Annotated in this window: 38 protein-coding genes and 4 pseudogenes (1 of these 42 running past the window's edge); 13 read left to right on the top strand and 29 right to left on the bottom strand. The window is 72.7% G+C overall.

Annotated features, from left to right (window positions below; translation table 11 throughout):
* Positions 1-335, top strand: the 3' portion of a protein-coding gene (locus OTB19_RS25600) for a flavin reductase family protein (protein WP_267800779.1). 184 nt of this gene lie to the left of the window's left edge; 335 of the gene's 519 nt are visible here — the last part of the coding sequence; its start codon lies off the left edge, out of view; it ends in the stop codon at positions 333-335.
* Positions 336-591: 256 nt separating this feature from the next.
* Here OTB19_RS25600 and OTB19_RS25595 read toward each other — a convergent pair whose 3' ends face one another.
* Positions 592-1,722 (bottom strand): NADH:flavin oxidoreductase, encoded by a 1,131-nt coding sequence (locus tag OTB19_RS25595; protein WP_267800777.1) that lies wholly within the window; start codon positions 1,720-1,722, stop codon positions 592-594.
* Positions 1,723-1,942: 220 nt separating this feature from the next.
* On the opposite strand from OTB19_RS25595, the gene OTB19_RS25590 reads away from it, so the two are divergent.
* On the top strand, positions 1,943-2,446 hold the full coding sequence (locus tag OTB19_RS25590) for a MarR family winged helix-turn-helix transcriptional regulator (RefSeq protein WP_267800790.1): 504 nt from the start codon (positions 1,943-1,945) through the stop codon (positions 2,444-2,446).
* Positions 2,447-2,519: 73 nt separating this feature from the next.
* On the opposite strand, the gene OTB19_RS25585 is transcribed toward OTB19_RS25590, so the two are convergent.
* The 4 genes from OTB19_RS25585 to OTB19_RS25570 all read right to left on the bottom strand — a co-directional run bounded on the left by OTB19_RS25585 (position 2,520) and on the right by OTB19_RS25570 (position 7,711).
* Positions 2,520-2,975, bottom strand: a complete 456-nt coding sequence (locus tag OTB19_RS25585; RefSeq protein WP_267800776.1) for a methyltransferase domain-containing protein — start codon at positions 2,973-2,975, stop codon at positions 2,520-2,522.
* Between the two features lie 100 nt (positions 2,976-3,075).
* Complete coding sequence (locus OTB19_RS25580; RefSeq protein ID WP_267800774.1) at positions 3,076-4,734, bottom strand: sulfite exporter TauE/SafE family protein; 1,659 nt, start codon at positions 4,732-4,734, stop codon at positions 3,076-3,078.
* A complete protein-coding gene (locus OTB19_RS25575) occupies positions 4,731-6,074 on the bottom strand; it encodes a tetratricopeptide repeat protein (RefSeq protein WP_267800772.1) in 1,344 nt (447 codons plus the stop codon). Before OTB19_RS25575 ends, OTB19_RS25580 begins: the two co-directional genes overlap by 4 nt.
* Positions 6,075-6,157: 83 nt before the next feature.
* Positions 6,158-7,711 (bottom strand): DUF4331 domain-containing protein, encoded by a 1,554-nt coding sequence (locus OTB19_RS25570; protein ID WP_267800770.1) that lies wholly within the window; start codon positions 7,709-7,711, stop codon positions 6,158-6,160.
* A 524-nt stretch (positions 7,712-8,235) separates the two neighbouring features.
* Between OTB19_RS25570 and OTB19_RS25565 the strand changes: the two genes are divergently transcribed.
* The 3 genes from OTB19_RS25565 to OTB19_RS25555 all read left to right on the top strand — a co-directional run bounded on the left by OTB19_RS25565 (position 8,236) and on the right by OTB19_RS25555 (position 11,508).
* Positions 8,236-9,072, top strand: a complete 837-nt coding sequence (locus OTB19_RS25565; protein ID WP_267800768.1) for an alpha/beta fold hydrolase — start codon at positions 8,236-8,238, stop codon at positions 9,070-9,072.
* Between the two features lie 1,455 nt (positions 9,073-10,527).
* A complete protein-coding gene (locus OTB19_RS25560; protein ID WP_267800767.1) occupies positions 10,528-10,953 on the top strand; it encodes a hypothetical protein in 426 nt (141 codons plus the stop codon).
* A gap of 48 nt (positions 10,954-11,001) precedes the next feature.
* Positions 11,002-11,508 (top strand): redoxin domain-containing protein, encoded by a 507-nt coding sequence (locus OTB19_RS25555; RefSeq protein WP_267800765.1) that lies wholly within the window; start codon positions 11,002-11,004, stop codon positions 11,506-11,508.
* 74 nt (positions 11,509-11,582) lie between these two features.
* Here the strand turns inward: OTB19_RS25555 and OTB19_RS25550 are convergent, their stop codons facing one another.
* Positions 11,583-12,020 (bottom strand): hypothetical protein, encoded by a 438-nt coding sequence (locus tag OTB19_RS25550; protein WP_267800764.1) that lies wholly within the window; start codon positions 12,018-12,020, stop codon positions 11,583-11,585.
* A 606-nt stretch (positions 12,021-12,626) separates the two neighbouring features.
* Here OTB19_RS25550 and OTB19_RS43695 point away from each other — a divergent pair.
* The 3 genes and pseudogenes from OTB19_RS43695 to OTB19_RS25540 form a co-directional block, all read left to right on the top strand.
* Positions 12,627-13,067 (top strand): annotated as a pseudogene (locus tag OTB19_RS43695) (protein-L-isoaspartate O-methyltransferase family protein); the annotation flags it as partial.
* A 158-nt stretch (positions 13,068-13,225) separates the two neighbouring features.
* Positions 13,226-13,669 (top strand): hypothetical protein, encoded by a 444-nt coding sequence (locus OTB19_RS25545; RefSeq protein ID WP_267800762.1) that lies wholly within the window; start codon positions 13,226-13,228, stop codon positions 13,667-13,669.
* Positions 13,670-13,849: 180 nt separating this feature from the next.
* Entirely contained in the window at positions 13,850-14,419 is a 570-nt protein-coding gene (locus tag OTB19_RS25540; protein ID WP_267800760.1) for a hypothetical protein, read from the top strand.
* A 2-nt stretch (positions 14,420-14,421) separates the two neighbouring features.
* On the opposite strand, the gene OTB19_RS25535 is transcribed toward OTB19_RS25540, so the two are convergent.
* Positions 14,422-14,982 (bottom strand): PadR family transcriptional regulator, encoded by a 561-nt coding sequence (locus OTB19_RS25535; protein ID WP_267800759.1) that lies wholly within the window; start codon positions 14,980-14,982, stop codon positions 14,422-14,424.
* Between the two features lie 94 nt (positions 14,983-15,076).
* Between OTB19_RS25535 and OTB19_RS25530 the strand changes: the two genes are divergently transcribed.
* Positions 15,077-15,628, top strand: coding sequence for a hypothetical protein (locus OTB19_RS25530; RefSeq protein WP_267800758.1), 552 nt, complete (start codon positions 15,077-15,079; stop codon positions 15,626-15,628).
* 11 nt (positions 15,629-15,639) lie between these two features.
* Here OTB19_RS25530 and OTB19_RS25525 read toward each other — a convergent pair whose 3' ends face one another.
* From OTB19_RS25525 to eccCa, 16 genes are all read right to left on the bottom strand, one after another.
* Positions 15,640-15,951, bottom strand: a complete 312-nt coding sequence (locus OTB19_RS25525; protein WP_267800757.1) for an MFS transporter — start codon at positions 15,949-15,951, stop codon at positions 15,640-15,642.
* 112 nt (positions 15,952-16,063) lie between these two features.
* Positions 16,064-16,492, bottom strand: a complete 429-nt coding sequence (locus OTB19_RS25520; RefSeq protein WP_267800756.1) for an Rrf2 family transcriptional regulator — start codon at positions 16,490-16,492, stop codon at positions 16,064-16,066.
* Positions 16,493-16,604: 112 nt separating this feature from the next.
* Positions 16,605-17,249: a GAP family protein gene (locus OTB19_RS25515; protein WP_267800788.1), complete on the bottom strand. Its 645-nt coding sequence runs from the start codon at positions 17,247-17,249 to the stop codon at positions 16,605-16,607.
* A 218-nt stretch (positions 17,250-17,467) separates the two neighbouring features.
* Entirely contained in the window at positions 17,468-18,016 is a 549-nt protein-coding gene (locus OTB19_RS25510) for a GNAT family N-acetyltransferase (protein WP_267800755.1), read from the bottom strand.
* A gap of 124 nt (positions 18,017-18,140) precedes the next feature.
* Positions 18,141-27,113, bottom strand: a complete 8,973-nt coding sequence (locus OTB19_RS25505; protein WP_267800752.1) for a hypothetical protein — start codon at positions 27,111-27,113, stop codon at positions 18,141-18,143.
* A gap of 89 nt (positions 27,114-27,202) precedes the next feature.
* On the bottom strand, positions 27,203-27,571 hold the full coding sequence (locus tag OTB19_RS25500; protein WP_267800750.1) for a WXG100 family type VII secretion target: 369 nt from the start codon (positions 27,569-27,571) through the stop codon (positions 27,203-27,205).
* The gene (locus OTB19_RS25495) at positions 27,564-27,995 is read right to left on the bottom strand and encodes a YbaB/EbfC family nucleoid-associated protein (protein ID WP_267800748.1); all 432 of its coding nucleotides are present in this window, start codon (positions 27,993-27,995) and stop codon (positions 27,564-27,566) included. Before OTB19_RS25495 ends, OTB19_RS25500 begins: the two co-directional genes overlap by 8 nt.
* A 68-nt stretch (positions 27,996-28,063) precedes the next feature.
* On the bottom strand, positions 28,064-30,442 hold the full coding sequence (locus OTB19_RS25490; protein ID WP_267800746.1) for a hypothetical protein: 2,379 nt from the start codon (positions 30,440-30,442) through the stop codon (positions 28,064-28,066).
* Positions 30,443-30,558: 116 nt separating this feature from the next.
* Positions 30,559-31,182 (bottom strand): hypothetical protein, encoded by a 624-nt coding sequence (locus OTB19_RS25485; protein WP_267800745.1) that lies wholly within the window; start codon positions 31,180-31,182, stop codon positions 30,559-30,561.
* Between the two features lies 1 nt (position 31,183).
* On the bottom strand, positions 31,184-31,474 hold the full coding sequence (locus OTB19_RS25480; protein WP_267800744.1) for a WXG100 family type VII secretion target: 291 nt from the start codon (positions 31,472-31,474) through the stop codon (positions 31,184-31,186).
* 41 nt (positions 31,475-31,515) lie between these two features.
* Complete coding sequence (locus OTB19_RS25475) at positions 31,516-31,848, bottom strand: WXG100 family type VII secretion target (protein WP_267800742.1); 333 nt, start codon at positions 31,846-31,848, stop codon at positions 31,516-31,518.
* 119 nt (positions 31,849-31,967) lie between these two features.
* Positions 31,968-35,147 carry a right-handed parallel beta-helix repeat-containing protein gene (locus OTB19_RS25470; protein ID WP_267800740.1) on the bottom strand — a complete coding sequence of 1,060 codons (3,180 nt, stop codon included), beginning with the start codon at positions 35,145-35,147 and terminating at the stop codon, positions 31,968-31,970.
* Positions 35,144-37,867 carry a hypothetical protein gene (locus OTB19_RS25465; protein ID WP_267800738.1) on the bottom strand — a complete coding sequence of 908 codons (2,724 nt, stop codon included), beginning with the start codon at positions 37,865-37,867 and terminating at the stop codon, positions 35,144-35,146. The genes OTB19_RS25470 and OTB19_RS25465 overlap by 4 nt, the downstream gene beginning before the upstream one ends.
* A gap of 5 nt (positions 37,868-37,872) precedes the next feature.
* Complete coding sequence (eccB, locus tag OTB19_RS25460; RefSeq protein ID WP_267800737.1) at positions 37,873-39,180, bottom strand: type VII secretion protein EccB; 1,308 nt, start codon at positions 39,178-39,180, stop codon at positions 37,873-37,875.
* Between the two features lie 11 nt (positions 39,181-39,191).
* Positions 39,192-40,589 (bottom strand): type VII secretion integral membrane protein EccD, encoded by a 1,398-nt coding sequence (gene eccD, locus OTB19_RS25455; RefSeq protein ID WP_267800735.1) that lies wholly within the window; start codon positions 40,587-40,589, stop codon positions 39,192-39,194.
* Positions 40,586-44,608: a type VII secretion protein EccCa gene (eccCa, locus tag OTB19_RS25450; protein ID WP_420716906.1), complete on the bottom strand. Its 4,023-nt coding sequence runs from the start codon at positions 44,606-44,608 to the stop codon at positions 40,586-40,588. Before eccCa ends, eccD begins: the two co-directional genes overlap by 4 nt.
* 267 nt (positions 44,609-44,875) lie before the next feature.
* On the opposite strand from eccCa, the gene OTB19_RS25445 reads away from it, so the two are divergent.
* Together OTB19_RS25445 and OTB19_RS25440 are read left to right on the top strand one after the other, a co-directional pair.
* Positions 44,876-45,514, top strand: a complete 639-nt coding sequence (locus OTB19_RS25445; RefSeq protein ID WP_267800732.1) for a helix-turn-helix transcriptional regulator — start codon at positions 44,876-44,878, stop codon at positions 45,512-45,514.
* 826 nt (positions 45,515-46,340) lie between these two features.
* Entirely contained in the window at positions 46,341-47,345 is a 1,005-nt protein-coding gene (locus OTB19_RS25440) for an RICIN domain-containing protein (protein ID WP_267800731.1), read from the top strand.
* A 61-nt stretch (positions 47,346-47,406) separates the two neighbouring features.
* On the opposite strand, the gene OTB19_RS25435 is transcribed toward OTB19_RS25440, so the two are convergent.
* Positions 47,407-50,871: a BTAD domain-containing putative transcriptional regulator gene (locus OTB19_RS25435; protein WP_267800730.1), complete on the bottom strand. Its 3,465-nt coding sequence runs from the start codon at positions 50,869-50,871 to the stop codon at positions 47,407-47,409.
* A 79-nt stretch (positions 50,872-50,950) separates the two neighbouring features.
* Positions 50,951-51,106 (bottom strand): annotated as a pseudogene (locus tag OTB19_RS25430) (tautomerase family protein); the annotation flags it as partial.
* A gap of 96 nt (positions 51,107-51,202) precedes the next feature.
* On the opposite strand from OTB19_RS25430, the pseudogene OTB19_RS25425 reads away from it, so the two are divergent.
* A pseudogene (locus tag OTB19_RS25425) lies at positions 51,203-51,380 on the top strand (transcriptional regulator); the annotation flags it as partial.
* On the opposite strand, the gene OTB19_RS25420 reads toward OTB19_RS25425, so the two are convergent.
* The 4 genes and pseudogenes from OTB19_RS25420 to OTB19_RS25405 form a co-directional block, all read right to left on the bottom strand.
* Positions 51,350-51,973 carry a hypothetical protein gene (locus OTB19_RS25420; protein WP_267800792.1) on the bottom strand — a complete coding sequence of 208 codons (624 nt, stop codon included), beginning with the start codon at positions 51,971-51,973 and terminating at the stop codon, positions 51,350-51,352. The pseudogene OTB19_RS25425 and the gene OTB19_RS25420 sit on opposite strands and share 31 nt — an antisense overlap.
* 366 nt (positions 51,974-52,339) lie before the next feature.
* Positions 52,340-53,563 carry a cytochrome P450 gene (locus OTB19_RS25415; protein ID WP_267800729.1) on the bottom strand — a complete coding sequence of 408 codons (1,224 nt, stop codon included), beginning with the start codon at positions 53,561-53,563 and terminating at the stop codon, positions 52,340-52,342.
* A gap of 112 nt (positions 53,564-53,675) precedes the next feature.
* A complete protein-coding gene (locus OTB19_RS25410) occupies positions 53,676-54,878 on the bottom strand; it encodes a PP2C family protein-serine/threonine phosphatase (RefSeq protein ID WP_267800728.1) in 1,203 nt (400 codons plus the stop codon).
* A pseudogene (locus tag OTB19_RS25405) lies at positions 54,875-56,481 on the bottom strand (sensor histidine kinase). The gene OTB19_RS25410 and the pseudogene OTB19_RS25405 overlap by 4 nt, the downstream one beginning before the upstream one ends.
* Positions 56,482-56,595: 114 nt before the next feature.
* Here OTB19_RS25405 and OTB19_RS25400 point away from each other — a divergent pair.
* The gene (locus OTB19_RS25400; protein WP_267800727.1) at positions 56,596-57,369 is read left to right on the top strand and encodes a response regulator; all 774 of its coding nucleotides are present in this window, start codon (positions 56,596-56,598) and stop codon (positions 57,367-57,369) included.
* Positions 57,370-57,671 lie beyond the last annotated feature (302 nt).

Here is a 57,671-nt window from a genome sequence, read left to right as displayed (position 1 = left end):
TGCACCTCGGCGCCTCGACCGCAGGCTCCGTACACCGTGCGGACCGGTTCGCCGTCCACCTGCTCGGCACCGGGGACACCGCCCTGGCACGGCAGTTCGCACGCAGCGGCGTCGACCGCTTCGAGGGGGTCCGCTGGACGCGGAACACCGATGGGCTCCCGCTGCTGGAGGACGTTCCCGCCTGGCTGACGGCCCGCATCACCCTGCGCCAGCGCATCGGTGACCACCTCCTGGTCGTCGGCGAGGTGGAGTCCGGCGCGGTCGCCGAGGACGCCCCCGCGCTGGTCCACCACGACGGCGCCTTCGCCGCGGCCCGCCGGCTGCCCTCCCAGTAACGCGCCGGCGGCTCGTGGTTCGCCGTGGTGAGCCGGCGGCCGTAACCCTCTGGTCTGCCACCCGGCTGTGATCGAGCACGGACCTGGACCGTCCCGGACGACGAAGGCGCGGGCACCGGTACGGCCCGGCCTCGTCGAGGTGGTCGCCGTCAGCGGCGACGAAGGTGGGCGCCGGCTCAGGGACCGCACGAGCGCGGCGCCCCCGTGACCTCGGAGGACCGACGTCACGGGGCGCTGGGCCCGCCGTCTCTGTCGGCTACCGGCTGAGCGACGTGAGTGCCGCCGGGTCGTAGGGCTTCAGCTCGTCGAAGCGGTTGCCGAGGACCTTCGCCGCCCACTGCGGGTCCTGGAGCAGTGCCCGGCCGACGGCGACCATGTCGAACTCGTCGCGTTCCATGCGGTCCAGGAGGTTGTCGATGTCGCCGAGCGCCGCACCCTCGCCCGCGAAGGAGCGGATGAAGTCGCCGTCGAGGCCGACCGAGCCGACGGTGATGGTCGGGCGACCGGTGAGCTTCTTGGTCCACCCCGCCAGGTTCAGGTCAGAGCCCTCGAACTCCGGGAGCCAGTAGCGCCGGGTGGAGGCGTGGAACACGTCGACGCCCGCCGCCGCCAGCGGGGCCAGGATTGCCTCCAGCTCCTCCGGGGTCTGCGCGAGCCGGGCGTCGTAGGCCTCCTGCTTCCACTGGGAGTAGCGGAAGATCACCGGGAAGTCGGTCGAGACGCGCTCGCGGACCGCGGCGACGATCTCCGCGGCGAACTTCGTACGGGCCGCCGCGTCGCCGCCGTAGGCGTCGGTGCGGCGGTTGGTCCGCTCCCACAGGAACTGGTCGAGCAGGTAGCCGTGAGCGCCGTGCAGTTCGACGCCGTCGAAGCCGATCCGCTCGGCCTCCGCGGCGGCGTCGGCGAACGCGCCGATGACGTCGTCGAGGTCGGTGCGGGTCATCGCCTTGCCGGTCCCCTCGGTGCCGTCGACGCGGATGCCGGAGGGGCCGACGGCGGGGGCGTCGGCGTACGGTGCCTCGCCCTGCTTGCGCACCATGCCTATGTGCCACAGCTGGGGCACGATCGTGCCGCCCGCCTCGTGCGCGGCCGCGGCGATCTTCGCCCACCCCGCCAGCTGGTCCTCGCCGTGGAAGCGCGGCACCCGGTCGCTCTGCCCGGCGGAGTCGTGACCGACGTAGGTGCCCTCGGTGACGATCAGACCCACACCTGCGGCTGCCCGGCCGGCGTAGTAGGCCTGTACGTCCTCGCCGGGCACGCCGCCGGGGGAGAACATCCGCGTCATCGGAGCCATCGCGATGCGGTTGGGGACGGTCAGGCCGTTCAGCTTGAGGGGCCGGGACAGGATCTCGGCCGCGCGGGAGGCGGTGGACGTGGTGACGGTCATGAGGGTCCTCCGGGTTGAGGCTGTGGCTCGTCGGATGACAACGAGAAGTGCATAGTACACACGATGTGTATCATGCATATTGCAGGTCCGGCCGTCATGCGGCCCCGCCCACAGGTCGGACCATGCGGGGGTCCGCCGACCACCGGGCCGACAGGTCCGCGATAATGGAGCGCCGGAAGGAACGGGAGGCGCAGTGCTGGAGAAACTGGAACGGGAGCTGATGCTGCTCTCGCGACACCAGGTGCTTGCCCGGCGCGAGCGCGACCCCGATCGCCTGGAGCGATCGGCGTACCTCCTGCTGTGCCGGATCGACACGGAAGGCCCCATGTCCATCGGGCAGTTGGCGGAGGCCTTCGGACTCGACACCTCGACCGTGAACCGCCAGACGGCCGCGCTGCTGCGCTGCGGACTGGCCGAGCGCGTCGCGGACCCCGACGGCGGCATGGCCCGCAAGCTGTGCATCACCGTTGAAGGCGCGCGCCGGCTCGCCGAGGACCGTGAGGTCAACCAGTCCTGCCTGGCCCGAGTGGTCGGCGACTGGTCCCCTGAGGAAGTACGGGAGCTGGAGAACGTCCTGGTCCGGCTCAACCGCAGCGCCGAGGCCCTCGAAGGACGGTTCTGGCCGCGCACGGAGGAAGACGCCCCCCGCGCAGCGTGCCGCCCGCCGCTCCCGCACGAATCCCTGACCCCTGCCCCGCAGGCACCCGCGACTCCCGCCCCGTAGAAACGCCCCCGGCCCGCTCCTCAGGAATGCCCACGCACCGGACGGCGCGGCCTGAACGCAAGAGGGGTCGGGCTCAGGCGCAGGCCCGCAAGGCCACGAAGTGACGCTCGCCCGAGAGACTGGTCCACCGCTCGATGGGTGCCCAGCCCGACAGCCGGCCGTGCCGTTCCAAAGCCCGCGTGCCGACGGTGGCCCAGGAGAAGACGGGGCTGACCGCCTGCCGGCCGACATGGATCCGCACCCGGCGTCGTTCGTCCACGCCGAGAACGGCGTGGCCGCGCCGGGCGAGCGCCTCGACGAGGCGCCCGGCCCCGCAGCCGACGTCCAGGATCGGCCCCGTGCACCGCTCCAGGACGGCTTCGTCCGCCGGGTCCGCCCGGCCCGACCAGCGGCCGACGTCCAACGGGAAGGACCAGCCCTCGGCGTCCCGCAGCGTCACGTCCCCGACAGGGGAGTGGATCGCCCCCGCGTAGGGGGCGCTGTTCCAAGGCTCCGGACAACCGTCCACTTGCCGTTCGGAGGTACTCACACGGGCTCCCTGTCAACAGCCAGGCCGATGCCACTGCCGCAATGGTGCGGCCAGAGCAGGCCGCCGGCCCTCACTTCCCGCACCAAGTTCTCGGCCCGGCTCACATGCCGACGAAGGAACGGGCGGTGATTCCGACACCGACGATGAGGACGAGAGCCGAGGTCGCAGCTGGTCCGATGCGCCCGAGTGCCTTCAGCCGGGCGGAGGCCTTGTCGGCGGTGCGGGCGGTGATGCGGTCGCGCAGCCGAACGAGGAGGAGGCCGGCGAGGGTGAGCGTGGCGGCCATGCCGAGGCCGTAGCCGATGACGAGGAGGACGCCGAAAGCCGTGCGGCCGAGGGCGACGGCGCCGAGGAGGACGACCAGTGCCGACGGGCTGGGGACGAGACCGCCCGCGACGCCGACTCCGATCAGGCTCCAGCGCTTTCGCCCTGCCGGAGCGTGGGTGTGGTGGTGGTCGGCTTCATGAGGGTGATGGACATTGGCTTCGCCGTGGTGATGATGGCCGTGCGGGAGCACGGTGGCGGCTTTGGTCAGGACGACGGTGGTGCCATCGGCCGCACCGCTGTCGGGTGCTCGGCGTGAGGACGGCAGGCTGGTCGGCGACTCGTGGCCGTGCTCGTGATCTCCCACGTGCCCGTGCCCGTGGTCGCCGTGGTGGTGATGTCCGTGGCTGTGGCCGTGCTGGAGGGGGCGGCCGCGGATGGCGGAGTGCAGGAGTTGGACGCCGATGGCGGTGACGAGGAGGCCGCTGGCGACGCCGAGCCAGGTGAGGACGGTTTCCCCGGCGAGGTGGGTGGCGAGCGGGAGGGCCAGGCCGAGGGCGAGGACGCCCGCCGTGTGGGTCAGGGTCACGGTGGCGCCGACGGTGAACGCGTCGCGCCGGGTGCCGCGACGTCCGGCCAGGTAGGCGGCCATGATCGTCTTTCCGTGGCCGGGCATCGCCGCGTGGGAGGCGCCGAGGACCACGGCGAGGAGCAGGGCGAGGAGGCCGACGGGGACGGTCAGTTCGCGGCTGCCGACGAGGGTGTCGAAGAGGTCGGAGACCTTGTTCAACGCGGCGGTGACGGGGCCCGCGCCGGGCAGGCCGGGCGGCACGATCCGCGCCGCGGGGCCCTGCCCCGGGGCGGTCCGCAGTTCGGCGGTGTGCTGGTCCAGCGGGGCGGCCAGGGGATCCTGCGGGTATCGGCGCAGCTGGTTGGTGGTTGAGGTCGCCGGGACGGTGGAGTCGGTGAGGGTGAGACCTTCGCCGCGGGCGGTGATCTCGTGCCAGCCGATGCGCCGGGTGTCGTAGTGCGTGACCACGTGAACCCGCGAAGGCGGGGTGAGTCGCGCGCCGGCGGTGAGTCGGCAGGTGAGGCGACTGGTCTTGAGCCCGGCCTCACCCGTGTGGAAAGTCAGCCTGCCGGCGCCCCGGTCGTCCCATCGAATGCTCACGCCGTTCACGTCGCCTGCCAGTTGCCCGGCGAGTGTGGCGCATCCCTCGTCCGCGTACACGCTCTGCTCGCCCGCCGTGATGGATCCGTTGTGGTCCTGGTCGATGAGCGGGCGCTCTTGTGCCGCGGCGATCTCGGCACGGTCGACCACGATCTCCGCCTCCACCGCCTGTGGGCGCAGGGTCAGACTGGTCGCGTAGTTGACGGTGAAGTTGCCCAGCGGATGCGCGGCCGCGGGCGAGGCCGAGGCGAGGAGGGCGAACGAGGTGAGCAGGGCGGCCGCGAGCGGGGCGGCGGCCAGGCGCCGGCGGGTGGGGAAGTTCATGGGGTGTCGTCGATTCGCCGGATCGCTTCGCGCGCCGCGGGGGCGTGGAGCGGGTGGAAGGAGGGGTCGATGGCCAGGGCCTGTTCGAGGTCGCTCCGGGCCGCCGTGATGTCGCCGAGGGCTTGGTGGATGGCGCCGCGGTGGTAGAGGAACAGAGCGCTGCGCGTACCGAGCGCGAGTGCCTGCTCGGCTTGTGCGAGGGCTTCGTCATCGCGTCCGGCACGGTGGAGGGCCCAGGCGTAGGCGTCGTGGACGGCGAGGAACGGCCGCTCCCTCGCGGCGGCTTCGGCCATGGTCACGGCCTGCCGGGGGTGGCCGTGGTCGGCCTCGAAGTAGATCGCGTCGACGTCGGCGGGCGCGCCACCGGCCCGGCGGATCCTCTCCTGGGCGCGCAGGACCGCGTACTGCGCTTCGGCCTCGGTGGAGTGGCCGAGCGACTGCTGGAGTTCGCCGAGTTCCAGCAGGTACTGCGGAAGCGGGGCCACCGCGACGGCCGTGGTGTAGTCGGCGACCGCCTGCTCGCGATCGTCCATGGCCACGCGTGCCCTGGCCCGGGCCTCCAGCAGGCCCGCGTCGCGCGGCGCGATGGCCAGCCCGGCCTCCGCCTGACGCAGAGCGGTGGCCGGTTCGCCGCTGTCCAGGGCGAGGGAGGACAGGTGCGTGTAGGCGAAGGCGCGCTCGCCCGGGGTGCCTGCCGCGCGTAGCGCCCGTTCCATCAGGGCCTTGGCCCGGACGATGTCGCCGCGCAGTTCGAAGGTGTAGGAGGCGCGGGCCAGCGAGGAGCTGTCCGGGCGCAGGTCGGCCATCTTCTGGACGGCCTCCTCGGCTTCCCCGTACTGGCCGAGCTGGGTGTGGGCGTCGGCCAGGACCCCGTAGGAGGCAGGGGTGGCGGGGCTGGTGACGATCGCCTTGCGGGCCCAGGCGAGGGCGTCGCGGAACTGGTGGCGGGCTGAGGCGAGGGCGCCCATGCCGATCTCGGCGTGCAGGTTGTCCGCCGGCTGGAGTGCGAGCGAGCGACGCAGGGCCGTCTCCGCCTGCGCGTAGGAGGCTTCGTCGGCCGTGGTACGGGCCTGCTGCACCAGGGACATACCGAGGTCTGCCCAGCTGACCGGATCCTTCGGCAGACGCCTGACGCGCTCGCGCAACGCCTCGATGCCGCGCGCCGAACCCGCGGAACTCGAAGCGGATGCGGGGGCGTCCGGTCTGCCGGTCCTCGACGGAGGGAGACCGACGGCGCCGACGGTGAACATGGCCACGCCCAGGGCGATGGTGATCGCGGTGGTGCGCAGGTGTCTGCGGTGCCGGATCGAGGGGGTGGGCTTCTCTTCGGGCCGGTGCACGGGATCCTCCCCGGTGAGTCGACGACAGGGGCCCCGGGCGGGGACCGGAGGACCGACCTCGGTCCCCGCCCGGTGCTGGTGGGTCAGCTGGTCTTGCGGTTCCGGCGCAGGCGGTATCCGCCGACACCGAGGAGCAGGGCGCCGAGGCCGCCCAGGGCTGCCGCGTTCTTGCCGCCGGAGCGCTCGGGCGCGTTCGGTCCGCTGTTCACGGACTTGGTGTGGGGGAGTGCCAGGTAGGGGAACGAAGTGCCGAACGGGACCTCGTTGGCGTTGACCCTGTCCCCGTCGGCGAGGGCCGGGACCAGTTGCCCGGTCTGGGCGGCGCCTTCGACGGCCTGGAGGGAGATGTCGATGACGTCGTCGGTCAGGCGGCGGCCGTTGGGGAAGCCCGCCAGGTCACCGGCGAGGACGCCGTAGCGGTTGGGGTTGGCGGTCGGCCGCACGCCCATGTTCAGGCGCAGTTCCTCCGCCGGGACGACCTGCTTCAGCCGCGCGTCCTTGTTGAGGCGGTGGGCGTTGAGATCGGCCTGGATCGGACCGCACGCCTTGCAGATGCCCGTCAGGTAGATCTCGAACAGGTCCCGCCGGGGGGTGGCCGGAGCGGGGATGTTGTAGACCTGCTGGATGAGCTTGGGCAGGATCGGGTCGAGGACCTTGTCCACGACCGGCTGGACGGTGCGGTCCTGGTCCGGATTGAGGGTGTTGAAGGCATCCTTGTACTTCAGCGGGACGACGACCTCGTTCACGAGGGGGTTGCCCAGGCGGGAGACCTGCTTCCACTTGTCGCCGTGCTTGTCCCGGGAGTCGGAGACCTGCACGCCCTGGCGGTCGGTCGTGGACCACACGCCGATCACCGGGTTGCGGCCGGGGTTCCCCTTCAGCGCGAGCTGCGCCTTGGGGATCTGCAGGGCGACGGAGTTGACGTTGTAGCCGGCGAGGGTGTCCTGGCCGCGCTCGGACAGGTTGCCGCCGTAGAGGAGGTCGAAGACGCGCAGGTCGGCGAAGAACGGGTCCTCGGCCTGGCCGGCGAAGGCCTTGCCGCCGCCGGGGATGTTGCGGATGGCCTGGTTGCGCAGGGAGGCGTAGTTCGGCATGGAGGCCGGGCCGACGCGGGAGGGGGCGGCGGGGACGTTGGAGAGCAGGACCCTGCTCTCGTCGCCGTGGGAGATCACGAGGTCGTAGACCTGGCGGAAGTTGAGGTCCGGGTCGTTCAGCGAGGTGACCGGACCGGTGTTGTAGAGGAACTGGTTGGCGGCGTCGCGGTAGCTGTTGTGGAAGCGCCAGGTGTAGGTGATGTCGGAGACACCGTCACCCGTGTTGTCGATCTTGATGTTGTAGCGGAGGTCCTCGCCGAACGCGTAGAAGTTCGGGCCGCCGTTGGGCTCCTCGAAGGGGATCCAGTTGGCGAGGAGCGTGACCGAGTCGGGGCGGTCGAGGCTGGTGTACGCGTACACGTCGGTGTTGTCCGCACGCGGGTCGCCGGCGATCAGCGGGGCCTCGCGGTGGCTGGAGGCGACGCTCACTCCCGGGGCGAGGGTGAGGGCGGTGAGGCCGGTCGCGAGGGCGCCGGCGCCCAGGACGAGGAGGGACTGGTCGAGCACACGCCGCGAACGGGGCCGTGCGGAGATGGACTTCAAGGGTGTTCCTCTCGATTGCGAACCCCGTCACGCCGCGTACACCGGTGCGGCCGGACGGGGGCATTCAGGTGGGGTGACCACTCGGTCGGACAGCGCGGCCCGGGCGGCATGAGCAGCACCCCGGCCCGCCGACCACGCGTACTGCCTTGCGCTCAGATCGCGCAGACGGAAGGAAAGCACGCAGCGCCCGCGCCGCGTGACCGCGTTTCCTCGCGTGCCGGGAAGATAATCCGCGGTGTTCTCGTAAATCCGCTGGCCACAGCCTTCTCGCAGAAAGATGGAGGGTTCCATATTCGTTACGACACGCAGCCGACGGGTTAGGCCGATCGAGTAATTTCACGCTCTTGCAACCCATGTGCAATAAGCGGGTGGGGTAATTGTTTGCCGTACGCGACGACAAGTGTCGATGGAATGGCAAGGAGAGGAATGCCCTCCGACTGTTCTGCGGTGAGTGAAATCCTGCCTCGCCGGGACTTGCTTCGGGTACACGTGTTGCACCATCACACGAAGGGCGTCGATCCAACATGCCGCGCATCAACGTAAGCACCGACAAGGACCACAGTGTCGAGCTCCACTTCGAGGACTTCGGCCGAGGTCGCCCGGTCGTTCTCGTCCACGGCTGGCCGCTGAGCGGCCGCTCTTGGGAGCCGCAGGTCGGCCCACTGGTCGAGGCGGGCTATCGGGTGATCACCTACGACCGCCGCGGGTTCGGTTCCTCCACGCAGCCGTGGGAGGGCTATGACTACGACACCCTGGCCGCCGACCTGGACGCACTCCTGACTGATCTCGACCTGCGTGACGCCACCCTGGTCGGGTTCTCCATGGGAGGTGGAGAGGTGGTCCGCTACCTCCACAACTACGGCAGCAGCCGTGTCCGCCAGGCGGTCCTTGCCGCAGCGGTGCCTCCGTACCTCTACAAGAGCGCCGACAACCCCGACGGTGGGCTCGACGACGCCGCGATCACCCGGTTCGAGGACGGCGTCCGCGGCGACCGGCCCGCGTTCTTGGAGGGCTTCGTCACCGGCTTCTTCCGGGCCGGCGAGAAAACGGACCTCGTCAGCGCGGCCCAACACCGCTATCACGTCCACCTGGCGGAGGGTGCCTCACCCCAGGGGACGCTGGACTGCATCAAAGCCTTCGCCCGTACGGACTTCCGCGACGACCTCGCCCGGATCGACGTGCCCACCCTGATCGTTCACGGCTCTCAGGACGCCATCGTGCCCTTCGAGGTCAGCGGCAAGCGGTCCCACGAGGCCCTGCCGGGCAGCACGCTCGCCCTGATCGAGGGAGCCCCGCACGGACTGAACCTCACCCACGCGCAGGAGTTCAACCGGCATCTGATCGACTTCCTCGCGAAGTGACCGCTGCCCCTGCCCACGCCGCACGCGCGTGGGCAGGGGCGGGCGAGCGGCCGGACGCGAACGATGTCGGGCCAGGCCGAGGTGGCCGACTCGCGGGACGGGGGCGCCACGCTCTGGGAAAGTCGCCCCCGGCAGGCAAGCGGTCAGCCACCGTCGGGTGCGCGCATCGTGGCATCCACCGGCCTGGAACGTGGAAAAGATGAAGTGGGAAAGGTTGTCCGAGTCGAATCACCTGGATGAACTTGCAGTAACGATTCTCCCCACGTGAGAACTAAATTATGGATAGCGGTCCTGGAAATAGGGCGCGCCTATCGGCGTAAAAGCGGGCTACCTCGGGATTTGGTTAACGTGTCGCGATCCTCCTTTATTCATGGCGCCGTCATGCCGACAGTGATCCGTTAGCCGCGCTGGGGGACAGCTCCAAGTTCGAGCCCCATCAATGGAGGGCTTGTCCCTCGCAGACGGGGTGCGTGTGATGACGCTTCACCGCGACATCATTCCGAGCGCCGCTCCGCCCGGACCTGCAGGTGAGTGGACCGGAATGGAACCACCGCTCGAGCGTGAGCGCGAGACCTGCACTCTTCGGGACGCGTGACATGGGATTCTCCTTGCCGATCCTGCGACACCTGTGACACCTGCGAGCCGACGGCCCGAGGTCGGGCCGGCGCACTCTCTTCGTCAGGGCCCACAGGGCGGTTTGGTCCCGATCGGCCTGTTCCCTCGAAGGGGTGAGCCGCCTCATGCATCCGGTCGAACGTGCCGGTTGGGCGGGGGAGTGCGGCCGAGCCGAGCAGCCTCATGCTGCATCAGAGATCCTGCAAGTGCAGGGTTAACAGCTCTCACCGCACGCAAATGCAGGGTGAAACCTGCGTTGCAGGTGACCAACGTGGGGCCATGGTGCTGGACAGGTTCGCAGTCGACTGTCAGCTTGTGTACATGTCGGTGTGCCGACCTCGGACCGAGGCGTGTTCGTGAACACGGCTTCATGCAAAGCGTGTTGACGTGCACCGCAGGCGGCGGTGGCCGCGCAGGGGGCGCGGCACCGCTGTCGGACGGCGAGCAGTGCGAAGCGGCACCGGATAGTCGGCAGGCAACGAAAGCAGGGGGCGGCATGCGGTGGAAACGGGGTCGATGTCACCGGGCGGTGGCTCGCTGAGGGCGAGCATCGGGGCCAGGAGGCCGGAGCGCCCCTCAGGCGACGGTCGCGAGCGGCAGGGCACCTCTTCGCGTTCTCGACCTGGTCGGACCACCACAGCGGGGAACCTCGCCGGCCTGTGATCCCGTACAGAACTCCAGTGCGGTGGCGCGAGTTCCGCTGCTTGACTCGTCGTCACCTGCCTCCGTGCGAGGTGATCGCGGCCCGTCGAGGTGGTCTTCACCCGCTCCCACCAGTCATCCACGCGCTTTGCCATGAATCCTTCAGCCCACCCGGTGTGGGCGCAGAACAGGAGAACGGTGTCCAGCAACAGCACCACCTACAGTCAGCTCTTTCGGTCCGGCAGTCACCCCGCCGGCCTGGAGTCGCACCTGGCTCAGTTCGCGGAGACCGCGGGTTCCCGGGACTTCCCGTGCGTGTTCGCCCCGTTGGCCTTACGCAAGGACGAGCTCCTGTTCGGCGTCGGGAACGTCGCGCAGGACGGCTGGAGCGTCGCCGTCACGCTCATGGACCTGGCCACCGAGGCGATCTGGGAGGACCCGGACCAAGTCGTGGTCCTCTGGTTGGACGGGATCGAATCCGACTGCCTCGACAGCGACCACGAGGCCTTCCGACAGATCCTGGCTACCCTGCTGGAGGCCGGCGGCGAGTGGCCCGCGGACGCGCCGGTCGAGGCCTGTACGACGACTCCAACAAGGACCTCGCCCGCTGCGAAGACGGCGTGAACGAACTCCGCTCCTGGGAGCCGCCCCCCAGCTCGCCGGAATCGCCAAGTGGCTCAACACGCCCGGGGGAGCGCCCGTCGACCTCGCAGCCCTGCGCGGGAAGGTCGTCTGATCGACTTCTGGACCTACTCCTGCATCAACTGCCGGCGCAGCCTGCCCCACATCCAGGCCTGGGACCGCGCCTACCGTGACAAAGGTCCGACCGTCATCGGCGTCCACTCACCCGAGTTCGCCTTCGAGAAGAGCGCCGACAACGTCGCCGACCAGGCCCGCAAACTCGGCGCCACCTACCCGGTCGCCCTCGACAACGACCTCGACACCTGGGACAACTACCGCAACCGGTTCGGCCCGCCAAGTACCTCATCGACGCCCAGGGCACCGTGCTACTTCAGCTTCGGCGAAGGTCGCTACGCCCAGACCGAGAACATCATCCGCAATCTCCTCAACGGCGCCCCCACCCTCTACCGGCTCACCGACGACGCGACCGCCCGACAGGCCCGTCTCGAACTCCGCCTGACTGCCGGGCTCCAGGCCTTCGCCTTCACCTTCGGGTAAGGCAGACCGGACGGCCGCGTCCGTGTCGAACCGGCAGGAGTCTCAGTCGAAGAGGATCACAGGATGGGCCGAGGTCAGGTCTGGCACTGCGCCGTGCCGGCGGTGGACCATCCGCTCCAGGCGCCCCCGGCGGCACGGGCGTGTACCCGGATCTCGACCTTCACGGGCCCGCACACCCGGGTCGAGCTCCCCACCTCCGTGGGCCCGACGCTCCCACGCGCCGGGACATGGGTACGGCCGCTGCCCAGCTTCACCCAGTGACCACCGGAGACGACACGGAAGAACGCCTCGTACGAGACGTCCACCGCCCTCGACCCCGTGTTGCGCAGCTTGACGTGTGCCGTGATCTCCCGCGTAATGATCTTGCCCTCCTTTCCGCGTTCGGCGCTGATGCAGCCGTTGACGGCCACCCGGCCGGTCGACACACCACCGCCGCAGGCGACTGCCGCGGCGTGGGCATCCGCCGGAACGGTCAGCATGGTGAGCGCTGCGGCGCCCAGGATTGCCCCCATTCGCCTTACTCGCACAACGGTGTCCCTTCGATCCTGCATTGCGTAAGAAAGACTCTGACGTGCCGAAGCGCGCGCGGCAACGCGTCATCGCGTTGTTCAGCCAGACGGGAACAGCCGCCGAACCCCCTGTTCCCCCGGCGTGGCTTCACTGAACGGCTCCTGTGGCCGGGCCATTGGCCGAGGACCTCACCGCGCACGGTTCAACACGCTGACCGCGTGTGTGGGGGTGTTGGCTTCGGCGTGGTGACGCCTTCCACGCGCCGGGTATGCGCCCTGCCGTGTCCGCTCTTCCGGTTCTACCGTTGGGGTTTCGAGACCGCGGGGAGGTTGCTGTGGCAGGGATCGTGAAGGGCAAGCACCGGTCGCCGGTCGGTGACGACGGGCATCAGCCGAACCGGCCGGTGCCGCCGCCCCCTCCGCCGCCCACCGACCCCGACAAGAAGAAGTAGCTCTGTGGCCACCACCCCGGGCCGGGAGGCCCCCGCCGTCGACGTGCTGGTCGACGGTCTGCTCGCCGCGATCGCCCAACAGCTGGACGCACCCCTGCCCGCCCGTCTGCGGGAGGCGTTTCACCGCGTGGACCGGCAGCGGTTCCTGCCCGATCGGATGTGGCTGAGGGACGGATCCGGCGGTTACGAGCCCGTCGACCGTGCCACCGAGCCCGACCGGTGGACGACCGCGGCCTATTCGGACGAACCGCTCGTCACGCGATTCACGGACGGGCTGCCGTCCTCGTCGGCGTCGATGCCCTCGATGGTCGCGCGCATGCTGCTCCTGGCCGGCCTCCCTGAACGTCCCGCAGGCCAGAGGACTGCCGGCACCCGTGTGCTGGAGTTGGGCGCCGGCACCGGCTACAACGCCGGCCTGCTGTGCGTGCTCGTGGGCGACGGGCGGGTGACCACCGTCGAGCTCGACCCCGTGCTCGCCGCCGAGGCGCAGGAGAACCTGAAGGCGACCGGGTTCGCGCCGACGGTCGTGAGGGGCGATGCCGCCGACTGCCGGCTGCCGGGCGACCCCTACGACGTCGTCCTCGCCACGTTCTCCGTCGACCACATCCCGCCCGCCTGGCTCACCCAGGTCCGGCCCGGCGGCCGGATCGTGACCCCGTGGACCTCGGCATGGTGCACGTACGGCACCCTCGCCCTGACAGCTCACCGGCACGGCCGCGCGGAGGCAGGTTCCACTCCTTCGCCTCCTTCATGCGGATGGCACGCCCCGATACGGCCCGGCCCGGCCCGACGCCGGAACCGACCGCGCACGAGAGCGGCGTCGGCGGAGCCGCGCGATCGTCCACGACGTTGTCGCCGTGGACCGTCGCGGGCGGCGACCTCGACACCGAGTTCCACATCGGCCTCACGGTTCCCCACACCTCCTTCGCCTGGGACACCAGCGGTGAACACGCCCCCACCCGCCTCCAGGTCGCCGACACCACCGGCTCCTGGGCGACGGTCGACCACGACGGCCGCACCTCGGCCGCCTTCACGGTCACCCAGGCAGGACCCCGACGCCTGTGGGACGAGATCACCGCAGCACAGGCGGGGTGGGAGCGGCTCGGCCGACCTGGCGTCGACCGCTACGGCCTCACCATCACAGGGCACGCCACCACGGCGTGGGTGGACTCTCCCGCGACGGCCGCGGCTGCCTTCTGACCTGCTGGAGGCCGGACCGGGCCGAGCGTCCTCAACGGACTGTGAACGACATCAGGGCTGGTGTGGCCCTGAGGCTGGGAAGCTCGGTCGCCTGGGATGGAGGGGGCTCACTCTCCTGGGGGAGGAGCATCGCTCTCGGGGGTGACGTCAAGCCTGCGAGGCCATAAGAACCTGGGGTTTGTGACTGCAATCAACACAGCCCGCCGGAGTGTGAGTTCACACGACACCGAGCCGCCTGCCGCGAGATGGGCGGTTTTCACGGCCCATGCGATCCCCTTGGTCCTGCTGCCCCAGTGTCTGTGGCGGCTGCCGTTCGCCTTCAACTTCACCATGGGGATGATCGAACCGAATGCTCCGGCGATGCCGCCGTGGTACTGGGCCGTCCCCTACGTCTTCGGAATCAGCGTGCTGTCAGAGGCATTGGCGCTCCTCTCCCTCGGGCTCGTGCGGCGATGGGGTGAGATCGCGCCGGCATGGCTCCCGCTCATCGGCGGGAAACACATCCCACCCCTCGCGGCGATCATCCCCGCCACCATCGGCGGCCTGATCGTGACCGCAGTGTCGGGAAGTTTCCTGCTCGCCTGGTTTCATGTCCCGGGGTTTCACGCCCTCGGGTACTCCAACGGCTGGTGGGAGCTGTTGGCGAAGGTCTGCATCGGCTTGGGGGCGCTCTGGGGCCCCATGGTGCTGGCCCTGACCTACGCCTACTTTGTACGTCGCTGCCGACATGCCGGACCTTCGCTGACGTGATGTCAAGCCCGTGCCTCCTCAGCGGAATCCTGCGGGGTTGCACCCTCATTCTGGCGGATCTGGTCGACCGCCCACGCGGCCCACTCGCGGCGCATGGCGTTGAAGCGGAGGCCGTACTCCAGGGCGATCTTGCCGTTCACCGACAGTGGGTCGTCGCCCCAGTCGATGGAGTCGACCAGTCGGCGCAAGGCCTCGTGCTCCTGCTCCGACAGCTCCATGAGGTCGGTGAGGTAACTCCGCGCCTGGTCGGGGGTGATCACGTTGAGGAAGAAGACCCTCAACAGGATGTCGCTTCGGCTGTTGCGTTGCGGCTTGGTCTCCGTCAGCCAGTGGCGCAGCTCCGCCAGGCCGTCGTCGGTGAGGGTGTACTCCTTTCGGCCGCGCGGTCCTTGGGCCGAGACGCTGATCAGTCCGTTCTCAGCGAGCTTGGACAGCTCTGTGTACATCTGGCTCTGTGTGGCGGGCCAGACGTTGGCCAAAGAGGTCTCGAAGCGCTTCAGCAGGTCGTAGCCGCTGGCGGGGCGCTCTGACAGGAGTCCGAGGAGGGCGTGTCGAAGGCTCATGCCGCCACTTTACCTTCCACTCTTGACATGTCGAGAGTGGAGCTTCTAGCTTTGACATGTCAGAATAGGAATATGAACAGCTCGGGGGACTTCGATGTCGTACGTACGCACCTTCCTCCCATGGATCGTCTTCGCGGTGGTCCCGACCGCCCAGTGGCAGTGGGGGGCGCTCGCCGGTCTGTTGGTGGCGGTGGCGGTGATCGCCCAACAGCGGCGGACGGGGGTCGGTTCCGACGCGCTGATCATGGAAACCGGCTCGGCCGCCTTCTTCGCGATCCTGGCGGCAGTCGCCTTCGCGGACCCCCATTCGGCTGCGCATGCCTACTCGGCGGCTCTCTCCTCGGCCACCCTGGCCCTCATCGCCGGGGCCTCGTTGCTCGTCGGCAAGCCGTTCACTCTGGGCATCGCCAAGCGCACCACCCCACCCGAAGTCTGGAGCCTGAGGCCCTTCGTGCGGGTCAACGTGGTCATCACCGCCGTGTGGACCGCGGCCTTCGCCGTCACGGCCGGCGCCCTCGCGGCCCTGGCCCACGCCAACCAGGGCCACTCCACGACGGCGACGCTCGTCCAAGCCGCCGGATTTGTCGTTCCCATGCTGTTCACCGTGCGCTACGTCGCCACCGCCCAGGCCAAAGCCAGGGGCTAGCCGGCCTCACGTCAGGATGCCCATGTCGCCACCGTGGTCGCTGTGTTGAGCGCGAGTCTGGTCGGGGCGCGGGGCGCGGGGCGCGCGGTCGTGACAGGTCTCCGGGTCACATGCCGTGTCACAGGTGTCATGTGCCCGGTGAGGGCGGCCATGACCGGACCTAGCACGGCGTAGGTCAAGGCGTAGGCGGTGAGCAGCCAACCGGCGGTGCCGACGGAGACATCGAGGGAGTCCGCGGAGTCCGGCAGGATGCCGGCGATGACGAAGCTGTCGGTTCCTATCGCGAACATTGCGGCGGCGAGGACGACAAGTGATCGGTACACGACGGAAGGACCTCCAGAGCGTTGGGTGTAACAGGGACGGTTACGACAATGGTCCGAAGAAAGGCCGGTCCATGCGGACCAGCCGGTGGGACGGGAGTTCGGGGTCCGGCCTTCAGGCAACCGTCTCCCTCAGGACGTCGGCGACGGTGACCGCGGCCAGTTCGACCTTCATCGACTCCTCCGCACGGCTGTAGGCCTCCCGCAGCACAGGCGGGAGGCCGCGACCGACGGGGCACTTCTGGTTGGGAGTCGCGGCGTGCAACGCGATGAGCGGATCGGGCTCAACGGCCAGGTAGACGTCCCTCAGCGTGATCGACTCCGGGGTGCGGGCCAGCCTCCAGCCCGCACCCTGGCCGCGCTGCGAGACGACCAGGCCCGCGCCACGCAGGCTGCCGAGGATGCGGCGGATGACGACGGGGTTGGTGTTGACGCTGTCGGCGATCTGATCGGACGTCACGATGTCGTCGGCTCGCTGGGAGCAGACCAGCGCCATCCAGGTCAACGCGTGCGTGGCCACGGTCATGCGACTGCTCGCGCTCATGGAACCTCCCGTTGCCTGGACGCGACCGACGCCGATCCCGTTGCAACTGATTCTGTTACGACAGGGTGGCGCATGTCCAGTCCTGTCCGCAGCGAACCCGACTGCGGTGCCGTCAGACAACCAACTCGTAGACGCTCCGCGCCGTCAGCCACAGGCCGATGAGCAGGGAGAGCGTGACGATCAGCTGGTCCTGGTGCCGCTCGGTCCAGGTGCGCAGGCCGTTCAGCCTGGCCTCCGCGGCCGCCGGTGCCCAGACCTTGTACATCTCCATGGCGACGAGGCTGAGCGTGGCCAGCAGGCAGTAGCCCGTCAGCACGAGCCAGTCCGTGAGGGAGGAGAGGTCCGCGGCGACGACCGTCGCGGCACCGGCCCCGACCAGCGCCCAGGGCTGGAACAACCAGGCCAGCCCGGCGGCCGTGGCCAGTGAGGCGTCGTCCACCTTGGCGGTCCAGCGCGGCGGACCATGCGGGCGGGGTGGCCGGCGCCGCCGGTTCGCGCCATAGAGCACCAGCCCCAAGCCGATGGCGAGTTTCGCACACGAAACGGCGGTCGACGGGGTGGTGTGGCGGGCCGGGGGCTCCCCACCGGTCAGCAGCAACACGCATGCGATCACCACAACCAGATTGGCGAGCCACGACAAGAGGAACGCCAGGCCCTTGCGAACCCCACGTCGGGAGGAGAGCAGCAGGATGAACGCGCTGTTGTGCAAAGGTCCCAACGTGATGGCCGTACCGATCACGACCAGATCGAGAACCATCAGCGCAGTCACTCCGGGAAGGTCGGGGCATCGGCCGCCTCGGGACGGGCGAGCCAATGAGCGGGATCGGGCAGCGCTCTCAACGGCGCCGCATCCCGACTCTGCGGGCCGAGGCCCGACCGGTCAAGCGGCCACGCTCATGTCCCCGAACGCCGCACACCCGGTGGCGGGAGGTGCGGGCGTTGGGTCCTGTGGACCGGCCTCGTCCTCGTTTCCTCTCAGACCTCTGGAAGGGACGGATCGGGTGTCCAGGGGTTCGGTGCGGTGATGGACCAGCGTTCGTGGTCCCGCCAGGCGCCGTCGATGTAGAGGTAGGCGGGCGCCAGCCCCTCGTACTGGAAGCCAAGCCGTTGGACCACGGCCAGAGATGCCTTGTTCGCCGGCTGGATGCCGGCCTCCAGCCGGTGGAGCCGCAGATCGGTGAACGCGTACCGCATCGTGGCGGCGACCCCTTCGGTCATGTACCCCTGCCCTGCCGACGGGGCGAAGGCCGCATAGCCGAGGGACGCGCCCTGGTAGCGCCCCCGGACGATCGAGTTGATGTTGACCGTGCCGGCGGCTGCTCCGGTGTCTCGCACGCGGACCAGGAAGCCCTGGTTGGTGCCGTCGTCGAAACGGCGCATCCAGCCCATGAACTCCTGCGCGTTCGTCGGCAGTCGCATCCACGGCAGGTGCAGTTCGGAGCTGGCCCGGACGAGGGTACAGAACTCGTCCTGGTCGGAGAGGGTGAGCGGGTGCAGTTCGACCCGCGACGGTATCTGGAGCATGGGGGCCACGTTAGGGCGCCTACGGGTGGCGGGTGAATCGAGTTTCGCGCGCGGTCCGGAACGAGGCCCGGGAACGCTCCGCGGTGGCTTTCGAAGGCCGCAGGCGCCGTCGCCCCCGCCTTCGTCACCGGTCGGCCTCCGAGTCGTCGCCGGACCGCCAGTGGTCGATGTCGAAGGTGACCTCCCGGCCGCGGGTCGTCCCGTCCTCGCGGTGTAGGCCGGATGCCACGGAGAAGGTGAAGTCGCTTGCGTCCACGACGGATCCGCGCTGCCGCAGCAGGTCCGCGATGCGGGCGCGCAGGTCCGTGCGGATGCCGTCGGCCATGGCGGCGGTGAGCTCCAGGTCCCGATGCGGCACCCGGCCGTCGCCGTGGCCGGTCAGCCGGACCGACGGCAGCGGCAGGCCGTGATCACGGTTCCACAGACCGACCCGGACCAGGTGCTCGGCCAGTTGGTCGAGCTTGAACCGGCCTCCGTCGGCCATGGCGCCCGACTCGTCGAACGCGATGAACCGATGCAGCGGCTCGCCATGCCCGTGGAGCACCACCAAGGTGAGCGGATTGGCCTCCGCCGAGTCGTGATCGGACAGCAGTGCCGCATGCGTTTCGTGCATGCTCTCGCCCGGGCGCCGGCTGTAGGCACGGAAGTACCACTGCTCCCTGCCCTCGACCATGGGGGCGGTCTTCAGCAGGACGGTCGCGGCCTGCCGGAGCGTACGCTCCTGGTCCTGCGCGGGCGCGCGCCGGTCCCGGGCCTCCTTCGCCGCGACCAGCACCTCCGCCAACCGGGCCCTCGCCCTCAGCGCGGCGGTGTCCGCCGCAGTCGCGCCCGCGTCTTCGGCCTGCCGCAGACGCCGTGCCAACGAGGCCTCCACCGAACGAAGTTCACCGGCGGACTGCCGCAGGTTGGCCTCGACGGCGTCGGTCGTCTCGGCGCGCGTCCGGCCGACCCGGGCGTGGTTCTCCAGGGTGAGCTGCGACCGGCCGTCCTCACTGGCCAGCACCACGGACGCGAAGTGGTAGCCGTAGTGCGAGCCGTTCCCGCCGCCGGGCTTGGCGTAGTTGACGTCGAGGGACGCAAGCCCCTCGGCGTTCGCCGCGTTGACGGACTGGACGAGGTAGCCCTCGCCCACCCCGGCCCAGGCGGCCTCGTTGATCCCGATCCGCCGCGCCGCCTCCGTCAGGGCGTCCCGCTCCGGACTGTCGGCGTACTCGTAGCTCAGCGCGCCGCCGTACTCCCGGCCGGGCAGCGGCGCACCGCCCTGGCCGCCGACGCCCCGGTCGTCCCGCCCGATCTGCGCGGCGGCCCAGGCCGGACCGGTGGCGGCCGGGGCCACCAGGCCTCCGGCAACGCGGGTGAGGGACTCGGCGAGGTGGTGCGTGCCGGTGACCTCCGCCGTGTCCAGGGCACTGATCCGGCCGGTCGCGACACGGTCCCCGGGCGCCCGGAACACCACGTGCGAGGCTCGGACCTCACCGGACACCATCTGAGCGAAGTCACGGCAGGCCTCCTCGTCCGAGCGTCCCGACCGGGTCAGGAACCGCGGGGCGATCCGCAGCAGCGGGGGATGGGGCAGCCCGTCCCCGCGCCGCAGGGTGAGGGAGACCGCGGGGTCCGCGGCCAGCCGCACCTTGCTCCCGGCCGCGGCCAGCCGCACGTTGGCGTCGTCGACGGCCTGCTGCGTGGCGTACGCGTGCCGGCTCAGGCCGCCGGAATCGATGGCGAGCGTGCGGTCCTGCGACACCTCGATCCCGGGCCGGTCCCGGACGAGCACCTCGTCGAACCGCTGGACGGGCAGCACCAGGGCGGGGCTGTCGGGATCGGCCGGGTCGACGGCGTGGAAGGCCTCCAACATGGTGAGCGGCAGCCGTTGGAACAGCACCGAGCCGCCCGGGGCCGCGGTCGTGTACGCGTCCGTGACCAGCCGTGCGGCCCTCAGGTGGGCGAAGGGGTCCGCCGCCTGCGCCGTGGTGGTCGCCTCCCACCTCGGGTCGGAGCCGGACAGCTCCATCCGCTCCGTCGTGCGGTGCCCGCGGACGGTCACCAGCCGCAGGGTCGCGTCCACCGGGGTCCAGACACGGCTCCCCGTCGCGCTCCGGACAGCCTGCGGCAGACCGAGGGAACCCTCCGGAAGCCCGCGCACGGCCAGCACGATGTCGGCGCCCGGAGGCCGGTGCGGGTCGTTCGCCACCAAGGCGGCGAAGTCCTCGGCCTCGGTCAGCCGGACGGAACCCAGAGGTGTCCGCAAGGTGACGTGGTCCCCGCCGGCGCGGGCCATCACGACGTACGGATCGGTCCACGGCGCGCTCTGCGTACGGCCCTCCCCGCCGTCCCGGACGACGGCGTACCGGCCGACGTCGAGCGGGGGCCGCCCGGGGCCCGCCCAGTTGCGGCCGTGGTCCATCCGGGTGTCGTCGTGCAGCACCCGCCGGACCAGGTCCTCGACGGAGGCGCGGTCACGGCCCGCGAACGGCGCGGCGGCCGGGGCGCGCGGCAGGGGAACCTGCTCCGGGTCCGGCGCGAGCAGCGCCGCGCGGGCGGCGTCGCGGCTCAGGCCCGGTGCCCCCGCCCCGGTGCGCGGCAGATCGCGCAGGACCGGACCGGAGTCGGTGACCGCGGCAATGGCCCGGACGTACGCGTCGGGCACCTCGAACGTGTCGGCGCCGGCCATCACCCCGCGCCGGTCGGCCTGCCGCTCCAGGCGGCGGAACAGCGTCGAGGCGTCGTGGTACCGGTCCGGCAGGCCCGCGTAGTGCAGCAGTTCGTGGAGCGCCCGGGCGTCGTCCGCGAGCCCCTCACGGGTACCCAGCGGAAAGGTGAACTGATCCCATTCCCGCACCGGTTGATCACTGCGGCTGATCTCGATCGCCTCCGGATGGTCCGGCCGGTGCTCCACCTCCACGTCGATGTGCAGCTGGTCGCCGGAGCCGGGCAGCGTGCGCCCGTCGTTGATGTGGCTGTCCAGCAGTGCCTGGAGCCGGCCGCGGTACGCACCCAGGTCGCCGGCGCCGAATCCCGCGCCGAAGCGCACCGGCAGCTGCAGGGACACGTTGCGGACCCAGCGCCCGTCGTCGGCCTGGATGCGGGCCACCGCCATCCGGACCACGACGTCCCGCCCGGCCAGCGCCCCCGGAGCCGGCCGGGCGGCCGCCGGGTCCCGCGCCGGGTCGAACCGCTCGGTCCGCAGCACCGCCCAGCCCGCCCGCTCGCGGCGGTCCAGCCACTGTTCGGGGCGGACGGGCGGGCGTCCCTCCCGCACCGGCGGCGCCGGCTCGTCCGCGACCGGCGCCCGGACGTCCCGGACGGGCGGCCGCCCGTCGGGTGCGTGCCGGTGTCCATCCGGCGCCGCCGACTGCCCGTCGGGTGCGCCGCCCTGTCGGTCCAGGGCCCGCGGCCGCTCGACCAGGGCCGGCGCCGGTCCGTCCGGCAAGTGCCGCCCGGCGAGCGCGCCTTGGGGCAGGTCGTCGCGTACGGGGGGCCGTTCGGTCGGCATGTGCGTGACGGTGACGACCGCCAGGCGCCGGGCTTCCGGAGTGTCGTGGGCGGGGTCCGTGCCGTGCGGCAGGTCCGAGCCGCGGGACTCGCGCGCGATCGACAGGGCGGAGGCCGTCAGCGGGGACCCGAGGTCACGCAGGTGCGCGTCGAGGCGCCGGACGAAGACCTCGCGGACGCCCTCCGCACGCTCGGCGCCGACTTGGACGGCCCGGCCGAAGTGCGGCCGTCCCGCCACGGACGCGGTGCCGTGGCCGGCGATCGTCACCTCCGGCAGCGGCAGCCCCGCCTCGGCGTGCCGGACCGTGCCGCGCGCCACGGCGGCGGCCAGTGCGTCGAGGCGGCCGACCTCCGCGGGGCCGAGCCCGGTCGAGTCCTCCGCCCCGAACGCCACGGCGCGGGTGAGTGGCGGGCCGGCGGGGGGAGCGGGCCGGCCGGTGCGCCCCGAGGTCGCCGCCGGCTCCTGTGGAGCCGTCCGCGGCGCCTGGGGCGCCACCTCGTCACCGCGGAGATCGGCGACGCGGCTGTGGGGTGCGGCCGCGGGAGCGCGGACGCCGCCGCGCACAGCCCGTTCCGGCGCGGCGGCCATGGACGGCGCGGGCGCCGACTCCGATGGGGTGGCGGGCGTTTCCGCCGTGGACGGCGGCCGGAGCACGGGCCGGGCGTGGACGAGTTCGGCGTCGTTCACACCGGGGAGGAAGCGGAGCAGCGGCTCGCCGCCCTCCTGGTGCGACTCCACGATCTTGCTGAAGATGCCCTTGCTGAAGGGCGACGACGGCTCCCAGTCCATGTGGGCGCCGTGCATGACGGCCATGTCGTTCGCCATCATCTCGCCGACCACACGGTCATACGGGCTGCCCTTGAGCCGGGTGCTGCCCGGGGTGCTGATGTCGAACACGTCGTGGTCGCCGGTGATCTCGCGCCAGCCCCCCTCCTGGTCCCGGCCGTACACCAGCCCGTCCTCGACCTTGAACCGGCCCTCGGCCGCCAGGGCCTCCATGACCGGCGCCAGCGTGTCGAACTCCTCCGTCCGCTGGTCGAACCGCGCCTCGATTCGGCTCCAAGTGGCGGCGTCGGTGTCCCCGCGCTCCGGCATGACCGGCCGGAAGTACCCGATCAGCCCTCGGTGTTCGGCCTTGGCCCCCAGACGGGTGTCCAGGTCGTTGATCGACTTGGCCTTGATGTCCTTCGGTTTCGGGAGCTTGCCCTGGTCGAGCCAGGCGGGAGCGGTCGGGTTCGTGGGCCGGACGTCGATCCTGAGCCTATTCCTCGTCGCGACCTCCTGGAACTTTCGGAAGTTGCCCTCGGGCATGCCGTAGCGCGCCCGCGCCTCGGCGGGGGTGACCCCGGCCGAGGCACCCGCGCCGGAGCTGCCGGTACTGCCCGAACTGCCCGACGGTGTCCCGGTGGTGCCCGACGGACTGCCGGTGGTGTCCGACTGCGGGGCGCGCGGTGTGACCTCGCCGCCGTTGCCCTGTCCGGCCTGCTGCCGGTTGTACGCCTCCCAGGCCTGCATCTGGATCCGGGTCTGGATCTGGCGGTGCACCTCCCAGACCGCGGGGAAGTTCGGGAGGACGTGCTCGACGAAGTCCGCGTACATCTGGCTCGGGCCGTGCGGATAGCGCTCCAGGGGCGTGTGGAAGAAGGCCTCGGCCTGCGCCAGGTACTGCTCGACGTCGTACTCGACCAGGTGCCCGTACTGCCGTACGACGGCGCGCACCGCCCCGTACCTGCGCTGGATGTGGCGGACGCGGTCGGCGTCGAAGGCGTCGCGGTCCTGGAACCGGCCGGTGAGCCCCAGCTCCTCCCGGATCGACTGCACGTCGGCGTGGCCGAAGCCGCGCTCGTTGCCGTACGCGTGGACCGGTTTGCGCCACCAGGAACCCGGATCGGCCGGCTGGTACGTCCCCTCCAGGGGGCCGCCCGTGTCGAACTGCTTGCCGTACCTGCCCGAGGCGGTGGGCGGCTCCGCGATGACGACGCGCTCGTACCCCGGCGCGAGGCCGCCCTTGCGGGTGGTGCCGGTGCCGTCGGCGTCGTGCCACGCCTCCATGCGATGGGAGCCCGTCGCCCCCGACTCCTCCAGGTAGTGCACGTCGTGGCCGATGAGCGCGACGGCCTCCAGGTTCCCGGAACGGAACCCCAGGTGCTGCACGCCGTGCTGACGGGCGAGGCTGTCGTACAGCCGGAATTGTCCGGTGCGGGTGTCGCCGCCCCAGGCGGCCAGCCCGGGGTCGGTGCCCCGCCAGAAGCCGGTGACCTGGTGGATGGTGTCGGTGCCCAGCTCGGTGCGCATCTCCCGCACCAGGGCGTCCCACTTGCCGCCCTTGCCCGCGTCCGGGTGCGCGTCGCCGGTGATGATCACCGCCTTGTAGTCGCCGGCCAGGTTCCGCAGGAGCTGGCGGACACCCTGGAAGCTGGTGTCGTGCTCCATCCGGCCCCGGAGGTCCGACCACTGCGTGGCCTTGCCGGAGAACCGGGACCACAGCACCAGAACGCGGCCCTCGCCCGGCGGGATCCGCACCCCCCGCCCGGCCAGCCACGCGTTGACCTCGGCATCGCGGTCCTCGCCCAGGTGCCAGGCCTCGCGGACCCGGCCCCGCAACTCCTCGGAGAACACCCGGCCGACGTGATCGGTGCCGTCGGTGACCCCCCACAACTCCTTGACCTGGAACATCTCGTGGAAGTGCTTGTTGATCCCCCACTGCTGCTGCGCGATGCGGGTGGCCTCGTCGTTGAGGGCGGGCCAGACGTTGCCCTTCTCCAGGTTCGGCACGTCGACGTGATGCACCCGATCGGCGGGGATGCCGCTCTCCAGGTAGAAGGCCTCGATGGCCCGGGACTTGTCACGGACCGGGTCGTGCCCGGGCAGGCCGCTGTCCGGTCCGCGGGCGATGAGGACGTGCCGGTTCGGGTCGTGGAGCAGCGAGGCCAGGATGCCGAACTGATCGCCGGACGCGTAACCGGGCTGCATGATCAGCGAGTTGTCGGGCGAGTACACCGGCGGCCCGAACATGCGTGGAGCCACCGACGGTGACTCCGTCCGCTGATCGCTCCGGTTCTCGCCGCGGTCGTCCGTCGAGACCTCGTCGCGGGCGGGGTTTCCGTCCTGGCCGTGGCGCAGGGGATTGGAGACCGGGTCCACCCACACGTGGCTCCGGTCGTTGGCCGCGGCGCCCCGCCAGGCCCGTGCCCACTCCGCGTCGTACAGGAGGGCCGCGGCTGCGGGATCCTCGCGGCGCGGTGCGCCGGTCTGCTGGTCGAGGTCCCCGACGAGGGCGGCGATCAGCCGCAGATGACGGTCCCGCAGGCCCGCCTGCCGTAGGCCCTCTGGCGCGGGGGAGCGGTAGTCGCCTTGCAGGCTGCCCTCGACGGCGGGACGGTGCGGAGCGCTCGGGTCGCGGTACTCGTCGCGCAAACCGATCTGATGGGCCAGTTCGTGCGCGTAGTCGACGGGGTCGGCATCAGGCCACCACGACCGCTGGTCCATGCCCCGGTCGCGGCCGACGAGGTCGACGGTCAGGTGCGGTTCGTCGCCGGGGCGGGCGCGCAGCACGGTGACGTGCAGCCGGTCGCCGCCCGGGAGACGGTACTCCGGCCCGTTGAGGAACTCCCGGACACCATCGGACATCCGGCTCCAGACGGCCTCGGTGTCGTGGCCGCCGCCGGCCCGGAACGCGACCCTGACGGTGAGGTCGGTGACGGACTCGCCCTGGTACGTGAACCGGCGGGCCTCGAAGGAGGACCGGACGACGAACCGCGGGGTGCGATCGAGCGCCATGCGGGGGGCGGGCGTCGGCCCGCCGGGAACGTGCCCGGGCGGCGGGGCCGACCCCGGGTCGCGGGTGGCGGCGCTCTCCGCGGCGCCGACCGTACCGGTGGCCCTGCCGGTGGCCGTGTGCGCGGCCGTGGTGTCCGCGGTGTCCGCGGTGGTGGCGGTGACCGGGGCGCCGGGTCGTTCCGGCACGGGGTGCGGGCCGGTGGCTGCCGGTGCCTGCGGTCCGGTTCGGGAGGCGGTGTCCACCGACGCTTCCGGCCCGGCGTGCGGTGCGCCGGCCGCCGCCGACGCCTGCGGTCCCGCGTGCTGTCCCGCGCCGGCCGACGGGGTGGGGCTCGTCTCCGTACGGACGGAGCGGGACGGGTCCGACCCCGGTCCCGCCGCGGCGTTTAGCCCGCCGGTTCCGGCGGCACCCGCGGCTCCTGCGGCCGGTCCACCGGGCGGCGCCGCGGGGGTGGCGGCGCCGGGAGCGCCCGCGGTCGCGGGGCGGGTCACCTCGGCGGCCGTGGGGCCGACACCCGTACCCGTGCTGGTACGGACGACCGGGGCAGTGGCCGCCGTGCGGGCGGAGCCCGGGCCGTGGGCGCCTGACCAGGCCGTACCGGATGCGGCCGTACCGGACGGAGCGGCGCCGGAGAGGGCCGGCGCGGCGGCGTGGCCCGGTGCCGAGGCAGTCGGGCCCTGGGCCGGGCCGAGCACGGTCGCGAAGCCGGGCAGGCCGCCGTCGCCGGGAGCCGCGGCCGGGGCGCGCGTGTCGCCCGTCGCGCCGTGGACGGCCGGGGCGCTCTCGGTGCGCGGCGCGCGGAAGCCGGCCCCGTCCGCTCCCGTTCCCGTTCCCGTTCCCGTGCCGGCCCCGTTCACCGGATCGGCTCCGCCGCCCCGTCCCGGCTCCGGTGCGACCCGGCCCGGAGACGGCGGCGGGTCGGACAGGGCCGCCTTCTCGGCCGTCGGCAGCCCGGGGAGGTCGAAGCGCAGGGCGTCCGGCACGTTCAGGTGCACCGGGTCGACCTCGATCGTGGTTCCCTTGCCGCCGAAGCGCCGTCGGCCGCCGCCGCCCAGGGCTCCCAGGGCGCCCGCGGAGATGGACGACCCGAACTCCTCCTCGCCGCTCTTGTAGATGCCGTACATGATTCCGGCGGTTGCCACGCCGGTGGCCGCGCCCAGGACCACCTTGCCGAGCAGCGCGTGCGCGAACTTCGGCGCCAGTACGCCGCCCGCGCCGAAGAAGACACCGCCCACCGCCCCGCCGATGGCGCCCGAGACGACGGCGGAGACGGTGTTGTCCGTGCTCCACTCGGTGCGGTCGCCCTTGAGGAACTGGATGGTCTGGACGGCGACGTCGAGACCGACGTTCATCGCGACACCGGTGGCGACCGAGATGAGCAGCCGGCGCAGGATCATCTTCACCGCGATGCGGGCCCCGGTGACGGCGAGCGGGATGACCTCGGGTGCGAAGAAGGCCCACTGCGCGATCTGGGCGGCCAGCAGGACGAGCTGGCCGAGGATCATGTACTTGGAGTACTCCACCTGGACGGCGGTGTGCCGGCCGAGCTTCCCCAGTTGGCCGGCGGACTGCGCCATCTCCGGGATGCTGGACTCCAGTTGCGTGACGAAGCTGCGGAACTCGTCCGCGACCTGTCCTCCCACGCTCTCCAGGACCCCGTTTCCGGAAGCGCCGACCTGCTCGCTGATCCCCTTGAGCTCCTGCGCCGCCTCGTGCCACGCCTGGCCGAGGGCGTGCAGGCCGTCCTCGTTGCCCTTGGGCCACGACTGACCGACCGCCAGCCGGGCGACCCAGGCGAGCTCGGGGGGCATGTCGACGCTCATGTGGTGCCGTGTTCCTCGGTAAGGGGGGTGGTCAGTGCCGGTGCCGGTGCAGGGCCCCGGAAAGATCCGAAAGATCCGAAAGCGACGGCCTAGCGGCGGGAGCGGTGCGGTGACACGTCGCCCACCGTGACCGGGTCCGTGGGAGTGAGCGCGCGGAGCGCCTCGACGTTGGCCTCCTCGGTCCGCTGGAAGCCCTTGGCCATGGTGCGGATGCCGTCGACGGTGCTGTGCAGCACCTCGGCGGCGCCGGTGATGCCGTGGCCCAGCTGCCGTTTCGGCTCGGCGTACTGTTCCAGGAACTGCCGGCCGCTCTCGTCGTCGCCCCAGCACGCGCCGAGGGCGGACAGCCTGCCCTCCAGCTTGGTGGCGACGGACCTGATCCGTCCGGCCAGTTCCTGGACCTGTGGCGCGGCCTGGTCCAACCGGTCGGTGTCGACGGAGAACGTGCCGTCACTCATGGGGATCCCCCTGGAAGCCGTGGTCGACGTATTCGCGTACGGAGTCCGGCATCGCCGGGTCCTCGGGCAGGACGGTGCCCGGATCGACCCGCCCCTGGAGCAGGTCGGGCACGGTCACGCCGGGCGGCAGCCCTTCCGCGAGCACCGCGGCGACGCCCTCCAGGGCCTCGGACCTGGCCTGGCGGATGGTCGTGAGCAGGACGTCGGCCAGCTCCTTGGGCGCCATCCGGCGGTAGGCGCCGGTGGGGAACTCGATCGCGGTGACCTCGCCCTGGGCGCCGACGGTGATCTTCACTGCCTGGCGCGGGGCGGTCGCGGTCGACGTGGTCCCGTTGATGCGTTGCCGGGTCTCCACGGCTTCCGCGCGCTGTCGGCGGTACTGCTCCAGCAGATCCTCGATCTGCTGGTCGTACGGGCTGGACATGTGAACTCATCCTTTCTCGGGGCGGTGCCGGCGGGCGCGGGCCGCCCTCGGACGGGCGGCGTGGACTCTCAGTACGCGGAGGTGGGCCCGCCGGGAACGGCGCCCCACGTGCTCTCTTCCTGGACCAGCAGATCCGCGATCACGCGGCCGGTCCGCTCGGCCGCATCCCCGTCCGTCTCCTGTTCCTGCGCCGTCTCGGCGTCGGGATCCACGGCCTCCTCCTCGGGCCCGCCGTCTCCGCAGCCGGACACGCGCGGAACGCCGCTGCCCGCCGCCGGTGAGTCCCCGGGAGCGGAGCGTTCGGGCTGCCAGGTGCTCCGCGGCTCGCCCGCCACACCAGGCCCGCTCTCCTCCGGGGCCGTCCGCGTCTCCCGCTCCTCGGGAAGCGACCACAGCAGCGGGACGAAGGCGCCGGCGCCCGCCCCGGCCTCCCAGGCGGTGAAGTCCTCCTCGGCGCCGTCGGCGACGGGTCGCAGGACGACGGCGCCCCCGCCGTCGCCGGACAGCGGCAGCCCGTCGGACCCCACCGCGACAGGGGCGACGGCCGTCTCCGGCTCCGCGGCGGTGGCATGTGCAGCCAAGGCGGGCGTTGAGCCACCCCCAGCGGTTCCGGCCTGCGGTGCACCGCCCTGAGCCGTACCGCCCGTCGGGGAGGCGGCGGCCTGCGCGGTCCCGGCCGCGGAGGCCCCGGTACGCGTGTCCTCCCCGCCGCTACCGCGGGTGGCGGAGGTGGTGCGCGCGCCCGCGGCGGGCGCGCCGAAGCCGGGCAGGTACGGCACGCCGGGCAGGGCGCCCTCCGGCGCGCCGGCCTCGCCGTCGCCGTCCGCCACTTCGGCCTCCCAGGGCTCGGCGCTCGCGTCGAGCAGCCCCGACGCGTCCGAACGTTCGCCGACCCCGTCGCGGCCGCCGCTCGCGGCGCCCGTGCCACCCATGCCCGGCAGGTACGGCATTCCGCCCGTGCCCAAGCCCTCCCCGCCGGCCGTCGCGCCCCATTCCGAGCCCACGTCGTCGCCCCCGGTGGCAGCGTCGCCCTCCCACGGTTCGGCGCTCGCGTCGAGCAACCCCGAGGCGTCCGTGGGCTCCGCCCCCTGACCTGCACCGCCGGCGCCGGTGCCGCCCATGCCCGGCATGTACGGCATCCCCGACGACGTCGGCATCTGCGACGGCATGCCCGATCCGTCGGTGGGACCGCCGGCCAGGCCCTCGGTCAGTCCGCCGCCCAGTCCGCCGGTGAGCCCGTCCGTGAGCCCACTGCCGAGGCCGTCGCCGAGCCCGGTGTCCCCGAAGGCGGCGGGGTCGGCCGAGGACAGGCCGCCCAAGCCCCCGAGGCCGGAGGACGTCGGACGGCCGGTGCCGAGGCCGCCGAGTCCGCCCAGACCGCCGAGTCCCGGAAAGGAGAGGGGGTTGAGCGCATGGTCGAGGGCGGAAGGGTCGAGGCCGTCCAGACCGAGGTCGCCGAAGCCCGCGCCGCCCGTGCCCCCGCCGTCCAACCCGGTGCCGTCCAGGCCCAGGTCGCCGAGTCCGGCGCCGCCGAGCCCGGAGCCGTCCAGCGCGGACGGATCGCCCGGGAAACCGGACGGGTCCAGGCCGTCGAGCTCGCCCACACCGCCGAGCCCGGCGCCCGAGCCGGACCCCGTGTCGAGGCCGGTGTCGGGCATGCCGGACAGGTCCGCGAGGCTCCCGGTGCCCCCGATGCCGCCGTCCGGCCCGCCCAGTTCGGGACCCGGCCCGGGGTCGCCGTCCCCGGTGCCGGGGCCCTCGGGGTGCTCGGCCGGGGAACGCACCGGCACCGGATTGATGATCGCGTCGGTGGTGACCTGGTAGGCGTGCGCCAGGCTCTTGAGCACGCTGCGCATGTCCTCGTTCATCATCTGGACGAGTTCGGGCTTCTGGCTGATCGGGATCAGGCCGTTGGACATGGGCGTGACACCCATCGCGATCGCCTGGTCCGCGTACCAGGTGTCGATCTGCGCGAGCTTGTTCTGTGCGCTCCGCAGGGTGATCGCGTTGTTCGCCAGTTGGTGGGGGACCGAGTGATCGCCCGTCGAACCGCCCGACAGGACGTCCGCGTTGGCCTTCACCTGCCGGGAGAAGCCGGTCATCATCTCCAGGAAGGAGTCGGCCGCGGCGCCGCTCCACGGCCCGTTCTCGCCCGCGAGCGCCTTGGCCTGGTCGACCAGGCTCTTCGTGACCCCTTCGAGGGTCCGCTGCACGTGGTAGAACGCGTTGGCGGTGTCCAGGAGTGACTGGGGGTCGGCGACGGCGCGCGCGTGGGACTCGTTGGCGGCGGAACCGACGCCGGCGGACATGCCGGTGATGGCCGCCATGATCTGCTTCCAGTCCCAGTTGTCGTAGTCGGCCAGGCTGCCGGTGGACGAGCCGTCGGGATTGCCGAAGATCGTCCCGTCGTCGCCCTGGTGGAAACCACCGCTGTTGTAGTCCGCCACTGTCGCTCTCCTGTGTGCACTTCGCCCACGCCCACGCCGCTGCGTGGGTCTCCGGGGTCGCGGCCGGCGTTCCCGGTTCCCGGAGCCGGGCCGCGTTCCGTCGGATCCCGCCCGGCTCAGGCCGGGGCGGTCGGCGGCGGGGTGCCGGCGCCGGTCGTCCCGGTGCCGCCGTTGGCGGTCATCATCGTGTTGAAGTCGGCGCCGGTGTTGCCGAGGGCGTCCGCGAGGTCGTTGGCCGTCATGGTGTTGGCCTCCTCCGTCGTCCCGTAGTTCCGGCTCAGCAGCCGCACCCCGTCCCGCAGGTCCGTGAGGCCGCGGACCAGGGCCGACAGGGCGTCGCCGTAGTTCTTCTTGAGCCCCGCGTCGGCGTTCGGACCGTTGACCTTCGTCCGCATGACGTTGGCGTGGTAGAACGCGCCCGGGGCGACGGAGGAGTCGGCGAGAGCGGTGGCGACGGTGCGTACCGGCTGGATCAGCAGGTCGATGTTGGTGGCGAACAGTTCCATCGACGGCGTGCTGACCGACGTCCCGTTCGAGCCGTTGCCGCCGGGCACCGGCGGGGGCACGAAGGGGTGCAGGTCGCTGAGGATCCCCGGCGCGTGGAGGACGTTGGTGCCGCCGTTGTAGGCGTGCGGGTCGCCGGAGCCGGTGGTGGAGCCGCTGTTGCCGTCGCCGTAGTCGTTGTTGTTGATGTTCGGGTCACTGTTGCCCCGGTCGGCGGTGTCGTCCGTGATCGCCACGTCACTGCTCCCAGAGGCTCACACCGTGCCGCTCGCCGGCGTAGTACGCCGCGTTGATGTGGCCGAGCGAGTGCGTGGCGTTCTGGGCCTGCGTGACCATGTCGGTGGCGGCCGCGTCCCACTTGGCCTTCGCCACGTCGTAGGTGCTGCGCGCGTCGCTCGTCCACTCACTGAGGTGGATCTTGGCGCTGTCGTCCAGGTCGCTCAGGGCGGCCTGGAGCTTCTTGCTGATCGCGGCCATCTCACCGACGACGTACTCGATCTGGTCCATCTTGACGGTATAGGTCGTCATCCTGCGCTCCTGGGGTCTGGCGGGTCGGGGAGGCCGTCGGCCTAGAAGCCCGGAAGCGGCGTGACCATGCTCTTGTGGAGCTGGTTGGCCGCGTCCGTGGTGGCCTGGTGGGTGGTCTTGTAGCTGCCCGTGTTGGCCTGGAGCTTCTCCAGCATCAGGCTGAGCTGCTGCCGTACCGAGGCGAAGTCCTGGAGCCAGGTGTCCATGGCGCCCTGGAAGGTGCTGGACGCGTCACCGGACCAGCTGCCCCGCAGGGCGTCGATCTGGCCCTGCATCTGGGTGTAGGTGCTGTTGGCGTCTTCGAGTGCGGACTGGAAGCTGCCCGCCGCGGACCGCATGCCCGCGATGCTCACCGATGTCGGTTCGCCTGCCATGGTTGTTCCTCTCGTCGCGCGGTCGTTGTTCCGTGATGATGACCGGGGCCGGAGAGGGCCGGTGACCGGCCCCCGGGCACGCTGCCCGACCGACCGCCCATCTCTGCCCCTTCGGCCCGTCAGGTGGCCGCCGGCGTGGCCTCCGGCAGCATCGCCGGGGGCGTGGCCTCCGGCGGCGTCGCCCCCATCGGCGGGAGGTCGTCGACGAGGTCCGCGAGAGCCAGCTCGCGGGCCCGGGCGCGGCCCGCGACGCGGTCCGCCAACCGGTGCGCGCCGTGGGCACCGTGGCCCGGGTCCTGCCCGGCCAGCGCCGCCGTCACGGCGTCGGGCACCTCGAAGCCCAGTACGGTCAGCCGGCGCCGCGTCAGTTCCGCGAGGCCTGCTCCGGTCCAGGCGGGCAGCCGCAGGTACTCGGCGAAGACGCCGGCGAGGTCGGTGCGGTCGCGCAGCAGCTCCCGCAGGCGCGCCCCGCTCCCGGACAGCACCAGGACCGCGCCGTACGGGTCGCGGGCCGCGGCCTCGGCGGCCAACGCGTCGATGACGGCGTCCCGTTCGGCAGCCGGGCGGCTCTCGAAGGCGGCGTCCGCCTCGGCCACCAGCACACCCCCGGCGGCCTGCCGGAACACGTGCCCGAGGTAGGCGCGCGGTTGGGACGGCCAGCGCGCCGGAACGGCGGACAGTGGTACGTGGTCGAGCGCACCCGACGGTACGACGCCGGACTCGGCCAGGGCCCTGCCGTAGGCCGCGGCCAGGGCCCGGCGTCCGCTGCCGGGCGAGCCCTCCAGGACGATGTCCGCCAGCCCGGCGGTGCCCTGACCGAGCTCGACGAGGGTGTCGACGCGGGAGCCCAGTGCGTCGGCCACCGCGCCCAGGCCGGTGAGGGCGGCCAGCCGGCGGGCGGCGGGGGCGGAGGCCGGGACCTGGGCAGGTGCGGTCCGTGCTGCCGGGGCGGGCGGCGCGGCCGGGGGAGCGCCGGCAGGCAACCGCCCTGCGGGGGGCGGCGGAGCGGGAACTCCCGGTGCCGGGGCGACATCGGCGGCGGTCAGGCGGCTCAGTTCGCTGTCGTGCCCGGGTGCCTGCGTGGCGAGCCGGGACGCCTGGGTGCTGATCATCGTCTCGAAGACCTGACGGGCGACGCGCCCGTTGCCGAAGGTCGGGCCCTTGGGTACGTCCACGAAGTAGCGGGACAGCGCCGCCAGGGCGTCGTCGGCCAGTTCGTAGCAGTGCTTCGCACACAACCCCCGGACGATGGTGACCAGTTCCTCCGGGGCGTAGTTGGGGAACTCGACCGTGCGGGCGAAACGCGAGGCCATGCCGGGGTTCGAGGCCAGGAAGCGGTCCATGTGTTCGGAGTAGCCCGCCGCGATCACCACGATCTCGTCGCGGTGGTCCTCCATCATCTTCATCAGCGTCTCGACCGCTTCCTGGCCGAAGTCCGGGCCGGTGCCCCGTGACTGGTTGGTCAGGGTGTAGGCCTCGTCGATGAAGAGCACCCCGCCCAGGGCCCGGTTGAACACCTCGGTCGTCTTGATGGCGGTGCCGCCGATGATCTGTGCGACCAGGTCGGCGCGGGCCACCTCGACGATGTGGCCCTGGCTGAGGATGCCGAGTTCCGCGAGGACCGCCCCGTACAGTCGGGCCACGGTGGTCTTGCCGGTGCCGGGCGGGCCGGCGAAGACCAGGTGGCGGCTCATCGGCGGCATGGGCAGGCCCATCTCCGTGCGCCGCTTCGTCATCTTGTTGAGGTTGATCAGCCCCGTGACCTCGTCCTTCACGCTCTCCAGGCCGACCAGCGCCTCCAGCTCCGCAAGCGGTCCCGTCCCGGAGTGGGGAGTCTCGCCGCCCCGGGGGGAGGAGGCCGCGGCGAACGGGCCGCCGACCGCGTCGCCGGCGGCCGTACGGCCGTCACCGCTCGTGTGGGCCCGGCCGTCGAGGGTGTTGTCCGAGAACGCGCAGTTGCTCAGGTCCGTCCGGGCATTGGCGTGCGCGTTGACGCCGTGGCCGCGGGCGCCCGTCATGCGGCATCCGACGGCGGTGAGCGTGCCGCCGGCGAGCACCCGGATCGCGTCCGTGTCCGAATCGATGAACTCGCTCTCCTGTGCCGTCAGTTCGGCACCCTTCCCGACCGTCGCCCCGCATCCGCGCAGCGCGCAGCCGGCCAGGAACGCGCTCGACTCCCCGGCCAGCGCGAGCCCCTGCCCGCCGCCCCCCAGGGTGATCGAGCCGTCCCGCAGGGTCAGGCGGGAGCCGCCCTGGGCCAGAACGCCGGCGCCGGACGTACCGGTGACGGTGAGCCGCTCCAGTTCGACGCAGCCGGAGTCGACGGCCTGTACGGCGCCGGTGAGGGCGTCCCGAACGACAAGCCCCGTGCCCGACACGGTGGTTGCGGCGCCGGTGACATGGAGCCCGACCGGGGTGCCGGTGATCTCACAGTCCTCCAGGTGCGGGCGGGCGCCCCCCGCCACCTGGATTCCGCTGCGCGCCGCACCGGACACCGTGCAGCCGCGCAGGCGGGGCGCGGCGCCGTCGGCGATGTGCACCGACTGCCCGGCCGAGCCGGAGAAGGCGCAGTCGGTGAGCGTGGTCTCGCCGCGGCTCGTGAGGTAGGCGTCCAGCACGGTGCTGCCGGTCACCGTGACGCGTCGCAGCACGGCCCGGGCCTGCTGCTCGACGGCGACGGCGGGCTTGCCGCTGCCGGTGATCAGGGTGTCCGCGACGGTCGCCACCGCACTGCCGTTGACGCAGATGCCGTTGCCGCGGGGGCGGATCAGCCGGCAGTCCCGTACGTCCAGGGCGCCCTGTTCGGCGACCACCACCGCCGACGACCCGACCTCGGTGACCTCGGTGTCCTCCAGTACGTTGCCGCCGCGCGACGTGACCACGACACCCGCGCCGCTCGGGTTCGCCACCCGGCAGCCGCGGGCCGCCAGGGTGCCCTCGTTCCACGCCAGCACCGCCGTCCAGGCCGCGCCCTCGACCAGGCATCCGTCCAGCGCCGTCTGCCCGCGCCGCAGGTCGAGGACGGGGGCCTCCGGGTCGGCGCCGGACAGGACGAGCCCGGAGAGCCGGACCGCCTCCGCGTCCACCACGACGGTGCTCCCGGTCGGTGCGTGCACCCGCACGGTGCCGGCGTCGCCCTCGGCGGCCAGCGTCACGGCGCGGGTGATCTCCAGCGACTCCTCGTATCGCCCGGGAGCCACCGTGACCAGCGCCCCCTCGACGGCCTCGGCCAGCGCGCGGGCAATCGTTCGGTGGGCTCCCGGACGGTCGGGGGACACCAACAGGACTTGCCTGCTCACGGCTTGGCTCCTTCAGTACGGCTCGTACGGGTGGTGGCGATCAGTCCGGGCGGGTCGGCGCTCCGCACCCCTGCGTCGGTGCCGGCCTTCGCCAGGGCGTCCAGGATGTTCTCCAGCCCCTTGAGGGCCATCTCGTCGAACTGCGCCCGCTGGGCGCCGACCCTGCCGTCCTGGCCGATCTCCGACGGCGACACCTCGCGCATCAGGACGGTGTCGTCGTCCGTGCGCAGGACCTTGAAGGCGGTACCCGGCAGGAACAGCACCCGGTCGGGGACGGCCGGGTCGAGCGAACTGGTCCGGCGGGCGGTCATCGACCAGATCAGGACGTCGGTGGCGCCGCTGCCGCGGGGTCCGGCGTGCAGCGACGTTCGGGCGTGGCAGAACGCCCATTCGACGGCCAGCCTCCCCTCCCGGTACCAGGAGCGTTCCGCGTCGGTGAGCCTGGTGCGCAGCAGGGCGGGTCCCCGGTAGGAGGGCAGCCGGCGCAGTCCGGCCGTCACACAGCGCGCCAGCGGCACGTGCGGTCCGGCGGTCGCGGTGCGTACCGCGGCGTCGGCGGTGCGGCTGTCGCCCGACAAGTACAGGCGCACGGCGACCAGTTCGGTCAGGGCGTCGGCCGCCTCCGCTCGGGAGCCGCCGCGCAGCCCCGGCGACTCCGACATCACCCGCGACACGGAACCGGCCATCGCGTTGTACTGCTCGCTGAACGTCCGGCGCACCCAGTCCCGTTCCTGGGCGATGCCCCGCTCGGGCGGCAGCGCGCACGCGACCGTCCTGGGCACGGGCTGCACCCGGACCCCCGCAGCCTCACCGGGCGCGGCGGCCGGCGGCGCCGCCACGGCCGGCCCGGGCCCCGCGACCGGTGCGGCCGGGCCCGCCGGCACCGCGTCGGGCTCCGGCGCGGGCGCGCTCGACTCCAGCCGGAACCGGGGCGCGGCGGGCCGCACGAGCCGCGCCGAGGCCACGGCGGGCGCCCCCGCCCCGAGAGCGGGCTCGGGGTCCTGCGGGTGAACCGAGCCGGTGCGGGGCCCGGTCCCAGGCGCGATCCCCGCGTCGGGCCCCTGCTCGTGCCCGGAGGGCTGCGGCGGTACGGGACCCGTACCGGGCGCCGGCCCGGACGCGGACGCCTGTACCGGAGCCGGGTGGTACCGGGAGGGCTGCGGCGGTACGGGTGCCGACGCGGAGACCGCGCCGCTTCCGGCGAGCCCGTCGGCTACGTGCGGAGAGACGCCGGCAGACGGATCGCCCGTGACCGACGCGGCCGGTGTGGGAGCCATCGTGCCGGGGCCGGACGGGGCGGGGTCCGCGGGCGCTCCGCCCGGGAGCGCCGAGTCCACGGACTCCGTCCGGATACGCGGCAGAGCCGATCGGGCAGCGGGACGTACGGCCGTCGGCAGGGCACCGTCCGCCTCCCGGGCCGCCGGAACGGCACCGCAACCTGCGTCGGCGGCCTCCGAGAGGGGCGGCACACTCGCGGCAGCCGCCGAGACGGAGCCGAGTACCCCTCCGTCCGCCGAGGCGCCGGACGGCAGCGTGACGTCCTCCCCAGGCCACCCCCCGGGCGCCCCGTCCGCGCCTGACGGCATGGCCGCGCCCACCCCGGTTTCCGCGCCGTGCGGTGAAGAGGTGCGTACGGCGGCGGTCGCGCCCGACGGTTCGTTCCGGCCGGACGGGGGTGTTCCGGCGGACGGCGTCGCCGCGCCATAGGGGGAGTCCGCGCCGTGCGGTGTCTCGGTACGTGCCGTGAATGTCGCGCCCGACGCCTCGTGACCGCCGGGCCGGTGTTCCGCGCCCGCCGGCGCCGGCGCCGTCGTGTCGACGGCCCTATGACTGTCGGGCGTCGCGGAGGCGGCGGCAGGTCGCGCCCCGCCGCTCCGGGTCGGGGCGTAGGCGGAGGCGCCGTGCTCGCCGTCCGGCAGGGGCCGCGCGCCCGACGGGAGGCCGGCGTACAGGACGACGCCGTCGCCCAAGGCGTCCGCGAGGCCCTGGCCGGGGGCGATGGCCCCCGGGGTGTCGAGCGTGCCGTGCACGACGAACCGCACCGCGGACCGGGCGCCCGGCAGCACGGTGTCCCAGTAGCGGGCCACGTCGGCGACGGGCAGCGGCGGGGCGCCGGGGCTGCCGAGGACGACCAGGAGGTGGCCGGGGTCCGTGGGCACGGCCTCGACGGCACGCCGGCCGCGGCCGAGGAGCGGCCCCTCGTCGGTGTGCCGCAACCACACCCCGCACGGGACCGGTTGGACGGTCGTACGGGCGCCGGCCGCCCCGGGGCGGGCCGGAACGGCGAACTCCCAGTCTGGTTTGGGGAACCGCTGCGCGTCGGGCTCGGCGGCCCGGCCCGGCCGGAACCGCAGCCAGGCGGCCCCGTCGTCGCCGGGCACGAACAGGCCACCCGCGGCGGTCGGGACGAGCGCGCCGTCCGGGGCGAGGACCAGGCGGCCGAGCCGGTTGGCGATCAGCCCCGCGGCCGTGCGCACGTCCTCGCCCTTGTCCCGGCCGAAGACCAGCCGCAGGCTGCCGTAGCGGGAAGGCGACAGCAGCTTGGCCACCGCCGCCCACTCGTCGGCGAGGACGCCGGCCGGCAGGTCCACGACGACGAGGGTGTGCTGCGGATCGTGGGCCAGCCCGCCCGCGAAATCGGCCGCCCGCTCGTCGAGCCGGCCCTTCGGGTGGACCAGGATGGCGTCGCCGACCGGCGTCGCCCGCAGTCGGAGCCTCACCCGGCTCACCCCCGTCCCGCGGCGGCGCGGCTGAGGACCGGGCCGTCGGGAATGAGCGCGAGGACGCCCGCCGGAAGGGAGAGCCGCAGCTTGGCGTCCCCGAGGCCGAGGGCCCGTACCGCGGCCTCGTCGGCGAGCCGGTACTTCACGCCCTGTTCGGTGACGAGGTACGGGTCCCTGCCGCCGGTCGGCACCGCGAGGACGCCGCCCCCGGCCGGGAGGACGACCCGCCGGGAGCCGAGACCGGCGACCGTCAGCCGCACCTGGCCTGACGAGAGTTGTCTCAGGCACACGGTTGCGCCTTCCAAGGGGCGCACGCCCACGACGTCCGGTATCCCGTCGGTCGGGCCGCGGTCCGCAGAGACGGGGACGACCGCGATGTCCGCCTGACCGACCTGCCTCGGCCCGGGCGCGCCGGGGCGGGCGGCGAGCAGGGCGTACGCGGTCGCGTTGACCGGGACGAGTCCGTCGGAGCGCAGCAGATAGTGGTGCTCGGTCCCGCCCGCGCTGGTGCGGAAGACCTGTCCCACCTGGGCGGCCTGTCCGGCGACCGTGCCGGCCGCCGTCCCCGCGCCGGCCGGCACGGGAGCGGCGAGCGGGGCTCCGGTGGGCACGGTGGCGAGCCAGTCGGCGGTGGCGGCGAGGACCGCCTGGCCGTCCAGGCCGAGGGCGATCAGGGTCGGGTCGCCGGGAACGGGGTACTTGACGCCCCGCACCAGCAGGAACCGGGCCCCCGAGGGATCGGCGAGCAGCACCTGCCGGTCGGCCGGCAGCGGACGCAGCGCGGCGGCGGCGCCGCCGAAGACGAGGGTCTGCCCGGCGCCGGCCGGTGCACGGCCCGCCGGTCCGCCGCCGGGCAGGCAGCGCGCCCAGGGGCCGGCCGTCAGCGCCGACGGAGCCGGGACCGTGTCGGGCGCGCCCGGGATGCCGACCGGAGTACCGTGCGGAACCCCGGCCAGGTCCTTCGCGGAGACCGACTCGGGGGCTGCGCGCCTGCCCGCGATGAGCAGCGCGGAGGCCTGGTTGCGGGTCGGGCGCAAGGCGCCGTTCGCGTAGACGTAGCGGTTGCCCGTCTCCTTCTCCAGGACGACGGCCCCGTCCTTGCGCCAGTCGTCCTTCGCGACCGGGGAGACCAGCCCGTACACGCCGAACCCGGCACACAGCAACACGACCAGCGCCACTCCGAAGACCGAACCGAGGGCGGAGCGCCGGGTCGGGCTGTCGCCCCGACCGGGGTCGCCGCTGACGAGGGCGGATGCGAGCCGGCCCATGGCGAACTGGTACGCCTGCACGTGGTCGCGTCGAGTCTGCACGTTCGCCCGCCCTAGCCCGCGAGACCGCGGAAGTACGTGTACGCGTGCAGCACTTGCAACAGCAGCGGCAGCAGGGCCAGCGCCGTGACGATCTCCAGGAGGTCGCCGAGGTGCCCCCAGACCGGCAGCAGCCGGGCCCGCGGCAACCGCCAGGCACCCGCCAACAGCAGGACCGCCGCGGCCAGCAGCACCAGCAGGGCGACGGCCCGCCCCGCGGGCCCGGTCTGCGCGGTGCGGACCACGAGGACCAGCCCCAGCCCGTACGCGCCCGTCAGCACCGCCGGCATCCGCTGGAGGGTGCCGTTGGTGCCGCGCGCGCGAAGCAGTACGGCCAGGCTGAGGGCGAGCGGCAGCAGCCAGCCCGTCCAACTGTGCTCGCGGACGGTCAGCAGCCACAGGGCGACCGCCCAGACCAGCGCGGACGAAATGCCGATCATGTCGAGGCAGGCGGTGGCGACGGAGACCCGGAGGGACACCCGGGTGCCCGGCTCCGGCTCGATGTCCAGTTGGAGTTCCCTCGCGTCGTGCGGCAGTTGGGGCACGCGCAGCCGGGCCGTGCGCAGCGCGAGCCGGGGCGCGAGGTGCCCGAGGACGAACAGGGCGACGGCGACCACCGCGGCGGCCTGTTCGGCGCGTAGGCCGGTGCCTTCGGCGAGCCCCGCCCCGGCGGCCGCCGCGACCGCGGTCAGGAGCACGGTGCCGGGTACCACCAGCGGCAGCGCGCCCAGTGCGAACAGCACGCCGGCCAGCGCGATGACACATCCGGCGCCGAGGAGCACGCCGGTCAGGCCGGGGGCGTGGCCGCCGGACGGACCTTCGCGCAGGGTCGTCCCGGCCAGGGCGGCGAAGCCGAACGCGCCGAGCCCGGCGACCAGGACGCTGCCGCGGTCGGCGTGCATCCGGGCGGCCGTCGCGCAGGCCACGGCCAGCACGAAGGCGACGGCGCCGGCGACGGCGGCGGTACGGGGGCCGGTGCCCGCGCCGAGCAGCGCGGCGGCGAGGCCGGCCAGCGCCAGGCAGGCCAGGCCGATGGCGAGGTTCCGTGTGAGTTCGGGCCGCCACCGCCCCGGGCCTTCGCCGACGGTGTGCGCGACACCGTCGGACACGTCGTCGAAGTGCAGGGCGGGCAGCGGTGCGTCGGCCGGCCGCAGATGCAGGACGTCGCCGTGGCGCAGCCCGGCGCTCTCCGGGGTGGCCTCGGGGAAGAGGGGCCCCTCGCCGAGCCGCTGCAACACCCACGGGGTGCCGGCCGCGGCGCTCCCGCCGCCGAACTGCCGGAGCAGCACCGGGAGCAGGACGGACACGGGGGTGGTGACCGGGACGGACAGGTCGGCACGGCCGTCCGGTGTCTCGACGCTGACGCGGCAGACCTCGGTGGCCCGTCCCGTCAGCGGTACGGCGGTGGTCATCGTGCTCCTGGGGTGGGGGCGGGGGGCGTCGATACCAGGCCGGTCTGGACCAGCTTGACGGTGCGCCGGGTGACGAGCTGGGCACGCCCGGCGGGCAGGGTGCGGGGCTTGGCCTCGCCGATGAACTTGCCCTCCTCCTTGGGGTAGGAGAACAGCAGCGCCGGATTGCCCAGCTCCCACATGCGGCGGACCAGCGGGTCCATCACCGACCGCATCGCGCCCGAGGTGCTGCGCGCGACGACCAGGTGCAGCCCGATGTGGGCGCCCTGCGCGAGCAGCGGCACCAGGGGCGTCATCGGGGCGACCGAGCCGGGCGCGCCGGAGAACAGGTCGTAGTCGTCGATGAGGACGAACAGCAGCGGACCGCTCCACCAGTCCCGCTTCTCCAACTGTTCGGGGGAGACGTCGGCGCCGGGCTGCCGCTTGCCCACGGAGACGGCGGCGCTCTCGGCGAGCTTGCCGAGCCCGTCGTTGTCGACCACGTACCCGACGCGGTACTCCTCCGGTACGTCCTTGAGCAGTCCGCGGCCGGGGTCGGCCAGCAGGATCCGGGCCTCCTCCGGCCGGTAGCGGGTGGTGATGGCGCGGATCGCCAGCCGCAGCGCGTTCGTCTTACCGGTCTCGCCGTCGCCGTACACCAGCAGGTGGGGCGTGGTGCCGAAGTCGTGCCAGAGGGGTGCGAGCCGCTGCTCGTCCCAGCCGAGGCAGAACTTCAGGTCGCGGGTGTCCTCGGGCGCGGGGAGCCGGCGGGCGTCCAGCGTGGCCGGCAGCAGGCGCACTCCGGGAGCACGGACGCCGATCCAGAACGTGTCGATCTCCGCGACCGCCGACTTGGTGGCGGCCGTCAGGTCGTCGGTGCGCGAGGAGCTGTCGAGACGGGGCAGCGCGGACAGGAAGTGGTGGCCGGATCCGGTCAGACCCCGGCCGGGTTGGTGCGGGACGCCGGCCGCGGCCCGGGAGCCGACCTCGGACTCCATCGAGTCGCCGAGACGCAGTTCGAGCTTGGTACCCAGCATGTCCCGCAGTCGCGGCCGCACTTCGGACCAGCGGACGGCCGACACCACCACGTGCAGGCCGAACGACAGCCCCCGGGCCGCGAGTTCCATCACCCGCTGCTCCAGGTCCTCGTAGTCCTGGCGGAGCGTGGCCCACCCGTCCACGAGCAGGAAGACGTCCCCGTACGGGTCGTCGACCGTCCCGGCGGCGCGCAGCGCCCGAAACGCGGCCATCGACTCCAGCCCCCGGGCGGCGAACAACTGCTCCCTGCGTTCCAGGAGTTGCGACAGCTCCTCGACGGTGCGCAGCACCCGGTCGCGCTCCAGGCGAGTCGCGACGGAGCCGACGTGCGGCAGTCCGGCGGTGGACACCAGGCCACCCCCGCCGAAGTCCAGGCAGTAGAACTGCACCTCGGCCGGCGTGTGGGTCAGCGCGAGCGACAGCATCAGCGTCCGCAGCATGGTCGACTTGCCGGTCTGCGGCGCGCCCACCAGGCCGGCGTGCCCGTCGGCGCCGGACAGGTCGGCGACCAGCAGCTCGCGCAGCTGCTCGAAGGGACGGTTCACCATGCCCAGCGGCACCCGCAGTGCGCCCTGGACGCGGGGGTCGGCCGCGCCCATGCCGCGCTCCGGGTCGGGCACGATGCCGGGCAGCAGCTGATCCAGACCGGGCGACTCCGACAACGGGGACAGCCAGACCTGGCGCGCGGGCGGGCCGTTGTCCTCCAGCCGCCCGACGAGGACGTCGAGGAGGCTGTCGTCGGGGCTCTCGGCACCTTCCTCCGCTTCGCCCGCCCCGGAACCCTGGTCGCGCAGGGCCTCCTCGGCGAGCGACACCAGCACCGAGGCCTCCTCCGCGCGGACCGAGGCCGGCGGCCCGCTCTGCTCCAGCCCGAAGGCGGTCACCTCCAGCACCCGCCCGTCCGCGTGTCCCGTGTCCACGGGGCCCTGCGGAGCGGGGGCGGGGCCGGAGACGTACGCGGCCTTGAACCGTACGAGGTTGGTCGTGTCCACTTTGAGGTAGCCGTTGCCGGGGGCCGACGGCAGTTCGTAGGCGCTGGAGGTGCCGATCACGCTGCGGGATTCCATGGAGGAGAAGGTGCGCAGGGCGAGCCGGTACGACAGATGCCCCTCGACCCGGTGAATGCGCGACTCGTCCAGGCGCTGCGAGGCGAGGAGCAGATGCACGCCGAGGCTGCGCCCCAACCGGCCGATCGACACGAATAGTTCGACGAACTCCGGCTTGTTTGCCAGGAGTTCGGAGAACTCGTCGACGATGATGAGAAGGGAGGGCAGCGGTGCGAGGGTGGCGGCCCCGGCGCCGCGCGCCTTCTCGTACTCGTAGAGGGAGGCGAAACCGGCCTCGCGCAGCAGTTCCTGGCGGCGAATCATCTCGCCGTTGATGGAGTCCCGCATGCGGTCGACGAGGTGCAGTTCGTCGGCGAGGTTGGTGATGACGGCCGACGTGTGCGGCAGCCGGTCCATGTTGAGGAAGGTGGCGCCGCCCTTGAAGTCCACCAGGACCAGGTTGAGGATCTCGGAGGAGTGCGTGGCGGCGAGGCCCATCACCAGCGTGCGCAGCAGCTCGCTCTTGCCGGAGCCCGTGGCGCCGATCAGCAGGCCGTGCGGCCCCATGCCGCCCTGCGCGGACTCCTTGAGGTCGAGCTCGACGATCTCGCCGTCCTCGGTGACCCCGATCGGCACCTTGAGGCGGGCGTCCTGCGCGAGGCGGGGGCGCCATCCGGCGGCGACGTCGAAGGCGCGCACGTCGCGGATGCCGAGCATGGTGGCCAGGTCGAAGTCGGACTCCAGGGGACGGTCCACCAGGTCCACGCCGCCGCCGGTGCGCATCGGGGCCAGGGTCCGGGCGAGCGTCTCCGCCTCCAGCGACCCCAGCCGGTCGGCGAGACCGGAGACGGTCTCGGCGCCGTTGGGGAAGTCGACGCGGCCGCCGCGGACGGAGAGCCGGAGCACCCTGGGGCCACCGGGTACCGCCCCGGTGAGGTCCAGCAGCACGACTCCGCGCACTCCGGCGCCCAGCAGCCGCGAGGTATCGGGGAGCCGCACGCCCTGGGCGACGATCACCGTGAACGGCTCGGTGACGCCGGGCGAGGACGCGGGATCGTGGTCGGGCCGGTCGCGCAGGTCCGGCCCGAGCAGGTCGAGCAGTGCCTCGTGGTCGCCGGCGGCGAGGCGGACGGGACCGGCGGCGTCCTCCTCGTGCGGGTGGGCGTTGTGCGGCAGCCACTTGAGCCAGTCCCACTCGCGGCGCGCGGCCTCGTCGCCCAGGAACGCGATCCGCAGTTCGTCGGGTGGGTGGAAGACCGCGAGCCGGGCCAACATCGCGCGGGCCAGGTCCAGCGCTTCCGTGCTCTCGCCGGTGAACTCGACGCTGGTGAAGCGCCGCAGGGACACGGGCACGGGCAGGAGGGGCACGGTCTGGTGCGCCCGCGTGAAGCGGCGCAGCGAGATCGCGCACAGCGGCTCCAGGTCCTCGACCGGCTTCGTCTGCGGCGGCAGGAACTCCAGGGCGGCCCGGCGGGTGCCCAGCCCGATCCGGACGCGGGCGAAGTCCTCGTGGGCGGGCCGGCGTTCCCACAGTCGGGGGCCGAGGGCGAGTGCCCACAGGTCTCCGGCTTCCGGGTCGTCCCACAGCAGCGCGGCCCGCTGCCCGTCGGCGGCCTGCCGGGCCTGCGTGCGCTTCTGGCCCAGATAGCGAAGGTAGTCGCGGCGTTCGGCGCGCATCCGGCGGCGCCGTTCCGCGCCGGGCCGGCCGACCTGCATCAGGGTCATGCTGACCATGGCGATGCCCATCATCCCGGCCATCATGTACATGGTCGTGCCGCCGCTGCCGACCGAGAACATCAGCACCATCGCACCCGCGCCCAGACCCATCGGCAGGTACATCATCACCGAGCCGAAGTCGGCGGTGGCGGGCTCGCCGAGCACGGGGGGCTCGGCGAGTTCGACCTGCCCCTCGGGCATCGGCGGACCTTCGGCACGCGGCGAGCGCTTGGTGACCACAGTGCTCAACGTGCTTTCCTGCTTTCCTGCGGCTGGGTCTTCGTCCCGAACCCTAGGCAGGCGCCCCGCCCACAACCGCCCCGCGGACCGATGTCTGTCCCGGTGGACACGGAAGCCTGGTCGGACGGGCAAACACGCCAAGTGAACGCCAAGTGAGCGCCAAGGCGGACCGGCGACGATCACCGCACGCCGTCACCACGGCCGCCCGACGCCGTGCCGGTCTCCCGGCTCCACCCGTGCGACGGTCCGAACACAGGGGAGACACCAGTGACGTTGGGGACGATATCGATCGCGGTCCTCGCCAGTGACCCGATCACCGGAGAGGGCACCGCCTGGAGCCTGTGCAGGCATCAGGGGCTGAAGATCCTGCCGCAGGAAGACCACCGGGAGGCGGACGTGGTCCTCATGCTCACCGCGGACGTGACCGAGGAGACGATGGCACTCATGGAGTCGGTCGCCGCCCGGTCGACCAACCCCGCCATGGGAATCGTGCTGGTGACGGGCCGTATCGACGAGGCCCACCTGATGCGCGCGGTCCACCACGGCCTGCGCGGCGTGCTGTGGCGTCAGGACAGCACGTTCGACAAGGTCGTGGAGGCGGTCCGGGGCGTCGCCGAGGGCGCCGCGACCCTGCCGGCCCCTCTGCAGGGGCAGCTCGTGGACCACATCAAGGCGGTGCAGCGCGATGTGCTGGCACCGCTGGGACTGACCACGTCCGGCCTGGAAGCCCGTGAGGTCGACGTGCTGAGGTTGCTCGCCGACGGCTTCGACACGACCGAGATCGCCCGGAAGCTGAACTACTCCGAGCGCACCATCAAGAACATCGTCAGCGTCATGATGAACCGCCTCGGGCTGCGCAACCGCACCCACGCGGTCGCCTTCGCGCTGCGCACCGGGACCCTGTAGGACCTGTCCGGCCCGAGCGGGTGGGGAGCCGGGGGAGGCGGGTAACGAGGTGACGCGCGGCAGCCGATCGGTCGGAAGACGTCCCGTCGGCCCCGGGCCCGGAGGCCCGCACCCGGCACGCAGGGGAAGGAAATCCGGTCCTGCCGGGCAGGGTTCGCCGCCTGCGCGGCGCCGACGGCACACGGGCTCCTAGGGTCGTCCGGCGAGGACCACCACGCGCGGAGGCGGGCAGGCACACATGGAACACAGGACCGGACCGGCGGAACCGACCGGGGACGCGGCCAGTGAAGCGGCCGTCTGGGAGCAGCCACTGCCCTGGTTGCCGGAGACGGATCCAGGGGCCGAGCCGGAGGCGCTCACGGAGCCGGGTTCGGCCGCGGAGCCGGCTCCGAATTCCGGGCCGACACCAGCGCCGACGCCCCCCGAGGCGGCGCCCGGCACCCCTGCGGCATCACCCGAGACCCCTGCCGTGCCCCGACCCCCTCGGCCCACGAACCGCGGCGCTGCCGTACCCACGCCGGATACCGCGAACACCCCTGCCTCCAGGGCAGGGCCCGACGGCGAGACCGTTCCCGGGGCGGAGCCCGCCGGTACCCCCGAGCCGGCGCCGGACCACGGGACGGCCACGGCAGCCGCTCCGGCGGCGGAACCCGCGACGCCTTCGGACCCCGAGCCTGCGCCGGAACCCGCGGCGCCTGCCGCCTCCGGGCCGGAGCGCGATGAAGCCCCCGCCCCCGCGGCCCCGTCCGGCGCGGAGAGCCCGACCGTGCCGCCCGAGGGTCGCGCGTCCAGGTCCGGCACGGAGCCCCTGCTCACGCTCGCACCCGTGGCTCCGGTCAGCGGCGGCCCCACGTCCGGCGGCCGATCCGAGTCCGCACCTGCCGGCGGCGGGCCGGGAAGGCTGACCCGGCTGCTCGCGGCCCGGACCGCCACCGCGCCGACGCCCGTGCGCGGCGGCGCGGAAGGGCAGGAGGTCCAGCCGGAACGCAGCGCGCGGATCATCGGGGCCGTGACCGCCGCCTCGGTGCTGCTGGCCCTGGGCCTCGGCACCGTCGCGTTCATGGCACTCCCCGGCGGCGACGCCTCCGGGCCGGGCGCGGCGCGCGTCGAGGAGGCCGCCGCCCCGACGGTCGGCCCGGACGGTTCGGTGCTCCCCGCCCCGTCCGCGTCCCCGCCCGCGAGCGGCACACCGGCGGCGAACCCGCCCGTCGCCGAGGGCGCCCCGGCCGCCGGGAGTCCGGCCCCGCCCGGCGCGGGCCCGGCCACCGGTGCCGATCCCGCGCCCGGGTCGGGGCCCGCCCCCGGGAAGGGTGCCGCGCCCGGTCCCGCCCCCGCCGGTCAGGAGGCCGGCGCCCCGGCGCCCCAGGCAGCCGGCTCCGGCGGCGCCACCGCCCCGCGCCCCGCGCAGAAGCCCCCGGCCCCGGCGGCCGCCGCACCGGCCAAGGCGGTCGGCGACACGATCGTCGGCTACGGGTCTTCCCGCTGCGTCGGCGTGTCGACGCGCAACGGATCGGACGGTTCCGCACTGCAGTTGCAGGGATGCGGCGGCGACGCCTGGCAGAAGTGGGTGTTCGCGTCCGACGGCAGCGTCCGCTCCATGGGGCTGTGCATGGACATCGCCCGCGCCTCGACCGCCAACGGTGCGGACATCCAACTGGCCCGCTGCAACGGCGGATGGGCCCAGCGGTTCAACCTCAACGGCTCCCACGACCTGGTCAACACCCAGATCGGGAAGTGCGTCGACACCAAGGACGCGGGCACCGCCGCCGGCACCCGCCTCCAACTCTGGGACTGCGGTGGTACGTCCAACCAGAAGTGGCACCTCGGCTGAGGCCGGCCGGCACGCGGCTGCCGCGGCCCCCCGCGCCCGGCAAGGCACCGGAAGAGACGGTTTAACCGTACGCCGCCGCCCGTACGCCCGTCGTCCCCGCCGCGACGGCCGCGCGAGCCGCTGCCTCCAGGTGGGGCGATCTCCACCGCCGGGCGACTTCCTCCGCCCGGGCGAAGTGCCGTAGCGCCTCGGGTTCGTCTCCCAGGAGCCGGTGGATCTCGCCGAGCGCGTGGGCGAGCGGGCGGGTGACGAAGGAGATGCCGGCGGCGCCCGCGAGCTGGTCGCGGGCCGGCAGCAGCAGCGGGAGCAACTCGCGGGCCGCGGACCGGTCCCGCAGCAGGCACGCCAGTTCGGCGCGGAGCGTCAGGGCGATGCTGTAGAGGTGGTCGGGCACGCCGGTGGAGAGGGGACCGAGCGCATGAACCCGGTCGGTCCTGCCCTGCCGGGCGAGGACGACGGCGAGGGCGAGCCGGGCCAGGGGAGCGCTCCCGTCGTCGACGGCCCGCAGCAGCGGCTCGGCGTCCGAGGGACGCCCCTGGCTGAGCCGGACGGTCGTCAGCCCCAGTACGTGGACGAAGTCGCCGTGCGACGACCTGTTGGCCCGCAGCCGGTCCCGCACCTCGGCGTAGCCGGCCTCGGCGTCGGCGAACCGGCCCTCGACATGGGCCAGCATGGCCAGGGTCGACAGGTTGATCGCTTCCGCCTCGACCAGCCGGTGCCGTGCGGCGATCGCCCGTCCCTTCAGCGCGTGGCGGCGGACCCCGGCCACGTCGTTGCGGGCACCCGCGGCCATGCCGCTGATGTGCTCCCGCACCCAACTGTTGGCGGGGAGGTCGTGCGCGTAGCCGAGCACCCGCAGTTCCGTCGCCAGGACCTCGCGGTGGCCGGCGAATCCCTGCGGCACGGCGACGGACGCGGCCGTCAGGGCGCAGGAGATCAACAGCGGGTCACCGACCGCGCGGGCGATCGCGAGTTGCCGGGCGCCCTCCCGCTCGCCGGGCGCCCCGTCCGGTGGGGTCCGTACCGGGAGTCCGAGGATCATCGGGTCCACGGCGGCGCGGGCGATCAGCCCGTCGACGAACGTGTCGAGCGCGGCCGGGGTGACGAGTCCCTGCGGCCCGCTCAGCGCGAGCCCGGGGCCGATCGACGCGCCGAGCGCCACCGCCACGAGCGCGTCGTGGCCCACGTCCGATGCCGCCTCGATGGCGCGCTGGCGGGTGTACCGCGCGGAGACCACCGCCCCGGCCCGTATCTCGGCCCGCAACAGCCGTCCCAGCAGAGCCACCAGCCGGGCGCCGCGTGCGTCCGCCGCGCCGCCCTCGCCGGCCGGTATCAGGGCGAACGACTCGATGGCCTGCCCCAGCAGCTCCACTGCCGTGTCGTGGGCGTAACGGCGCTCCGCCAGGTCCGCCGCGGCGAGGGAGTACTCGACGGCGAGCGAAGCGGTCCGCGCCGTTGCCGACCGCGCGAAGTGGTGGGCCAGGGCCGCCAGGTCGTCGGGTCTGCGACGTCGCAGCACTTCGGCCAGCCGGGCGTGCAGGCGTGCGCGGCGCACCCCGATCAGGTCGGTGTAGACGGTGTCGCGGACCAGCGCGTGCGCGAACCGGACCAGGCCGGGCGCCGGTTCGGTCAGCAGCCCCGCCATGACGCACTCCTCCAAGCCGTCGAAGACCTGGTGCTCGTCGTACTGGGCGGGATCGACGGCCTCGATGAGGATGCCCACCTCGGACTCGCAGCCGCACACGGAGGCGAGCTGAAGGACGGCGAGGGCCCCCGGGCGCAGCTGCCGCAGGCGCCGGCGCAGCACGTCGCGTACGCCCTGCGGCACGTCGGAGACGGCCACCAGCGCGCCTTCGCTGGCCAGCAGCCGGGCGCTCTCGCGCACGTAGAAGGGGTTCCCGCCGGTCCGTTCGGCGAGCGCGGTCACGGTGGCCGCGTCGACCGACGTGCCGCACACGGCCCGGACCAGGGTGTCCACATCGTGCGGCGGCAGCCCGCCGACGGCCAGTCGGTGCGGGGAGCGGTGCGCCAGTTCGGCGAGGGCCCCGGTCAGTCGGTCTCCCGCATCGGCCGGACGGTACGTCGCGATGACCAGCACCGGGGCGCCGGTGAGATCGGCGGTCCGCTCCAGCAGGGCCAGGGTCTCGCCGTCCGCCCGGTGCAGGTCTTCGATGACCACCGCCAGCGGGCCGCTCCCGGCTGCCGTCCGCAGCCAGGCGCTGAACGCCCGGTGCAGCCGGAATCTCCCGGCGCCCCTCCCGTCACCCCACGCCGGAACCCCCTCCGACAGGCCCTCGCCGCCCGTGCTCTCGCGGTGCCCGCGAGCCACGGGCCCGACGCGTTCGTCGCTCTCGCCGTGCCGGGTCCGTGCACCCGCCCCGCCGTGTCCGTCGTGCGGGGGGTGTGCGCCGCACTCGTTCTCCTGGAGCAGCGGGGCGACCGCGTCCGGGTCCGGGGGAGACACCTGCCGGGCGAGCGCGGCGAGTGCCTCCGCCCAGGCCCACGCGGGCGGGGCGCCGTCGAACTCGGGGCAGCGCCCGACCACCACCGTCCAGCCTTCGGCCCGCAACTGCTGCCGGAACCGGCCTAGCAGTGCGGACTTGCCGGCTCCGGCCTCTCCGGTCAGCAACACGACGCCGCCCGCGTGCCGGGCGTCACGGGCGACCTCGTACAGCGCCGCCAGCTCACCGTCCCGTCCCACGAACAGTTCGTGCGGGGCAGCGGTCGAGACCACCACCGGTGCGGGCCGGCCGGTCGTGGGTACGGCCGCGCGCAACACCTCGGTCCGGCCCGTCAGCATCGCCCGCTCCAGGTCGGCCAGCGCGTCGCCGGGGTCCAGACCGAGCTCGTCGGCCGTGATGCGGGCGGCCCGGCGCAGTTCGGCCAGTGCGTCGCCGCGCCTGCCGCCCGCCCACAGCGCGAGGGCGAGCAACCGCCAGCCCTCCTCCCGCAGGGGGTGCTCCCGTACGAGGGCCTCGGCCGAGGGCACCGCCTCGACCGCAGCCCCGGACCCGAGGGCCGCCTCGACCGCGAGTTCCCGTGCGACGACGCGCAGTTCGCCCAGCCGGGACGCCTCGGCGTGGGCCCACTCCTCGTCGGCCCACTCCCCGTACGCCGCCCCGTGCCACCAGCCGAGGGCCTCGTCGAGCAACCGCCGGGCCTGCGCCGGTGATGCGGTACGCGCCCGCCGCACCGCCCCTTCGAAACGCCATGCGTCGACCGCTTCCTCCGGCAGCCGCAGCGCGTACCCGGGCGGGGCGCTGACCAGCACGCCGGACGGAGTGCGGGGCGCCCGGCCGGGTTCGAGCACCCGGCGCAGGTTCGACACGTAGGCGTGCAGGGATGCGGCCGCCTTCTCCGGGGGCCGGCCGCACCACAGCCGGTCGATGAGCCTGTCCACGGGTACGACGGCGCCGCGGTGGACCATCAGAAGGGCGAGGACCGCGCGTTGCCGGGGACTTCCCAGGTGGACCGGCATGCCATCGATGGCGGCACCGAGCGGCCCCAGGACCTGAACACAGAGCATGAGGTGCCAATGTACAGCGCTTCCGTGACAGGTACGCTTCATCCCGCCGCTCTTCCGGGTGAGGCGGGAGGACAGGCCCTCAGTCCTGCGGAGCCTGCCCGATCTTGGCAAGCGTCAGAACCCCTCCGCCGATGCCCCATCCGGCGTCGGCGCCCTCTTCGACCAGTACGAGTGTGGTGACCCGGGCGCGGTCGCCGAAGATCTCGGCGTAGAGGTCGGTGGTGCGCGTGATGATCTATCCGTCCGAGTCACCTGCCCGGGCCAGCGCTGGGCCCACCCTGGGGTTGCCGGCCCCTGGCTCGGACCCCTCCGGAGAGGCGACGATGAGCGGGTGAACCTTCCCGAACTTGCGGCGTTCCTCAGGTCCCGGCGTGATCGGATCCGGCCGGCCGACGTGGGCCTGCCCGCCGGGCCCCGGCGCCCAGCCTTCGTCCCAGACGCCGGCCGCCCTCGCCCGGGCGCTGCGGCTGGGCGGCGATCAGCGTGACCACCTGTTCCATCTCGCCGACCTGACGCAGGCGGCGGGCCCCGCGCCGGTCTCCTGCTCGGCATGGGCCCGGGCATGGACGGCGAGCCCCGAGCGGGGATTCAGCAGCAGGGCGGCGGTCGCCAGTTCGTGCACCTCCTCGGGCCGGCCCTGCTCCGCACGCGTCCAGGCAAGCCGGCTCGTCCACACCCAGCTCTCCGGCCCGGCCGACGCGTACTGCCGCTCCACCAGGGCGTCGCCGCGCTCGCGGCAGCAGGCATCCCCGCCGGCCGAGAAGGAGTCCAGCATCAGCGCGGCCACCTCGCCCCCGGGCCACCGGCCGAAGTGCGCTTCCAGATGGTCCGCGCACAGCCGGTACTGCCGGTGTGCGAAGAGGAACACGCCGTGGACCAGGCTCACCGCCCTCCCTCCGGCCGGCTGCGCGTCACGGTGCGCCCGCACGAGTTCGGCCCGCAGTTCCGCGTCACCCAGCCCGTCGCTCGTGGCGAGGACCAGCAGCGCCCGCGCCACCCCGTCTCCCGGCGCGCCGGACACCCACGCCCGCAGCGCGGGCAGCGCCCACCCGCTCAGCGACGCGAACTCCCTTACCGCGGCTTCCCCGGCTGCTCCCCGCACCAGCCCCATCTCAGTCCCGGGCCATGAAGACGGCGAAGCAGACGATGCCGCTGTTGCCACAGTGGTTGCGTGGCAGACTCAGCGGCAGTCCGGCGTAGTTCCCCTGCGCCAAGCTGCTCCCAAGCCGCGGCAGACACCGCTCACCCAGGCGCGCACCGACACTGGAGAATCGCTTCTCCCCACGCACCAACAGGACGGCCGGCTCCCCCCCGATTGGCGCATCAAGCGAGCATCGCGCCGGGGCGGCCGGGACAGGAGTCCTGTCGTGCGGATGGCCGCCGGGGAATGAAGTGAAGCCCTGCTTTCCCTTGTAGGCACTCGCTGTGGAGGCGGGCCTTTCGATGGCTGCGGCCGACGGGTGACCGGTCAAGGCAGCCTGAGAATGAAGCCGCTGCGGGGAGCCGTCGGGATGCGGGACAGGGGGATGGTGAGGTTCTGGTCCGGGACCTCGTAGTCGAGCCGCGCCAGCTCCGCCGCCACTGCCGAGAGAGCCGTCACGGTGACATCCTCGCCGGGGCGACGGTGACCCAGGGCCGCGTCGCCGCCTCCCTGGGGGATCAGCTGGGCCAGCAGGTTGTTCGGGCTGGTGAAACGGTGAGGGTCGAACCGGTACGGGTGCTCCCACAGGGCCGCGTCGTGATGGTGTCCGTAGAGGTCGAGCAGGACCAGGGTGCCCTTGCGGATGGTTGTGCCCCGCCAGGTCAGATCACGGGCAGCGAGTCCGCCGACGAAGGGGGCGAAGGGGTAGAAGCGGCGTACCTCGTGAGCGAAGGCCTTGGCGTGGCTTCCCTCCGGATCCGAGCGCAGGAGCTCGCGGTGGTGAGGCCAACGGTGCAGAGCGTGGGCGGCGAACGCGGCGAACCAGGCGACGGCGACCGTGGGCCGGATGATGTTCAGAAGCTCCACGGCGGCGGTGTGCGGGTCCAGGACGTTTCCGTCCACGTCGCGGTGCCAGGCCACCGTCTCTAGAGCGGAGCCCTTGAGGTCGGCCTCCTGACTCTCGCGTACCTGGGAAATCAGGCGGGCGAGGGACTGCTCCTGACGGTCGCGAGCGCGGCGCGCGCGCAGGTGCCGGAGGCCGGGAGCGGCGAACCCGTCGACCATGGCGACACAGTCGTGGGCCATCTCGCGAGCATCCGCCTCGGACAGCGCCATCCCGGCCCAGTCGCACACCGCGAGGGAGAGCACCCTGGCGGTCTCGTCGAGGACCACCACAGGATCCGACTTCCAACCGGCCACCGCTTCTCGCCACCGCCAGACGACATGGTCGCCGAGCGCGGCGATGCCCTTGCCGCTGTCGAGGAGCGCGATGAACATCGCCTCGCGGACTCGGCGGGCCTCACCATCGAGGGTGTGGCCGGCACCTTGGTCGAACAGTGTGTCGAGGACGGGATCCGGCAGGGCTACGGTCCGTGGAACGTGACGCTCGTCGTGGAAGAAGGCAACGGCCTCCGGGCCACGCAGCGCGACCGTGGGCCTGCCCAACAGACGGGTGGCGAACACGCCGTCAGTCGCGCTGCGCATCCGGTCGGGCAGCCAGGCGTACCCGCGGGTCAGGAGACTGACGGTGCTGTCGCTGTAAGGGGGCATGGCATGCGCGTACCCGACGCGACGCCCCGCACACGCTCTGCGCCGCCACGGCGTTCAGGCCCACGTCGTCATCTCAGACCCCTGCCCGTGCCTCGGCCGGCCACGCGCCGTGTCACGGGGAGGGGTGTCGCCTGTTGTCCCAGTCGAGGCGCAGGACGGCGACGTCATCGGTGTGGCGCCCGGCGTTGCGTGCCTGGGTCTCCTTGATGAGGCGGTCGACGAGGGCGGCCGGGTCCGTTGGCGGCAGGTCTCGGATCAGTGCGAGGAGTCCTTCGGCGCCGAGGCGTTCGCCGCCGGGGCCGTTGTGTCCTTCGGTGAGGCCGTCCGTGTAGACGGTCAGTGCCCCGGTGGTGGGCAGTGGGGTCACGGTGGCGGGCCAGTTGGCGAGGGCCGGGGCGATCCCGAGGGCGATGCCGTGCGCCGTGGCCACTTCGCGGGTGCCCTCGGAAGCGGTGAGGAGGGGTTCGTGATGTCCGGCGAGATGGAGGGTGGCGGTGGCGGCCTGCTGGTCGAGGGTGAGAAGGGTGCAGGTCGCGAACAGGTGCTGCGGGCCGCGTTCGGCGATCAGGATGCGTTCCATGAGACGCAGGAGCTCCGAGCCGCGGTGTCCGCCGAGGATGAGCGAGCGCCAGGCGATGCGCAGGCAGACGCCGAGGGCCGCGGCGTCGGGACCGTGGCCGCTGACGTCGCCGACGACCGCGTGCAGGAGCCCGTCGTCGCCTTCGACGACGTCGAGGAAGTCCCCGCCGAGCAGGGCCCGTTCGGCGCCGGGTAGATAGCGGGCGGTCACCGTCACCGTGGAGGTGTCGAGGATCGGCTGGGGGAGGAGGCCCCGTTCGAGGCGGGCGTTCTCCTCGTCGCGCAGGTGGGCCCGCTGTGCTTCGACGGCCTGGCGTTCGGTACGGCTGCGGTAGACGGCGTAGCTGACCGTTCGGCGCAGCAGCTCCGCCTCGACCTGGCCCTTGACCAGGTAGTCCTGGGCGCCGGCGCTCATTGCCTCGGCTCCGGCCTGCGTCTCGGACAGGCCGGTCAGGACGATCACGGCGGTGTGTGGCGCCAGGGCCCGGACCGAGGCGATCGCGTCGGTGCCGGACACGTCGGGCAGATGGAGGTCGAGCAGGACGCAGTCGACGTCGTGGGAAGAGAGTTCGGCGCGGGTTCCGGCGAGTGTCGCTCTGGTGGTCAGCTCGAAACGCAGGCCCGTGTCGTGGAGGAGCTCTTCGACGAGCAGGGCGTCGCCCTGGTCGTCCTCGACCAGCAGGATGCGGTAGAAGGCTTCTTCGGGAGCCGCGTGGTGCGCGTCGGGCACGGTCATGGTTGTGTCTCCCGCTCCGCGCGGGTGGCCTCCGGCACGGTGCCCGGGCCGGGGCGTTGGGCGGGTTCGGGGGCCAGGGTGAAGGTGATGCGGGTGCCGTCGCGGTAGTCGGGGTCGACGGCGATGGTGCCGCCGTGGAATTCGACGATCTTCTTGCACATGGCCAGGCCGATGCCGCTACCGCTGTACGCGTCCTTGGTGTGGAGCCGCTGGAAGATCACGAAGACCTTCTCGGCGTATTCGGGTGCGATGCCGATGCCGTTGTCGGTGACCGTGAACCGCCACAGGGCGCCTTCTCGCTCAGCGGCGATGTGGATCTTCGGGGCCTGGTCGGGGCGGTGGAACTTGATCGCGTTGCCGGTGAGGTTCTGCCAGAGCATTCCCATTTGGGTGGGGTCCGCGATCAGGGTCGGCAGCGGGTCGTGTGTGATCACCGCGTCCGTCTCCTCGACGCTGACGCTGAGGGCGGACAGGGTCCGCTCCAGCACGGAGTCGAGATCGACGTTCTGGAGCTGGTGGTTGACGCGGCCGACCCGGGAAAGGGCGAGGAGGTCGTTGATGAGGTCTGCATGCGGTTGGCGCCGTCGACCGCGAAGTCGATGTACTGGTCGGCGCGGGCGTCGAGTTGTCCGCCGTAGCGGCGCTGAAGGAGTTGGGTGAAGCTGGACACCTTGCGCAGCGGTTCTTGGAGGTCGTGGGAGGCGACGTAGGCGAACTGCTCCAGCTCGGCGTTCGAGCGCTGGAGGTCAGCGGCCTGGGCGTCCAGGCGCAGTCGAGCCTGTTCGGCGAACGCCAGCTCTCGTACGAGCCGCCGGCGCATGAAGTCGATCTCACCGCTGAGTTGTCGCAGGTCCGCGGGCCCCGTGGAGGCGATGGGGTGGTCGAAGTCGCCGGCCGCGATGATGCGGGCGTCCGAGCCCAGCCGGTCCAGGGGAGTGGTGACTCCTCGGCGAAGCCCCTCGAAGACCAGCACCGTCAGAGCGGCGATGACCAGGGCGATCGCGATGAACACCCAGTTGCGAAGCGTCATCGTGGCAGAGAGATCCTCCACCGCCCGCGCTCGATCCTGCCGCAGTCGGTCCTGTTGAGCGCTGATCGCGGTGCGGACGCCGTCGAAGGCCTCCTTGCCGGCCGCCGCCCGTTCCGCGGTCAGCTGTACGGGCGCCCCCGCGGGCACGGCCGCCACCGGGCGGGCGAGCTGCTTCTGCCAGGTCTCGACCGCGTCCTGCACGGCCTTGAGGTCCCTCAGGCCTGCCGCGTCGCCGTGGAGCAGTTCCGTCAGGCTCGCGGTATAGGTGCTCTGGTCGGAGAGCCCTCGCTGGTACGGGGCGAGGAAGTCGGAGACGCCCGTCAGGCCGTAGCCGCGGATGCCGGTCTCCTGGTTCAGCAGCGCCGATTCCAGACGAAACGACGTACTCAGTGCGGGGGACCTCACGTTCACCAGGTGATCGCTGAGTGATGCCGTACGTCCCAGCACCCATGCGCCCGTCACCCCGAGCAGAGTGAGGACGGTCAAGGACACGGCCACCCCGACGCGCAACCACCGCCGCGTCGTCCACGCGGAGAACCTCCGCGTGTTCAGCGGCCGCTGAACGCCGGTCATCGTGCCAACTCCTCGCCGAGACAGCCGCTCTCGACCGAGCACGGCAGGCATACTCTAAACGGACCAGGACAACCCATGTTGTCCTGCCTTCCCAAGGCACCTAATGTGCCTGTCATGCCTGGCAAGAACTTCGTACTGAGGACCAACCCGCCGGAGACCGCAGCCGTCGCGGACGCGGCGGTCGGACACCTCGTGAGACGCCTTGCCCTCCAGCTACTGGAGGACGCTCCGAACCCGCCCCTAGGCGAATCGGCCCAGGCCTTGGCGCACCTGCACCTGCTGGACCAGCTCCAGCAGGCAGCCGAACGCCTCCAACGGGACGCCGCCGTGACCGCAGCCCGCGCGGGAGCCGGCTACCCCCAGCTCGGCGCCGCCTGCGGAATGACCCGCCAGGGCGCACGCCGCCGCTGGCCCGGGCTCTTCGACCACTCCAACGAAGCACCGACGGAGCACCCGATGACGACCACCCCCGCCCACCCCTTCGACGTCCTGCTCGTCGAGGACGACATGGCCGACGCCATGCTCATCGAGGAGGCCCTCTCCGAGCGCGGGACGCGCAACCTGGTCCAGGTCACCGACGGGGTCGCCGCGCTGGAGCACCTGCGCACCCCCGGCAGCGTCCGGCCCGACCTCATCGTCCTCGACCTGAACATGCCCCGCATGAACGGCCGCGACCTGCTCCAGATCCTCAAGAACGACGAGAATCTCCAGACCATCCCCGTCGTCGTCCTCACCACCTCCTCCGCACCGGAGGACGTCGCCGGCGCCTACGGCAGCCACGCCAACGCGTACGTCACCAAGCCCGTCAACCTCGACGAGTTCGAGAAAGCGGTGCAGAGCATCGACGCGTTCTACCTCGACACCGCCACCCGCCCGCCCCGGACCTGAGCACCCCCCCGCCGGGCGGGCACGGCCGGACGATCACGCCTCGCTCCTGCCCGAGCCGGCGACGAGCGGGGCCGGGGAGACGGGTCCGCCGCAGACGACGGCCGTGGTGGGGGCCGCCGGAAGTGGTGGCGACTCGGAGCCTCGAAACGGGTCGGCGAGAACGAGAGCCCCGGTCCTAGTAGGGCTTGGTCAGGTCGGGGCTGGTGTGGGTATGCCGCGGTGACAGGTGGGGCAGACGCCGGTCCATGTCGCGAGGAGGGTCTGCAGCTCGCGGACGACGCGGTAGAGGCTCAGGCCGGCGC

This window comes from Streptomyces sp. H27-H5 (genome assembly GCF_026627505.1).
GTDB lineage: Bacteria > Actinomycetota > Actinomycetes > Streptomycetales > Streptomycetaceae > Streptomyces.
The sequence above is the reverse complement of the archived record's forward strand: the minus strand, read 5'-3'. Positions and strand labels throughout refer to the sequence as shown.

Coding starts and splice junctions, on each gene's coding strand:
- OTB19_RS25565 (WP_267800768.1), top strand. CDS start 8,236: ATGCCGCGCATCAACGTAAGCACCGACAAGGACCACAGTGTCGAGCTC.
- OTB19_RS25510 (WP_267800755.1), bottom strand. CDS start 18,016: ATGCTCCAGATACCGTCGCGGGTCGAACTGCACCCGCTCACCCTCTCC.
- OTB19_RS25500 (WP_267800750.1), bottom strand. CDS start 27,571: ATGAGTGACGGCACGTTCTCCGTCGACACCGACCGGTTGGACCAGGCC.
- OTB19_RS25535 (WP_267800759.1), bottom strand. CDS start 14,982: ATGAGCCTTCGACACGCCCTCCTCGGACTCCTGTCAGAGCGCCCCGCC.
- OTB19_RS25505 (WP_267800752.1), bottom strand. CDS start 27,113: ATGAGCGTCGACATGCCCCCCGAGCTCGCCTGGGTCGCCCGGCTGGCG.
- OTB19_RS25515 (WP_267800788.1), bottom strand. CDS start 17,249: ATGGTTCTCGATCTGGTCGTGATCGGTACGGCCATCACGTTGGGACCT.
- OTB19_RS25595 (WP_267800777.1), bottom strand. CDS start 1,722: ATGACCGTCACCACGTCCACCGCCTCCCGCGCGGCCGAGATCCTGTCC.
- OTB19_RS25580 (WP_267800774.1), bottom strand. CDS start 4,734: ATGAACTTCCCCACCCGCCGGCGCCTGGCCGCCGCCCCGCTCGCGGCC.
- eccD (WP_267800735.1), bottom strand. CDS start 40,589: ATGACCACCGCCGTACCGCTGACGGGACGGGCCACCGAGGTCTGCCGC.
- OTB19_RS25415 (WP_267800729.1), bottom strand. CDS start 53,563: ATGCCCCCTTACAGCGACAGCACCGTCAGTCTCCTGACCCGCGGGTAC.
- OTB19_RS25530 (WP_267800758.1), top strand. CDS start 15,077: ATGTCGTACGTACGCACCTTCCTCCCATGGATCGTCTTCGCGGTGGTC.
- OTB19_RS25400 (WP_267800727.1), top strand. CDS start 56,596: ATGCCTGGCAAGAACTTCGTACTGAGGACCAACCCGCCGGAGACCGCA.
- OTB19_RS25590 (WP_267800790.1), top strand. CDS start 1,943: ATGCTGCTCTCGCGACACCAGGTGCTTGCCCGGCGCGAGCGCGACCCC.
- OTB19_RS25545 (WP_267800762.1), top strand. CDS start 13,226: ATGGCACGCCCCGATACGGCCCGGCCCGGCCCGACGCCGGAACCGACC.
- OTB19_RS25475 (WP_267800742.1), bottom strand. CDS start 31,848: ATGGCAGGCGAACCGACATCGGTGAGCATCGCGGGCATGCGGTCCGCG.
- OTB19_RS25520 (WP_267800756.1), bottom strand. CDS start 16,492: ATGAGCGCGAGCAGTCGCATGACCGTGGCCACGCACGCGTTGACCTGG.
- OTB19_RS25480 (WP_267800744.1), bottom strand. CDS start 31,474: ATGACGACCTATACCGTCAAGATGGACCAGATCGAGTACGTCGTCGGT.
- OTB19_RS25410 (WP_267800728.1), bottom strand. CDS start 54,878: ATGACCGTGCCCGACGCGCACCACGCGGCTCCCGAAGAAGCCTTCTAC.
- OTB19_RS25495 (WP_267800748.1), bottom strand. CDS start 27,995: ATGTCCAGCCCGTACGACCAGCAGATCGAGGATCTGCTGGAGCAGTAC.
- OTB19_RS25550 (WP_267800764.1), bottom strand. CDS start 12,020: ATGGGGGCAATCCTGGGCGCCGCAGCGCTCACCATGCTGACCGTTCCG.
- OTB19_RS25435 (WP_267800730.1), bottom strand. CDS start 50,871: ATGCTCTGTGTTCAGGTCCTGGGGCCGCTCGGTGCCGCCATCGATGGC.